The following is a 57671-nucleotide window of genomic DNA, read 5'->3' as shown; positions in this document are numbered from 1 at the left end:
GCTCACCGACTGGCACCGTCGCACCATACCTGCTCCCACGAGCCAATCCACGGACGAGCCAAATTTGCGCGCCGTTCCCCTGTTCTCGACCACGGAATACTGGAACTTCGTATTCTCCTTTGCGAGCTGGCGCGGCAACGATTCAAAGCACGCCCGCGCACGCACGCGCTCGGGGGCTTGCGCGTATCGAGCCACGTCGTCGAGATACGAGGCGAGCAGCCTGCTTTGCTCGTCGAAAGCAACGGCGAAGTTGCCCGTCCGCGCAAAGGCGTCCACCACCGCAGGCATACCGCCGACCGCGAGGTACTCGCGCAGCATCTGCATCATCTTCTGATTCACCGCAACGGGCACGGGCATCAACGACTCATAGTATTCCCGCAAATTGGCGATATCGTCCTCCCCATACCCGCGCGCCCAAAGGTACTCCTCGAAATCGAGGGGGCCCATTTCGACCTCTCGCTCGTACCCAACGGGAATGGAGGCGAGCGCAGCCTCCTCCTTGAACCGAATGCCCAGAAGCGAGCCCGACGCAACGACATCGCACCTGCCGTCGAGAGCGAGATACTTAAGCGCAGCGCGAGCACGCGGGCACTCCTGAATCTCGTCGAGGAAAAGAAGCGTTCGTCCTGGAACAAAGCGCACGCCGGGCACGACGAGCGATATCTGCCGGTAGATCGAGTCGGCATCGATTGGGCCATCGAACACCCGCTTAAGGTCCGGGGACCCAATGAAGTCTATGGAGATGAAGCTTTCGTAGTCCTGCCGCCCGAACTCGGCGACTATGTACGACTTGCCAACCTGTCGCGCGCCCTTGATGAGAAGGCATTCGGCGCCCTTTTCCGCCCGCCACGAACGGAGGGTGTCGAGCATCTTTCGCTTCAGCACACTACGCACCATCCTTCACCTGCTGTTTGCAGCTTTTCAGGATGGATTTTACCAACTTTTGCAGCTTTTCCGGGTGTATTTGGCCTAGATTTGCAGCTTTTCCGGGTCCAGATAGCCGCTTCGTGCAGCTTTTCCGGACTTCTAGAGGGCGCGGCGCGCTTAGGAGCTGCAGAATCATAATCGCGTGCAAACGGCGGGCTAACATAGCCTTTCACCGAAAAGGGCGGGCGGCCGCGCCCTGCGACCACCCACCCTCAATCAAAGCCCTTCTCGGCAGCCGCAGCTACCGGTTCCGGCGCCGCAGGATCACACCTGTGGCGATCAGCACCACTGCGCCGCCCGCGATGCCACCCAGGGCCATCGGCGACAAGCTGGTATCGCCCATGTTCGGCAGACCCGGCTTCTCCTCCTTCGACACCGGTGGGTTGGTGGGCGGCTCCGTCGGCGGGTTGACCGGCGGGGTGGTCGGCGGCGTGTACGTGTTCTTGAACACCGGCGCCACGTCACCGTCATAGGTTACCGTCGCCACCAGATGGCCCGCGCCGTCGTCCGTCACCGTCACCGTTACCTGGTGCTCGGCCGCGTCGTACGTCACGTTCTTCTGAGCGTCGTTCACCTCGGAGATGCTGTAGCCGTACGTTCCGGGCTTGTCGTACGAGATCGCCTTGAAGCCCACCGTGCCGTCCGCCGCGTTCTTGGCGGTCTGCAGCACCTTGCCGTCGGCATCCTTCAGCTGGAAGGAGAACTGCCCTTCCTTCAGGTCCTTGCCGCTCAGCACCTTGGAGGCCCCCAGCTTCACCTCAGTCGCGGCCGGCGCGTAGCTGTTGCTGAACGCCACCGCATCCGCAGCCTTGCCGCCCGTGCTGTAGGCAACCTGCGCCTCCAGCGCGTGCGTCTCCGCATTCTCCGTCACCGTCACCGTCGCGGTAAAGACCGTCGTGTCGTAGGTGACGCCGTTCGTCGCCGCGCCGACCTGCTCGGAGACGGTATAGACATACGTCCCCGCCTTGTCCAGCTGCAGCGGCGCAAAGTTGAACGTGCCGTCGACGCCGTTCTGCACCGTCTGGACCACGTTGCCGGCGGCGTCCTTCAGGTCGAAGGAAAACTCGCCCTCGGCCAGGTCGCGGCCGGTCAGGGCCTTCGTTCCGGTAATCGTCGCCGTCGTTGCCGTCGGCGTGTAGGTGTTGGTGAAGGTCAGATCCGCGGCCGTCTTGTTCGCCGTCGCGGTCAGCTGGCCGCTGCCGTCGTCGGTCACGCTCACCGTCACATCCAACACCGCATCGCTGTAAGTGATGGTGCCATCTTGGCCCGCAACCTCCTTCACCTGGTACGTATGCGAACCAGTCGCAGTGTACGAGATGGCCTTGAAGGTAAACGCGATACCCGCGTTCGTGGTCCGGTCAATCTCCTGCCCGGTGGCCGCGTCAATCAGCGCGAACGTGAACTCGCCATCGGCGGGCGTCCGCATGGTGGCCGAATCGGTATTCTCAAGCACCTTGATGCCGGAGATCTGGTAGGAGGTCGCGCCCGGCTGGTAGCTGTTCGCAAACGTCATGGTGTTGGGGGTGACGCCGTTCTCGGTGCCCTTGCTCGGCTTCGCCGTGGAGCTCTCTACCGCCAGCTTGCCGTCGTTGTTGTCCTTCACCACGTAGGTCAGGGTGTACGTCTTGCCGGTGTAGGTCACGCCCGGCACGCCCGGCGCGTCCCCCGTCGGCTGCACCTCGCGGACCGTGTAGGTAAAGGTGCCCGCATGGTCGAAGATCAGCTTGTCGAAGGCAACCTTGCCGTGCGCATCGTTCTTCTGGGTCTGGATCACCGAGCCGTCAGACCCCACCAGCTCGAAGGCGAAGTCTCCCGCCTTTAGCTGATAGCTGCCGTCGTGCACGTCAACGCTCTTGGTGAGGGCGATCGCGCCGGAGTCCGTCGCCTGTGCCTCGTAGGTGTTGGTGAAGCTGGGCTTCGTGACATTCGTGCCGTCGTAGGCGACGCTCGCCTGCAGCGTGCCGGCATTGTCCGCAACCGTCACCACGGCATGGTGCACCGCGGCGTCGTAGGTCACGTAGGCCAGATCACCCTTCCGCTCCACGATGGTGTACTCGTGCGTGCCCGGCTTCGCGTAGGAGAAGGCGTCGAAGTTAACACTTCCGTCCGCGCCGTTGGTCGCGGTCCGGACGGGCTTGGCCCCGGCAAGCTGCTCAGCCGTCAGGTTGCCCTCGTACACATCGAAGGTGAACTCGCCGCACTTGGGGACGATCGGCGTGTTGTCGTCCTTCTTCACATAGCTCTTCTGCGCACCGAGGGCCAGGCCGGTCGCGGCCGGCTGGTAGGTGTTGGTGAAGGTATCCGAGCCGGATGCGCTCGTCACGATCGCCTTCGCATTCAGTGCTCCGTTCCCGCCGTCCGCGACCGTCACCGTATAGGTGAGGGGATGGCTGTCATAGACCATGCCCGGCTCCGTGCCCGACTGTTCCACGATGGTGTAGGTGAAGTCCTTGCTCGCGGCGCCGTCCAAGTCGGAGAGCTGGAACTCGCGCGTGAAGCTGACCTTGCCGTTTGCATCGTTCTTCGCGGTGTCGAGCACGTTGCCGGCAGCGTCCTTCAGGTCGAAGGTGAACTCGCCGTCCGCGGGCTTCGTCGTGTGGTCGAAGCCGTCCGCAACCTTGATGGTCTTGGTCGCCGTCAGGATTACGGAACCCTTTGCGTCGTAGGTGTTGTTGAAGGTGGGAGCCGTAGCGGCACCGTCATAGGTGACGGTCACCTTCGTCTTGTTGTTGTCGCCCTGGTTCTGCTCTACCTTGACGTGGACCTTGACTTCCTTGGCGTCGTAGGCCACGCCGTCGACGGTCTGGCCGGCTTTCTCCTCCTTGAGCGTGTAGTCGTACTCGCCCAGGTTCAGGTTCTTGACGGCCAGCTCGACCTTGCCGCCCCGGTCGTTGGTGCCCTTGGCGACCTCGTTGCCGGCCTGGTCGTACAGGCCGAAGGTGAACGCGTCGGCCGTCAGGTCCTTGCCCGTGAGGATCTTCGTCGCCTCGACGGTAACGTCCGTCGTCGGCTTCGAGTTGGTGAAGGTCGGAACGTCGGCCTCGCCGTCGTAGGTGGCGGTCGCCTTTAGCTCGCCCTTCTCATCGGAGACCTTGATGTGGACCTTCACGTCCTTCGTGTCGTACACGACGGTCGGGTCGTTGCCGGCAACCTCCTTGATGGTGTAGTCGTGATCGCCCGGCGTGTCGTAGCTGATTGCCTGGAAGGCGACCTTGCCGTCCTTGTCATTCTGGACGGTCTGGATCACGTTGCCATCCTTGTCGAGCAGCTGGAACGTGAAGTCGCCCCCTGCGAGCTCGCCACCCGTGAAGCGCTTCGTCGCCTTGAGCGTTACCGAGGTCTCCTTCGGGTGGTACGTGTTCGTGAAGGTCTTGTCTCCACTCGTTACCTGCGGTGTGGCCGTCAGCGAGCCGGTGCCATCGTCCGCAACCGTCACCTTGTAGATGAGCGCATGGGTGTCGTAGACCATGCCCGGCTCCGTGCCCGGCTTCTCCGCGATGGTGTAGGTGAAGTCCTTGCTCGCAGCGCCGCCCAGGTTGGAGAGCGTGAACTTGCGCGTGAACTTCACCGTGCCATCGGCCTTGTTCGTCGTGGTGCCGAGCACCTTGCCGTCGGCGTCCTTCAGCTCGAACGTGTATTCGCCGCCCTTCAGCTTGGTGTCGTGCGTGAAGCCCGGCGCGACCGCAACGATCTTGGTCGCCGTCAGCTCCACGGATCCCTTTGCGGTGTAGGTGTTCGTGAAGGTGGGGGCGACCGTCTTGCCGTCATCGTAGGTGACGCTCGCCTCCAACTGGCCGGCGTTGTCCACGACCTTCACCACGGCGTGGTGAACCGCATCGTCGTAGACCACGTGGGACAGGTCGCCCTTCTGCTCCACGATAGTGTATTTGTACTCGCCGGCCTTGGTGTAGTTGATGGCCGGGAAGGTAACGGTGCCGTCCTCGCCGTTCTTAGCGGTCTGGATGGGCTGCTTGCCCTTCAGCTGCTCAGCCGTCAGATCACCCTCGTACAGGTCGAAGGTGAACTCGCCGCCCTTGAGCGTGGCCTGCGTGTTGTCGGACTTCACATAGGCCTTCTTCGCCGTGAGCGCCACCGAGGTCTCGGCGGGCTGGTACTTGTTAGTGAAGGTCGGGGCATCGTTCTTGCCGTCATAGGTGACGGTCGCCTTCGCCTTGTCGCCCTCCGCCTTCACCGAGACGTGAACCTTCACCGCCTTGGTGTCGTAGGTGATAGTCGGATCGGCACCGACGTTCTCCTCCTTGAGTTTGTAGTCGTACTCGCCGATGGTCAGACCGGTGAGGGCAAGATTGATCTTGCCCTCCTTGTCGTTCAGGACGATCTTGACGGGATTACCCGCGGACGTGTCGCCTTGGTACAGGCCGAAGGCGAACGCGCCGTCCGTCAGCTCCTTGCCCGCGAGGGCCTTCTTGGCCTCGACGGTAACGTCCGTCGTCGGCTTTACGTTGGTGAAGGTCGGCACGGCCTCATCGCCGCCGTAGGTGACGGTTGCGCCCAGCGTGCCGTTCTTGTTATCGGTGACCTTGACGTGGACCTTCACGTCCTTCGCGTCGTAGACGACGGTCGGGTCGGCGCCCTTCACCTCCTTGATGGCGTAGTCGTGGTCACCTGCCTCGGTGTAGTTGATGGGCTGGAAGGTAATGTTGCCCTTCTCGTCGTTCGTGACGGTCTCAATGGGCGTGCCTTCCGCCTTGTCACCCTTGTACAGAGCGAACGAGAAGTCGTTCCCCGCGAGCGCACCGCCCGTAAAGCGTTTCTTCGCCGCCAGGGTCACGGAACCCTTCGCAGCATAGCTGTTGGTGAAGGTGGCGAGGTTCACCTGGCCGTTCTTGACCTCAAGCGTCTCGCTCTTATCATCGCCGTCCTTTTTCACCGTCACGCCTGCGACAGTCAGCTTGGCATTCTTGTCCTCAACCTTCACCGTGACGGTGTAGGTGGAATCGTCCATCGTCCAACCAGTGTTCTGCACACCAGTCGTATTAGGATCGTCATCTTCCCCGTGGGCCTCGGTGAGAGTAAACGTGTAGTCGCCTGCCTTGTTGAACTTCATGCCGGAGAAGTCGACCGTCTGGCCCTTGTCCTTGATGATCTTGCCACTCGTGGCCTTGGACTCGGCATGCTCATTGCCCGCCAGAGCATCCGAGACTTTGAGGTCATCATCATCGATCTGCTTCTGCGTCTCTTCCGTGGCGGTCAGCGTGAACGAGAACGCCTTCTCCGTGCTCTCAACACCGGAGACCTTCTTCGTTACCTGCGGGGTCAGTTCGTCGCTAGCTTCCGCCTTGTAGGTGTTTGTGAACACCAGCTTGTTGGCTTCGGCCAACGTGCCGTCGGGTTTTTGCTTCTCGATCTCACCGGTGATACTATCGCCTGCGCCGGTCAGATTCGTGGTACCCTGCTTGCGGCCGGTCAGCTTATAGCCCGCGGGCATCTTGTCTGCGCCGGTCAGCTCCTGCACCGCGTACTCGTCGCCCTCGCCAAGACCGTACACGCGAATCGTCTCGTCGGCCTTGATAGCATGGGTGTCGCCGTTCTTCAAATCGAACACGTCGCCGGCTTGCTTTCCGGCCCCAGCGTTCTTGAACACTGCAGCCTTGTAGGTCTTCCCCTCGGGCACGGTGAACTTGAAGGTGAACTTCGCGTCCTTATTGCCCGTCAGGCCAGCGGCCACGTCAACCTTCTTCGTCACCTCGAGGCTCGCCTCGCGTTTGTTCGCCACGCGCACGCAGGTGGCGCCCGTGAACAGGGCGTTCAGGTTCATGCCACGCAGATCGGCGCGGGCACCTTTCGACGTGGTCCCCTTGGGCTGCTCGTCCTGCGTGATGCCCATACGTATCCAGCCCGTCTCGGTCTCCAAGCGATAAGGTTTACCCTCCTCGGTGGGCCCATACTGGTAGACACGTCCGTTGGCGCCGTACTTGAGGCGCACCTCATCCTCGCCGCCCTTGGCGTCATTGTTCCAGGAAAGGTTGCCGTTGCCGTCGAGCCTCCCGTCGGACGTCTGCCGCGCACCCTTGATCCACGTGAGCGTGTTGTCGATGTCGCCCTCTGCGCCAAACTGGCCCAGACTCTTCATGAGCGCGCCCGGGCCCACGAACGTCGAAACGCCGTCATCGTCCGTACCGGCATCGGCATGGACGCCGTAATCGTCCACAATCACCTTGGTGAGCGTGTCGTTAAGCAGGAAGCCCTTGGGCGCCGAGACCTCCTTTAGGAAGTAGGTTCCTTTCACGAGCGGCCTGTTATCATCGCTCGTATTCGGGAATATGCCCGCACCTTCGAGCGCGACCGGGTTGTCGACCGACCTCGTCTTCAGGGTGTCATAGGGGGTCTGCTCACCCTTGAGCACGACCTTGCCACTCTCGTCCGTCGTCACCTGATCTGCCGTGTACAAGCCGAACTTCGCGCCGTCTACGGGGTTGCCCTCGGTATCGGTCTTTTGCACGAACAGGCGGTTCTGGATGTTCGTGACGAGCAGGCGCGTGGCGAACTGCCGCTGAAAGTTCACATTGCCATCGGGAAGGTCATCGCTGAACACGTGAACCGTGTTTTCCGGCCCCGCCTTGGCAACGGAATTTTCCTTCGTGTAGTAGATACCCACCGCGTATTCGACATCCTGAGCACGGTCCGCCTCTGGCAGCAGGTAGTAGTACTTGGAGATGTCGCCGGGCAGATCTGAAATCTCCACCTGATATTGGCCGCTTGTGTTGAGCGTGAAGACATGCGGCTCCGCCTTCGCCACCTTGATGGCGCCGGCCACGCCCGGGGTGTCGGCGAGGGCGTACCCCTTCGTCGGGTCGCCCGACACGGCGTACCAGGCGTTCTGATTGGTAGCATCAGCGTTCTTGCTTTTATCGCGCTTGAGAACCACTGCGAACAGGGTGCCGTGCTCCATGTCAACGGGCTCGCCTGGCTGCGCCAAGTCATCGTTCGCCTGGTACACAGTCTTGGGCGCGGTGATGGTCTCCTTCGCGCCGGCGAACGCACCGTTCTTCCACACGTCGCTGTCCTCGTCCATACCGCCGCGGTTGATGATGACGCCGCCCGCGCCATTCTTGTCGCTCGCGGACACGTACTCGAGCTGCATGCTACCGCCCGTCGCCGTGAGACTCGAGCGGTATCCCTCGGGCACCTTCGTTTCCTTCAGGAGGTAGTACTGGCAACCTTGCTTGTGAAGGTCATCGAAGTTGATAACGTCGTTCACGTCATTCGTGAGCGTCAGTTGTCCATCCGCGTCCGTGGTGCCGGAGCCAAGTAGGTTTTCCGGATTAGCGGTCGTGTCAGTAAAGTGCTCGTCTGTCTTGTACAGCGCGAACTGAGCGCCCTCCACCAGACCGCCATCCTGGTCGAACTTGATAATGTCGGACTCGGGAACCGTCACGAGGTTGTACTTGAGCTTCATGTTGGAGTCGGTGGCACCACGCTCCAAGTAGAAGAACTTGAGCGTGTGGCTGGTGTCGTTAGCGAAGGTGCTGCCAGTGAAGCCCTTAGTAGTATCCTGCTTCGCTTCCTGGAACTTGCTTAACAGCGTGCCGTCTGGGGAATCGTTAACCTTAATCTCGCCCGTTTGGAAGTCGATGGTCAGCTTAGCACTGGTGTGGATGCCGCCAATGTCGCCCACAAGGACATCGTCAATGAACACCCAGACGTCGTCGTCGCCGGCGAACTCAAAGGTCATGGGATTGCCAGCGTTCGTTTTACCACCCGTCGGCTGCACGAAGCGCGACGACATGGAGAGGCCGAAATAATGGTTGAGGGGTTTGTTATCGTTATATTGCGAGTTGCCGACGTTCTGCGACGTAATACCGTTCGGGACGAGTTTACCGCTCTCCTCCTTGAATACCTCATCGGCCGCATCGAAGGGGAAGAACTGACCTACTGTATGAGGTGAAGCCCCCGCTTGCTTAACACCGGCAGCATTGTAGACATCAAATGCATTCTTATTGGTGTTGTACGCCGCGTAGTTCTGCGAGCTGTCATACTCGTAGTAGCCGCCCTTGACCTGCAACAGACCCGTCACACCCATATGGGATATCTTGCCCGTCTGGGTGGAGGAATCAAACAGGTAGCCGAGGGATTCTCTGCCCCAGCGGTCGGTGAGTTTCGGGTAACCGCCGGTAAGAACGTTGTTCACGATGCCGGTGCGAGGAGAAGGGCCATTCGTATACTGGTTGAGCTCCTCGCTGCCTCCCTGATCCTTGAACTGGAAGCGGTGGCCCTTGTTGATGCCGTCGGATCCACTGACCGACAGGTGATCTTCCGAATTCACCCAGTAATCAAACAGGTTGATTGTTGTCCCCGAAGGCGAAATCGTCGGAACCGTGTGGTCCGAAATTGCCGCCTCGGCACGAAGCGGCAGGAAGAAACTCGCCGTCAGCGCGACGGCGAGGGCCAGAACAATCACATATGGCGAGACCGGGCGCAGCCCGCGACGACGGCCATAAGACATGACGGACCACCGCTCGCGCGGCCGGTATTCACTAGGAAATTCCCTGCTTAGACACCCCCCCCCGGTAGCAATATTCACGAGTCGAGACGTCGTCTCTCTGAGCTCCTGCATAATTTCCTCCCCAGTCACACGGCGACCTGCCCGGGCGCTCCCCGGGGGCCGAGGCAGTCTGGCACATGCCCGCAGTCGTTCAAGGAATACCAACCCCAGCATATGTCTCTTAAGCTATCTTAGTCTTTTTCTATGACAGTTTTTGTCTCATTACCGATGAAATCGGCTCAGTCCCTTTGTCACATTCTAGAGCGTGCGGAGCAGGGCGATGAGGAAGCGGGTGCCTTGGAGGTAGGCGCGACGGGTGATGCGCTCGTTGGTGCCGTGGACGCCGCGGTCACATTCGTCATCGTCGACCACAAAGGCGGAGAAGCGGATGCACTCGCGGCAAATGCGCTGGTAGTTGGCGGCATCGGTTGCGCCAATCACGGTCGAGGGCACGATGCTGATCGGCTCTTGGCTCACCGCAGACGATCCGTTTTCCTCCGTCCCCTTGGGATCACGGAAATAGCGGGCGGCGATGGCGCGAACGGCCTCGAGCCCCGGACCGCCCACGCGCGGGGACGGCGAGGGCTCGGAGCTGCCGGGGCCCAGCTCGACCTCGACTCGGCCAGCGAGCCCAGCGGTGGCAACGGCCTCGCGGCAGCAGGCCACGACATCGGCCACGCTCGTGCCCTCGAGCATGCGGAAGTTGATATTGGCCCACATGTCCTGCGGCATTACGTTGGCACCGGTACTGCCGCCTTCGATTTGCGTGGGCGCGCAGGTGGTGGTTACAAGCGGGTACAGCTTTTTGCTGGCGAGGCAGTCGCGCACGATGGCATCCTTGCTGGCAGCAATCTCGTCTGCGGTATAAAGCCCCAGCTCGACGAGCTGCGCGGCAAGCAGGTCGGTCACACGCGCCGGCCACTCGATATCGCAAATCGCGGCAATAGCGCGGCTGAGCACTTCGAGCGACGTGCCGCCGTAAGGGTTGGAAGAATGCCCGCCTTCGCTCTTCGTCCTGAGCACGATATCGGCATAGCCCTTCTCGGCAAGATCGGCATGCATAAGCCAACCCTCACCTGCGCTGTACTCGGCAGCCGCAACGATACGATAGTCGCCCTCGTCGATCAGGTACTCAAGCTCAACGCCACGCTCCTCGAGCGCGCGACCAATGGCACCCGCGCCGTACTGCGTGGTCTCCTCATCCTGGCCAAAGGCCAGCAGCAGCGTTCGTTCGTGTTGCCAGCCGTGCGCCAGCGCATACTCAACGGCCTCCAAGATGCCCGCAACCTGGTCTTTCATATCGATGGCGCCGCGACCCCAAATATAGGTGTCGTCCACGTGCCCGCTAAAGGGATCGTGCGTCCAGTCCGTCTCGGTGCCCGGCACCACGGGAACCACGTCCATGTGGCCCATGAGCATGACCGGCTTGAGGGCGGGGTCGGTGCCGGCAAGCGTCACGAGCAGCGAATGGTCGATGAGCTCGACCTCGCCCGTCGCAAACACGCGCGGCCAGCCCTGCTGCATATAGGCGCGCAGGTCGTCAAACGCCTGCCAGTCCACCGTCTGGGCATCCATGCTCGAAATCGTCGGAAACGACAGCACGCGGCCCAGGCGCTCGCACGCGCCGACCTCATCGATATCGGCAAAATCATCCTCGTGCGCAAAGAAGCGCCAAACCTCGGCCATGCCTTCCTCCAAAAATAACGTGGCAAAGAGGCGGTCCCTTTGCCACGTTCGCTTGCATTATTTGTCGTTGAGATAACGCGAGAGGAACTCGCGGGTGCGCTGGTGTTTGGGGTTGCCGAAGAGTTCGGCCGGCGCGGCGTCCTCGAGCACCACGCCCTTGTCCATAAAGACCACGCGGTCGGACACCGTGCGGGCAAAAGCCATCTCGTGCGTGACGACGACCATGGTCATGCCGTCGGCGGCGAGCTTGCGCATGACCTCGAGCACCTCGCCCACGATCTCGGGGTCGAGCGCGGAGGTAGGCTCGTCAAACAGCATGATCTGCGGGTTCATGCACAGGGCGCGGGCGATGGCAACGCGCTGCTTTTGGCCACCGGACAGGCGACCAACCGCGGCATGGGCGAATTTTTCGAGTCCCACGCTCGCCAGGTGCTCCATCGCGACCTGCTCGGCCTGATCTTTGCTCATCTTTTTGAGCGTGACGGGCGCGAGCGTGCAGTTGTCGAGCACGTCCATATTGTTGAACAGGTTGAAGCCCTGGAACACCATGCCGATGTCCTCGCGCAGCTTGTTGATGTTGCAGCGCTCGGCCGTGAGATCCTGACCGTGGAACCAGATGTGGCCCGTGTCCGGAGTCTCGAGCAGGTTGAGGCAACGTAGCAGCGTCGACTTACCCGAGCCTGAGGCGCCGATGATGGTGACGACCTCGCCGGGGCTAACGGCCAGGTCGATACCCTTGAGTACCTCGAGCGAGCCGAAGCTCTTGTGCAGGCCCTCAACGCGGATGAGCGGCTCTTTGGTTTGCGCGGCCGCAACGCCGGTAGTAGCGGTATCTGCCATGATGATTCTCCTCGTCTTGAGCCTAGTTGGAGCTGGGCAGCGTTGCCGGGGCCTCGGCGCCGAGTTTTTTGCCAAAGGCTTCGAGCAGGCGGCTCGCCACGAGCGTCAGGATCAGGTAGACCACGAGCGCCACGCAGTAGACCTCCATCTGGCGGTAGTACACGCCGGCGACGGTGGTGGTGGCGTACATGAGGTCGAACACGCCGATGACCGAGAGCACCGACGAATCCTTGATGTTGATGATGAGCTCGTTGGTGAGCGCCGGAATCGCGTTTTTAATGCCCTGGGGGAACACGACCTTGCGCATGGCCTGCCACTGCGACAGACCCAGCGAGCGCGCCGCCTCGGCCTGGCCGGGATCGATGGACTCGATACCGCCGCGCAGGACCTCCATCATGTAGGCGGTGGAGTTGAGCGAGATGGTGACGAGACCGGCGGTGAAGGTACTCCAAATCTGGTTGGCCTGGGCGGTCTCGAAGCCCATGCCGCGCAAAACGGTGAAGCCCGCGTAATAGATGAGCAGGCCCTGGACCATCATGGGCGTGCCGCGCACGATGGTGGAGTAGACAGTCGCAAAGCCGCGGCCGATGCTCTTAAAGAAGCGCACCAGGTCGTTGTCCACGCGATCGAAGGTCTGAATACGCAGGAACACAAAGAGCAGCGCCAGGAAAAAGGCGATGACGGTACCGAAGGTCGCAAGTGCGATGGTGATCTCGATGCCGCGGATAAAGAAGTCGCCGCTCTTGTAGGTCATGTAGACCAGGCTCGACAAAAAGTCGCTGGGGTTGGAGTCCGAGACAATGCTCACCTGCACCAGGTCGATAAATGACATGACGCAGCGGTCGATAAAGAAGATCGCCGCGATGGCGACCACGACATAGCTACCCAGGCGCGCGCCGCGGCGGAAACGCTCGGAGGCGAACGGCGACTTTACGCGATAGTCGCTCCAGTGCATAAGCTTGGTGACCAGCGCCGCCGCCGACACGACAATCCAGGCCCAAAGAATCGCCCAAAGGCAATCCTGGAAGATACCGGTGGGGGCCAAGAAGCTCAGCGGCGTGGGGTTGCGCTGGCTAAACGCCAGGCCGAGCGCCGCGATAACGCTCGTGCCCAGGTATACATAACGGTGGTCGGCCTTAATAAAGGAGGCCAGGCGATTGACGGTTTTCATGCTGCCTCCCTATGCCGGCTGACGGTCGAGGCACGCGTCCCACATTTGGTCGCGCTCCTCTTGGCTAATGCCCTTGAGTGTCTTGTCGATGAGCTTAAGCAGTTTGTCCGAGCCCTTGCGGCAGCCGACGTTTGCCGCGACCTCCTGCTTAAAGCCCTCGCCTTCGGCAAAATGAATGGGAACGATGCCCGGGTTTTGAGCCATATAGCCCTTCTCGTTCTCGGTGTTGTAGGTCACGGCGTCGCAGGTGCCCTGCAGCAGGTTCGAGAACACCGTGGGGACGGAGTCGACCGGGTTTTTGTGCACAACGCCCGGGATCTCGTCGATGACGGTGTCGAGCATGGTGTCCTTTTGGCCGAGCACCGTGGCACCGCTAAAGTCGCTAAGCTTGGTGGCGTTTTGGTAGGGCGAGCCCTCTTTTACGAATAGGCCAAAGTAGCCAATGAAGTACGGGTCGGAGAAGCCGACCGACTCTTCGCGCTCGGGCGTGGCGCTCATGCCGGCGATGATGAGGTCGATTTGGCCGTTGTTGAGCGAATCGATAAGGCCCGAAAAGCTCTGCTTGACGGCAACGGGCTCGCCACCGAGGGCCTTGCAGACGATCTTGGCGATCTGCACGTCGTAGCCATCGGCATAGGCGCCCTGCACGTTGTCGATGGGGATGGTGTACTCGCTGGCTTCGGAAACCTGCCAGTTGTACGGGGCGTAGGCCGCCTCCATGCCAATGCGGATCTTATCCTTGCCGATAACGGAATCGGACAGGTCGTCGCGACCGCCACCCGTCGTGGGCTGAACTACTTCCAGCGTGGAGGGGCGCTGGCAACCGGCAAGTGTGCCGGCGACGACAGTAGCGCTCGCAGCGAGAGCGCTACCCAAAAAGATGCGACGGCTGCATACCGGCTGTGGATGCGCGTCGCGTTGATGGGGAGAATGCATAATCTGCCTTCCCTGTTGAATCGTATGCTGACGACTTAACAGGATACCGCTCAGCGCTACCTCCAGCAAATGCATATATAAATGCATATATACAAGTTTACGAACTGAAAACGATTGATAGTCGTTGGGGACGTTCTTAAACGACTAGTCAAACAAGAACGTCCCCAACGACTAGGCATGAAAAAGGCAAGGCATAAACCTTCTGGTCATGCCTTGCCTTTTGAATGACAAATTATCGCTCTGGACGGCGCGCAGCATCGACCGAGCGGCGGAACCTCTAGAGCAAGGTAACGCTAAAGCTGCGCTTGTCCGTCTCGCCGGGAGCCAAGGTGATGGTGTTGACCTTGTGCTCAAAGACGTCGTCCTCGGTGTCCGTGGTGGTATGACCGGTCCAGGGCTCGAGCGCCACAAACGGGGCGTCGTTGGCGGCAGACCACACGCCGATGTACTTAAAGCCCTCAAAGTCGATCTTGACGCCGTGGCCCGACTTGCGGCCGCGCAGCGTGAGCGTGGAGCCCGGGGTATCGGTGAACATGATGGCGTCGTTATCGAAGCTGCGGTGCGTGATGGGCAGCACGTCCGAGTTATCGGGAGCCTTGTAGCTACCCTCGAACGTCATGAGGCCATCGGGCGTGATGATGGGGGCCTCGTTGGTCCAAGCCTCGGTAAATGCCAGCTCGTAATCCTCGAACGCCTCGTCCTCGGCACCGGGAGCAGGTACGTTAAATGCGGGGTGGCCGCCCACCGAGAACGGCAGGTCCACGTCGCCGGTATTGGTGACGGCAAAGGTCTGGGTAAGTGTGGCGTCACCAGTCAGGGCATAGGTCATGTTGAGCTTAAAGTGGAACGGAAAGGCCTTGAGCGACTCGGGCGTGTCGGTGATCTCGTACGTTACCGAGGAGCCGTCCTCCGAAACCTCGACCAGCTTGTGCTCGACGATGCGCGCGAGGCCGTGGCGCGGCATCTCGCAGGTGCCAGCCGCAGACGTCGCCGTGTTGTTGCGCAGCGAGCCCACAATGGGGAACAGGATGGGCGCATGCTTGCCCCAAAAGGCGGGGTCGCCCTGCCACAGATACTCGTTGCCGTTGAGGGCAAGGCTCGTGAGCTGAGCGCCCATGGAATCGATGGCCGCGGTGAGGCTGCCGCGCTTGATGGTAGTGACGGTAGACATGCTGCTTCCTCCAAAAGTAAACAATAGTGTCGAGGGCTATTGTCCCACTCTTGGCGGCGGGGTTGAGCGACAGGCGCAGTTATTGAGCAATAGCGTAAAGGTCAAACCCGCCCTGCGGAGTGCTATCGACCGTATCGGGCGCCTGCGAGTTAAAGCTCACGGGAACCATGCGCTTTGAGGCGCGGAAGCGCGTGCCGTCGGTGGCGACGGGCGGTTCGTCGACGGTGAGCTCGTAGTCGCCGGGCTTGAGCTCGATGCCGTCACCAGCGGAATTGACGTATTGATACTCGTCAATCGTCTGCCCTTTGAGCGTGCGCCCCACGATGTGGATGAGCATTTTGCTGTCGCCGCGCGCGGTGTCCCACGTCGCGCCGTCCTTGACCTCGACCGACACATGTACCGAGCGCGTGCGGCCGAGCGATTGCTCGACAGACATCTCGACCTTGGCGGCGTCTTTTCGCTGCTGCTCGACATGGCTCCAGACGTTTCCAATTACCGAGCATGCGATAACGCCGGCCATGAAGGCGATAAGGATGGGGCCAAGCGGAGAGCGACGTCCTGCATCTTCCTCGCGAGACAGATTGGGGCGACGTGTGGGCGCGGGCGCCTGGGCGCCCTGCGAGGGCACGTCGAGAATGCTGAAGGATGCCGTGCTGTCGGGGTCGATCGTGTGACGCAGCTGCGGGGTCTTTGCCGGCGAGATCGACATGTCGGCTGGCTCGCCGAGCGTGGCCGTAGCGTCGGCCTTGGCCTCGTCTGCCTCGGCCTGGGCCCAAGCTTGTTCGAAGGTCAGGGGCTCGACAGGGTCGAGGGCGGCGTCCGAGTCGGCGGCGACGTCGTTGCCGGTCTCGTCCTCGTCGCTCGACACGTCACGCGACGCGGGCTCGTCCCACCCCTCGTCCGGAGCCTCGCCCTCGCTATACCACCATTCAAAGTTATCGATATCCATACGGGGCGCCCCTTAGGCCTCGCAAATAAACACTTGCTAGCCTTATACCCCCAGACAGCACCGAAGCTCACCCGCGCCGGACACGAAAACCGTCACAACATTCGACGCTTTTCCTCGATTTCGAGATTTTCATCGAATGTTGTGACGGTTTAGGCGGCAGCCACGCCGCGAATGTGACAAAGAGACTGTCCCTTTGTCACATTCTGTTAGAGTTGCAGGGATTGAATCCCGCTTATTCACGCGACATTGGAGTGACAACCTTGACCGCCGCAACCACGCCAAAAAGTAAGTCAACCGCCGCCGCGCTCTCCCCCGCGCGCACCAAGCTCTGCCTGGCGCTGCTCGTGTTGTTAGGCTTTTCGCTCGGCTGTTCGGAGTTCGTGGTCATCGGCATCGAAAGTGACTTGGCGACGGAACTCGGCGTATCGCTTGCCACCGCAGGCCAACTTATTAGCGTGTTCGCACTGATCTACGCTATCGCGACGCCGGTGCTCGCGCTCAGCACGGGGCGCTTCCGTCGTTACCAACTGCTCGTGTGCTATAGCATCGTCTTTGTGCTCGGCAATCTGGTCATGGCGCTGGCACCCAACTTTCAAGTGCTGTTCGCCTCGCGCATCATCTTGGGCTCCGTCTCGGGCGCACTGCTCGCCGTGGGCGTGACGTATATCCCCGAGCTGCTGTCCCCGCAGCAGACCTCACTCGCCATCTCGGTGGTGTACGGCGCGTTTTCCGTGGCAATGGTCTTTGTCACTTCGATCGGCAAGTTTGTGGCCGACACGCTCGACTGGCACGTGGCCATGTACGGCACGCTGACCTTTGCCGTTCTGATCTGCGGAGCGCTCGTGATGTTTATGCCGCGCGCTGGGCAAACCGACGAGCCCGCCACCTTTCGCGAGCAGGCGGGTCTGCTACGCGAGCCGAGCATCGTCACCGGCATGCTCATCTTTTTGTTTGGCGTGGGGTCGGTCTACGTTTTCTATGGCTACGTGACGCCTTATCTTGAGCAGGTGCTGGGCATGGGCACGGTCGAAGCCAGTACCACGCTCATGGCCTACGGCGTGTTCTGCCTGATCTCGAACATCCTGGGCGGATGGATCGATGCGCGCTTTGGCATGAAGGCGCTGCTTGTGACGTTCGTGCTGCAGGCTGCGGCGTTACTCGGGCTGTTTGCTGTGGGCGGCACCATGCCGCTCGCGCTGGCCTTTGTCTTTAGCTTGGCGCTGCTCATGTACTTGTTCTCGGTGTCGTGCATCACGCACTTCATGGACGTGGCACGCAGCCGCCATCCCAAGTCGATGGTACTCGCAAGTTCGGTTGAGCCCATGGCGTTTAACGTCGGCATCTCGTTTGGCACCGCAGTGGGCGGCGCCGTGGTAAGCAGCATTGGCATTGCGCACGTAGGCGCAGTGGGTGCCGCGTTCTCGCTTGTGGCCTGGGTGCTTACGCTGGTGACGATTAAATTGGCTCACTGGGAGCGCAGGCGGGCAAGGGCGCAGGCGTAGATGCGATACTCGAGCTCGATGATGGCGATCGAAAGGAAACCGCATATGCAACGTGTACTGTTTATCTGCCATGGGAACATCTGTCGCTCGACGATGGCTGAGTCCGTGTTTACCGAGCTGGTGCGGCGCGCCGGGCGCGCGGGCGAGTTTGTCATTGACTCCGCTGCGACCTCGACCGAGGAGATCGGCAACCCGCCACACCACGGCACCATTGCCAAGCTACGCGAAGTCGGGATTCCCGTCGTCGCACATCGTGCACGTCAGGTGCGTCGCGCGGAGTATGGCGACTGGGACCATATTGTCTATATGGATGCTGAGAACGCGCGTGGCCTGCGTCGCATCTTTGGCGACGACCCTGACGGCAAGATTACGCGCTTGCTCGATTGGACTGATCGCCCCGGCGACGTGGCCGATCCCTGGTACACCGGCAATTTCGATGCCACCTACCGCGACGTGATCGCCGGCTGCACCGCCATGCTCGAGCAGCTGTAGGTTCGTGGGCGCACGAACCACGCTCTAAACGGGAGAAAATCCACGCTCATGAATGTGACAAAGGGACTGCCCCTTTGCCACATCCGGGACTGGCCCTAGACCGGATTGATCTCCAGCTTTATCCCCTCGGCGCAGGAGTCGCCCAAAACATCCGAAAGAGCCCAGGTCGCATATAGCGGCAAATAGAGAACTGCTCCGTTGCGCTCAACGTTGCCTCTCGAGAAAACAATCCCGAGCCTTACACCATATTCAGCCGTATCAAGCACATGACCGAGCGCAGCGTGCGCGTGGTAATAGGAGCCCGATTTAACCTCGATCGGAACAGCCGTCCCATCCGGTCCATCGACCACAAAGTCCACTTCACCGCGCTTTTTTGTCTGATAGTAGTAAAGCTGGCGATTTTGGGCAGCCAGCTGCTGGGCCACCACGTTTTCGTAAATGCCGCCCAGATTGGGCTCCTTGCTATCAAGATACGCCGCTTGGGCGACTCCAACGGGGTAGCGCGCCATCAACATGCCCGTATCCGATTGATATAGCTTGAACTGCGATGGCCGTGCCGTCTTGAGCAGGGGCGATTTTGGCTCGGTTACGATATCGGCTTTGAGAGCAACGCCGGCATCGACAAGCCATACAAAATCTCGCTGATACTTCTCGTAGTGAGCCTTGGGGTCAATGGAATTGAGCACGAAGCGCTTGTTTTCGCCCTCGAGCATAATAGGGAGCTGATCGTAGATGCTCTGCACCTGCAGGGCTCGCCCGCTTGCATACTTGGAGATATCCCGTCGGTACTGTTCGTTGAGCTCTGACTGCAGCTGACGAACAGAGGCAAGGTCGCCCCGCGTGTCAAGGAAACGCTGCACGACCTCTGGCATTCCGCCGACAACGGTATAGGTCCTGAAGTTTGCCATCATCGCGTCATGAATGTAACCAGGAATGGGCTTCTCGTTGATGCACGCGTCGCGTATCGTTTGGCGAGCCCCTTCGCTCACCCCGATTGCCCAGCAAAACTCCTCAAAATCGAGCGGGAACATCCTAAGCTCGTGAACATATCCCACGGGATAGGATCTGACGCCCTTGAACTGAGTCCCGAGCATTGACCCCGAAAACGCCCAGTGGCAGCGCCCATCCTCAACAAGGAACTTTGCCATTGTCATGATGTCAGGGGCCTCTTGGACCTCATCGATAAACACGAGCGTTTTGCCTGGTGCAATCGACTTTCCCGAAAGAAGCGTCACCCTGCTGATGAAATCATCGGCATCCCGCGCCTCGAGAAGAGCATCTTTTGCCTGGCGATTTTCCATGAGGTTAAGCTCGATGTAGGTTGCATGGTTGGCTTTGCCAAATGCGCGAATCGAATAGCTTTTGCCAATCTGGCGAGAACCCGTAATGAATAAGGCCTTTTGCTCGGCAGACTTCAGCCAACGCTCCAGCTCTACCGCTATTTTCCTGCGCAGCATAGGCTCTCCCCTCAGTGTCATCAAATGAAATGCAAAGTTTTATACGCTTGATTATCTATGAAACGCAGAATTTTTAGAACCTAAAATCGGATGAAATGCAGAGATTTAGGATTATAAGCAAAAAGAAGGGGCAGCCCCGGCGGATGTGACAAAGGGACTGTCCCTTTGTCACATTGCGCTCGACTACTCGTCGACGATCTCGGCGAGCCAGACGTTCAGCGTATCGACCTCGGGGCAGCAGAACTTTGCCGTGCCGGGCTCGTTGCCAGGCACGGTTCCGCCATAGCGCAGGATATCGATATAGGGAAATCCCACATGGCAGGCCATGGCGCACATCTTGCCGCGATCTCGGTCGAAGTCGAAGACGTCACCCGGCTTGTGCCCGTGATGGCAGCGGCATGTGCCCAACTGGTCCACGCAACTCACGCGGATACGTGGACGCTTTCCACGCGGCGCGCCGAGCGGCTTGCCCCCGCCCGCAGGCCTGGCGCCGTTCTCGCCAGCGTTACTCATGGTCGATCACATCCAGGCAGGCCTCGATGGGAAGGCCGGCCGACTTGTCCTCTTGGTCGGCATTGCGCTCGATAAGCTCCGCTACCACGCGCATGGCATCGCTCGTCGCGCGCTGAAGGCTCCAACCGGCCATAACGCGGCCGACGAGCACCGCCGAGAACGTGTCGCCCGTGCCCGGGAAATAAACCGGAATGAGCTCAAAGGGAATCGTAAAGTACTCCCCCGCCACATGGTCGTAACCGATAACCGCGTTCGTGCCATTGACCACGGCGCTCGTAATGACCACCGACTTGGCACCCAGCTCGCGCACGGCGTCCACAAGGGCGCGGGCCTCGTCGGGCGTGATTTGCTCGGCGATAGGCGTATCGGTGAGCAGGCATGCCTCGGTATAGTTGGGCACCGCGTAGTCTGCGCACTCCAGCAGATGCCGCATAAGGCCAATCGTGGACTCGGGCACGCCCGCATAGAGCTTGCCGTTGTCGCCCATGATGGGGTCGACGAACACCTTGGTGCCCTTTTGCGCACGGCGGTGGCAAAAGTCCGAGATGATGCGCGTCTCTTCCTCGGTCACGATAAAGCCGGTCGAGATGGCGTCGAACTCAAAGCCGAGCTCCTCCCAGATAGCGAGGCTCTGGCGCACGTACTCGGTGGTGTCGTGGATGTAGAACTTGGGATAGTTGAGCGTATCGGACACCAGCGCCGTCGGCAGGTTATGGATACGGTAGCCCATGTGCGACAGCACCGGCAGCATGGCAGAAAGCGCGACCTTGCCGTAGCCGCACATATCGTTGATCAGCAGCAGCTGAGTGTTCTTCATGAGGGTCTCCCTTGGTTCGGGCACGGCGCAGCAGCGCCACAGTGCGACTAAGTGTAGCGCAGGGAGCACGGCAGGCGGGCGCTGGTGCCGTGGAGGTCGAATTGTTGCGGAAAGGTTACGGGAAGGAAGTTAGTCGTTGGGGACGTTCTTAAATGACTAGTCAAACAAGAACGTCCCCAACGACTACCGAAGCGGACCGTGGCGGAATCACAGGTTGAGGACGGACAGCGAAAACGCTCCTAGGCGAGCAAGGTGGCGTGAAAGAGGAGGGCATAGGCCTTGTGGCCATGCCCGACGATTGAACGCCAGATTGCCGCTTAGGAGCGTTTGCAGCGTCGGCCGGTTACGGCGTTTGGTAAAACGCCGTAACTATAAGGTCATGCCGCCGAAGTTGAAAGGCAGATTGCCGCTCTGGCGGGTTTGCAGCGTCGAGCCGTTACGCGGTTTGGTAAAACCGCGTAACCACTAGTTTGGTACCTTGACATTCATTTCTCATGCTCCTAGATTGGTTAGGCACAAAACAATTCCACTACCTAACTAAAGAAAGGAGCAACACTAATTCATGTGCGATGAACCTCTTAACCTTTGTTCGCACGAGCCCGGCGGCGACCCGTCACAGCCGGCGGATGCACCCGAAGCGGTTAGCTCAGAAGACAAGCTTGCCAAGCGCATCCTCAATGGCCTGGGCTTTTGCGGCCATTACATGCATTTTCATGGCGGAGGCGTGTCCGGCAAGGCGCCCATCATCTGCCTGCTGGCCAAGCAACCCGGCGGCGAGATGTCGCAGCAGGAACTCGGCATGCACTTTGACCTCAAGCCGGGGTCGCTTTCCGAGATCCTGTCCAAACTCGAGCTCAACGGCCTCATCGAGCGCAGCCGTAACCCCAAGGATCGACGGCAGCTCACCATTCGCCTGACCGAAACCGGCCGGGAAAACGCCCGCATCGACCAGGCAGCCCGCATTCGCTTTAGAGAGCAGGCCTTTGGTGCCCTCACCCACGACGAGCGCGAGCAGCTCGCCGAAATGCTCGAGAAAATCCGTGTAACCTGGGAGGAACTGGATGATTAAAACCCTCATGGGCAGCATCCGCGACTATATAAAAGTCACCGTTGCCACGCCGTTGCTCGTGCTTGGCGAGGTGCTCTGCGAGATGCTGATTCCATTTATCACCGCCAACCTGATCGACGCCATCAAAGATGGCACCACCGTAGCCGAGATGCTTCCCACCGCGGGCTTTTTGGTGCTCATCGCGCTGACGTCGCTTGCTTTTGGCGCCGCTGCCGGCGTCACCTGCAGCCATGCGAGTTGCGGCTTCGCTAAGAACCTGCGTCACGACCTGTTCTACAAGATCCAGACGTTCAGCTTTGCCAACATCGATGAGTTCTCGAGCTCCTCGCTCGTCACGCGCCTGACCACCGATATCAACAACGTGCAGCAGGCCTTTATGATGATCATCCGTATCGCCGTGCGCGCGCCGCTGGTATTGATCTTCGCCTTTACCATGGCATTTATCATGGGCGGCAGCGTCGCCATGGTCTACCTGGTCATCATTCCGCTGCTGGGCTTTGGGCTGTTCTTTATCATCTTTAAGGTGCGTCCCATCTTCTCGCGCGTGTTCCACAAGTACGACGCCCTTAACGAGTCCGTCGAGGAAAACGTCACCGGCATGCGCGTGGTCAAGAGCTACGTGCGCGAAGACTTTGAGAAGGAGAAGTTCGCGACCGCCGCACGCGACGTCCAGATGGACTTCACCCGCGCCGAGAAGCTGCTGGCCTTTAACAACCCCATGATGAACATCTGCGTCAACGGCGCGTTCGTCGTCATCATCTACCTGGGCTCCAAGCTCATCATCACGAGCCAGGGCACCCTGTTCGACGTGGGCCAGCTCTCCTCGATCTTTACCTATGGCTTCCAGATCCTCATGAGCCTGATGCAGCTGTCGATGATCTTTGTCATGGTGACCATGGCCGACGAATCGGCGCACCGCATCACCGAGGTGCTAGCCGCCGAGCCCACGATCGCCGATCCCGCCGAGCCCGTGCTCGAGGTTGCCGACGGTTCCATCGACTTTGACCACGTGAGCTTTAAGTATTCCGCGCATGCGAAGCGCCAGGCGCTCGACGATATCGACCTGCACATTAAGAGCGGCGAGACCATCGGCATCATCGGCGGCACCGGCTCGGCCAAGTCCACGCTCGTAAACCTCATCGCCCGCCTGTACGACGCCACCGAGGGCACCGTGCGCGTGGGCGGCATGGACGTGCGCGACTACGACTTGGACGCCTTGCGCCACCAAGTGGCCATGGTGCTACAGAAAAACGTGCTGTTTAGCGGCACCATCGCCGAGAATCTGCGCTGGGGCGACCCGAACGCCACCGACGAGGAGGTCCGCGAGGCGGCACATCTGGCCTGCGCCGACGAGTTTGTCGACGGCTTCCCCAAGGGCTATGACACCTGGATCGAACAGGGCGGCTCCAATGTCTCGGGCGGTCAGAAGCAGCGCCTGTGCATTGCGCGCGCCCTGCTGCGTCGCCCCAAGATCTTGATCCTGGACGACTCCACCAGCGCCGTCGACACCAAGACCGACGCCAAGATTCGCGCAGGGCTGGCAAGCTATCTGCCCAACACGACCAAGCTCATCATCGCCCAGCGCATTAGCTCCGTGCAGGACGCAGACCGCATCATCGTCATGGAGGGCGGCCGTATCGCGCAGATCGGCAACCATGATGAGCTGCTTAAGACAAGCGAGATCTACCGCGAGACCTTTACCTCGCAGAACAAGATGTCTGCCGAGGGCGAGGAGGCCGTCGAAGCCGACACCGAGGCATCCGCAACACAAGCTCAGACCCAGGAAGGAGGCGAGGCACATGAGTAAGGCAACGACCGCCGAGCGCGCGCTCAACCGCAAGGGTGGCACCATGTCGCGCCTCATCAAGACGCTCTTTGGCTTCTACCCCGTGCTTTTGCCCCTCGTCGTCGTCGGCGTGGTGCTCTGCGCCATCATCAACTCCATCGGCGCGACCTTCCTTCAGAGCGCCCTGCAGATTATTAGCGAATCGTGGCAGTCGGGCGATTGGGAAGCCGCGCAGCCCAAGATCGCACAGCTCGTGACCACCCTCGCCTGCATCTACGGCATCGGCATCCTGTCCTCGCTCTTCTGGAACCGCGCCATGGCCATCGTCACGCAGGGCTCGCTGGAGAAGCTGCGCGAGAAGATGTTCAACCGCATGCAGGACCTGCCGATCCGCTACTTCGACACGCACCAGCGCGGCGACATCATGAGCCACTACACCAATGACATCGACACGCTGCGCCAGATGATCAGCCAGTCGCTGCCCAACCTGCTCATGACGGTCATCGTCATCGTCACGGTGTTCTTTATCATGCTGTACTACAGCGTGTGGATGTGCTTGGTCATTATTGCCGGCGTCGCCTTTATGACCTTTATGACCAAGCTGCTCGGCTCCAACTCCGCGCGCTTCTTTATTGCGCAGCAGACCGAGCTCGGCGTTGTCGAGGGCCATATCGAGGAAGTCATGAACGGTCAGAAGGTCGTCAAGGCATTCTGCCACGAGTCTGCCGCCGAAGCCGATTTTGACGAGCGCAACGAAAAGCTCTTCGAGGTCTCGCAGAAGGCCAACATGTACGCCAACATCCTCATGCCCATCCTTATGAACCTGGGCAACCTGCTCTACGTGCTGGTCGCACTGGCCGGCGGCATTTTCCTAGCGCTGGGCGTGCCCAACCTGAGCATCTCGGGCATGGCGCTGTCCATCGCCGTCGTGGTGCCGTTCCTCAACATGACCAAGCAGTTCTGTGGACAGATCGGCCAGATCTCGCAGCAGATCAACGCCGTGGTCATGGGCCTCGCCGGCGCCGACCGTATCTTTGAGCTCATCGACGAGGAGCCCGAAGCCGACGAAGGCTATGTGACGCTTGTCAACGCTCAGGTGAACCCCGATACCTGGCAGCTCGAGGAGGCCGACCACCACACTGGCATGTGGGCGTGGAAACATCCGCACCGCGCAACCGGCGAGATCGAGTACGTGCCGCTGCGTGGCGACCTGGTCATGGACAACGTCGACTTTGGCTACACGCCCGACCACGAGGTGCTGCACGGCGTGTCCGTGTTTGCCAAGCCGGGCCAGAAGGTCGCGTTTGTCGGCGCCACCGGTGCCGGTAAGACGACCATCACCAACCTCATCAACCGCTTCTATGACATCGCCGACGGCAAGATTCGCTACGACGGCATCAACGTCAACAAGATCCGCAAGGCAGACCTACGCCGCTCGCTGGGCGTGGTGCTGCAGGACGTAAACCTGTTCACCGGCACCGTGATGGATAACATCCGCTACGGCAATCTGGATGCCACCGACGAGGAGTGCATCGCGGCAGCAAAGCTCGCCGGCGCGGACGACTTTATCACCCGCCTGCCCGACGGCTACGACACGATGCTCACCGGCAACGGCGCCCAGCTGTCGCAGGGCCAGCGCCAGCTGATCTCGATCGCACGCGCCGCCGTCGCCGATCCGCCGGCGATGATCCTGGACGAGGCCACGTCGAGCATCGATACCCGCACCGAAGCCATCGTGCAAGCCGGCATGGACAAGCTCATGGAAGGCCGCACGACGTTTGTCATCGCGCACCGCCTGTCCACCGTGCGCAACTCCGACGCGATCATCTGTCTGGATCACGGCCGCATCATCGAGCGCGGCAACCACGACGAGCTGATTGCCAAGCGCGGGTATTACTACCAGCTCTATACCGGAGCGTTTGAGCTGGAGTAGTTCGGCTCGCCGAGATGGCCGATTTGCCGCTCATTCGTCGGGCATGACCCTAAGGTCAATGCCCTCCTCTTTCGGGGCAAATCGACTCATCTCAGCGACCCAAACACAATGCGCCGCAACGAATAAAGCCTCCGCAGCCACACGAGCTGCGGAGGCTTTTTCATGCCGGCCGGAAACCGTATCCCACTTTTCGGGCCCAAAATGGGATGCCGTTTCCCGCTGGGCCCCCTCCGGGAAACGGCATCCCATTTCAAGGGCATAAACCGGGATGTGGTTTCCCCTAACGGCACCTTTGGGAAGCCGCATCCCACTCTAGACGCACAAAACGGGATGAGCTTTCCCATGGTGATCAAAGACCAGAAGCATGTCCGATAGCGCGGCCAGGTCAAGAACAACAAGGCAAACGTCACGCCAATTTGGACGAGCGTCTGCTGCAGTTTGAGGCTGCTGGCCCATATGGTAGAGTTAACCACCCATGAATTTCAGCACACTGCGTGCTACCTGTTCTTTTGTCATTTAGGGGAGTGAACTTGTGAATACTTCTGTCGCCAAGAAGGCCGGCCAGGCGGTGCGCCTGCTCATGATGGTGCTCACGGCAGTTCTCATCTTCTTCTTCATCAATGTTATGCTGCTCGTCTCCGATATCCAGGGCACGGCGCGCGTGGTCAACTACGCCGGTCTGGTTCGCGGTACCACGCAGCGAATCGTTAAGCTCGAGGACGCGGGCCAGCCTCAAGATGACCTGCTTAAAGCCGTGGATTCATACATCAACGGTTTGCGTTACGGAAGTGGCGACCTCAACCTCGTCCGTCTCGACGACGATGAGTATCAGGCAAAAATGACCGAGCTTGCAAATTATTTTGATGAGCTTTGCACCGAGATCATCCGCGTGCGCGAAGTCGGCTATGAGAACACCGACATCATCTCCATGAGCGAGGAGTTCTTTGGCATTTGCGACGATGCTACGCGACTCGCAGAGGACTACTCTCAGGAGAAGGCGTCGGCACTCAACTATCTCGAGGGCCTGGTGATCATCGACATCATGGGCTTGGTGGCGACCTTTGCGGTCGAACTTGTTCGCGCGGTGCGAACTGCCGCGCTCAATCGCGAACTGCAGAGCAAAGTCTATCTCGACGAAGCCACGGGACTGCCCAACAAGAACAAGTGCGAGGAGGTCTTGGGGCAGGAGCAGCCTGTCTCCGCGGAGGCGCCCGTTGCGGTGTGCGTCTTCGACCTTAACAATCTGCATACGGTCAATAACAGCTTCGGCCACGAGAAGGGCGACGAATACATCCGTTCTTTTGCCCGGCAACTGGGAAGTGTGGCGTCCGAGACGTGCTTTGTGGGCCGCGACGGCGGCGATGAGTTTATCGCGGTGCTGTGGGATGCCGATCGGGCTGCCGTGGAGTCCTGTCTCGCTCGGGTTCGTGCGAACGTGAACGAGTATTCCGAGGCTCACCCCGACATGCCCATCAGCTATGCGGTGGGCTATGCGCTTTCCAGTGATTTTGACGAGCCGCCTACCATGCGCGAACTCTTTTCCCAGGCCGACAAAAACATGTACATCGACAAGAACCGCGTAAAGGCAGCCGAGGCAGCCGGGCTGCCACGCGAGGAACGCTAAACCCGTAGCAAAGGGTAGCTAATTTGGGACGGGCTCTTTTGGCTATTTGAGAAGTTGGACCATGGCGTTGACGAATTTTTGGACTTGGAGGGTGGGCTCGAGCGGGTAGTGCAGAAAGACCGGCACCTCGCGGCCGCACAGGAACGGCACGCCCACAAAGGCCGGGTGCACCCCCGACCACGCCCCGCAGGTGAGCACCGCGTCGCCCTTTTCCTCCGCCTCGTTAAAGAGCGCAAAGTCAAAGCTATCCACATCGATCACGTCCACACCGCCGTCGGCCAACAGGTCGATGCGCAGGCTATCCATGGCATCGTTGCCGTGGCGCAGTACGCGCAGGCGCATGCCCTCCAAGTCGGCGACCGTGATGCGCGTCTTGCGCGCCAGCGGGCTCGTGCGCGGCAGGTCGATATAAAACGGCACGTTGACGATGCGGAGCTTTTGGCAGGTGTCGCCCCAGCGCGGAGTCGAAAAACTCGACTGCACCACATCGACCTCGCGGCCCAAGCTGCGCATGACGGTCTCGCGCTCGTCGTAGAGGTCGCTTACCGGCACAATCTCAAATCGCAGCGACGGCTCCAGATCGTGAATGCCCGTCCACATCGACAGCGTTTGGCGCCCCGGACACATCATCGACACGCCCAGGCGCACGGCACCGCCATCGCCCGCCGCACGTCGGGCACGGCGCAGGGCGTCCTCGGACTGACGCATGATCGAGCGCGCGTCGTCCACCAGCAGAGCACCCGCCGGCGTCACCTTGACGCCCGAGTGCGAGCGCTCGAACAGCGTAATACCGAACTCCGCCTCAAAACCCGATACCTGCTTGACGAGCGCCGGCGTCGACACGCGCAGCTTTGCCGCCGCACGCGAGAAGCTTCCCAGCTCCGCGGCGGCCGATATGGCCTCAAGTCGTCGATCGTACACGTCAATCTCCCGTTTTCGCGCCCGTGACCGCATGGTGCCACAGGGGGTTGTTTTCGCAGGTCACGCGCTCAATTGAGAATAAACTGCATCGCACGGTGTAAACCTACGGTTAATGCCATTCTAACAAATATGCAATTCACCTGCGCAAATGCAAAGCATACGATAACCAGCGAAAACCACGTGGGTCGGTTAATGGGAGCGACCCACCGGGAGGCACAAGAAGGGAAGTTCCTATGAGCAATTGGCTTAAGCTCGAGGGCGATGTCTGCGCCGTAACCGGCGCACTCGGCGGTATGGGCGTCGAGATTTGCCGCGAGTTCGCCCGCAACGGCGCCAACGTCGTCCTGCTCGACCTGGACGAGGAGAAGGTCAAGGCCGCAGCCGCCGACCTCGCCGCCGAGTTTGGCATCCACGCCGAGGGCTACAAGATGAACGCTACCGATGAAACCGAGGTTCAGGCCGCCGTCGATGCCACCATCGCCGACTTCGGTCGCGTCGACGTTCTCGTCAACACCGCCGGCATCCTGCGCTTCGCAGCTATGGAAGACCTGCCGCTGAGCGACTGGGAGCAGGTGCTCAACGTCAACCTCACCGGCTACTTCATCACCTCGCAGCGCTTTGGTCGCGAGATGATCAAGGCCGGCCAGGGTCGCCTGGTGCACATCTCGACCGTCGCCAGTCACTCCCCCGAGACGTTCTCGGGCGTGTACAGCTCCACCAAAGCCGGCGTCAACATGATGTCCAAGATGCTTGCCGCTGAGTGGGGCCCGTACGGCGTGCGCTCCAACTGCGTCGAGCCCTGCTTCGTTAAGACCCCGATGTCGGCCAACTTCTACGCCGACCCCGAGGTCGAGAAGAGCCGCAGCCGCCTGATCGCCACGCGCCGCATCGGCGAGGTCGGCGATATTGCCAACGCCGTCATGTTCCTGGCGTCCAAGCGCTCGGACTTTACCACCGGCGACGCCATCAAGGTCGACGGCGGCTTCTCCAATATGATGGGCGACCTCACCGCCAAGCCCGGCGGCCGTCGCGCCTATGCCGACAACTACCTCAAGAACAAGGGTGTCGAGCTTTGGTCCGACGAGTCCGGCGTCGCCAAGCCGACTGACCAGTAAACCAACCTAACAGGGAGACCCGCGGATACGACCGCTCCTCCCCCGTATCGATTAGAAAGAGTCCAATGGCTTCCACCAACTCCAACAAGAGTCGCGCCGTCGTGCTTTCCGCCGCGTGCGTCACCATGTTCTTCATCAGCTCCATCGCGCTGTATTCCGTCGTGAGCAAGAACCTGCTCACCGTCTACCCCGAGTGGTCCAGCGCTCTTACCTGGGCCTTCCCGGTCTTTCAGACCATCATGGCTGTGACGGGCATCTTCGCCGGCCGCATCTCCGATAAGATCGGCCCGCGCAACGTCGTGATCGCCGCCGCCGTGTGCTACGGCGTGGGCTGGTTCATGTCCGGCACCGTCACCGAGCCGTGGCAGTTCTACCTGTGGTTCTCGCTCGTCGCCGCCATCGGCAACGGCCTGGGCTACAACCCGGCGCTCACCACCGGCCAAAAGTGGTTCATCGACAAGAAGGGCCTCGCCTCCGGCATCACCCTGGCCGCTTCGACCGCCGGCCCCGCCGTGCTGTCCCCAGTGCTCGCCTCGCTGCTCATCCCGAGCCTGGGCATCTTTGGCGCCCTTAAGGCGCTCGGCGTCATCTTCTTTGTGATGATCGCCGCCTCCGCCCTGTTCCTGAAGGCCCCCGAGGCCGGTTGGCTGCCCGAGGGCTTCGAGGCCCCCAAGGGCGGCGCGCATGCCGGCACCTTCGGCGACCTCACCCCGGGCGAGATGGTCAAGACCCCGCGCTTCTGGGTCCTCATCGTCACCTTCGCCTTTGCCGCCACCGCGGGCACCCTGCTCGTGGGCAAGGTTGCCTCCATCGCCGCCGTCCAGCTCTTCGCCGACCCCACGAGCGCCGCGGCCGTCGCCCTCGGCGGTGTGGTGGTCTCCGTCAACACCTGCGCCAACCTGGTTGGACGTCTGTCCTTTGGCCAGATCATCGACAAGCTCGGCGCCTATAAGTCGCTGCTCATCAGCCTTGTCGTCACCATCGTCGCGCTCGTCATCATGTCGATGAGCTTTACGCAGGCCATGTTCTTTGTTGCGCTCGCCCTGCTCGGCTTTAGCTTTGGCGCCCTGCTCGTCATCTACCCGCCGCTCACCGGTGGCGCCTTTGGCACCAGCAACATCGGTGTCAACTACGGCATCATGTTTTTGGGCTATGCCGCTTCCACCTGGATCAGCCAGCCCATCACCGCCGTGCTGTATCACGCCGAGGCCGGCAGCGCCGCCTACCAGCAGTCCTTCTACGGCGCCATTGTGATCGCCGCCATCGCCGTCGTGCTCACCGTCTACATGATGGTCTCCGACAGCAAGAAGAAGTCTGCCTAGTTTTACCGATGCGACAAAGGGACGGCCCCTTTGTCGCATTCCACCGGTCACCAGTATTAAGGAGTCGAAATGTCTGAGCTCAACCCCGTCCGCATTGCCGTTATCGGCGCCGGCGCCATGGGCCGCAACCACATCCGCTTTGTCACCGAGGAGCCCGAGGCCGAGCTCGTCGCCATCGCCGACGCCTTTGAGGGCGCCCGCGCCACGGCCGAGGCCGCCGGCGTGCCGTTTTACACCGATCCCGCTCAGATGATGGACGAGGTCAAGCCCGAGGCCGTCATTATCGCCACCCCCAACGACCTGCACCTGGGCGTTGCCCGCGAGGCCGTGAAGCGCAACATCGTGCCGCTGGTCGAAAAGCCGATCTCCAACGATCTCGAGGATGCCCAGGCCTTCGCCGCCGAGGCCGAGACCGCCGGCGTGCCCGTGCTCGTAGGTCAGCACCGTCGCCACAACCCCTTCGTCAACAAGGCCAAGGAGATCATCGAGTCCGGCGAGCTGGGCAAGCTCACCGTGTCGAGCTTCCACTACATGATCTATAAGAATGACGAGTACTTCGACGTCGAGTGGCGCCGTAAGAAGGGTGCCGGCCCGATCCTGGTCAACCTGGTTCACGACGTCGACCTGCTCCGCTACCTGCTGGGCGAGCCCGTTGCCGTCCAGGGTATGCAGTCCAGCGCCGCCCGCGGTTTTGAGACCGAGGACTCCGCCGTGGTCAACGTCCGTTTTGCCGATGGCGCGCTCGCAAGCATGACCATCTCCGACGCCACCGCCAGCCCCTGGAACTGGGAGGCAACCGCTCGCGAGGATCCGCAGTACCGCCCCTTCGACGCCGACGCCTACTTTATCGGCGGCACTAAGGGCGCCCTGTCGCTGCCCCGCCTGCACCAGTTCTCCTACGACGGCGCCTCTAACTGGCACAAGCCGCTGCAGATGGAGATCCCGGCCGTGGACCCGGCGCTGCCGCACAAGATGCAGCTCAAGCACTTTGTGAAGGTCGTCCGCCGCGAGGTCGAGCCCGTCGTGACCCCCGCCGATAACGTCAAGACGCTCACGCTGCTTAACGCTATCAAGGAGGCCGCCGAGACCGGCCAGCTCGTCGAGCTGTAATGCCTTAAGAGCGACCGCGGCAGAAACCCCCATGCCGAACCCTTCGGTCCGCCACCAACAAGCCCCTCTTCTTTGCCCCGCGAGCAGCCTCCTGCCCGCGGGGCTTTTTGGTACCTTGCCGGCGATTTTTCTGGGACGGGGGCTATTTTGCACCTCGGCTTGATCCGTTCGCCACGAAACGCGCCTATCTACTACGTTTAACCGATCGCCCTTAACCATGCCAAATTTCGCGAAATAAAAACCGCAGGTAGACGGCTTGCGTATTCTCGGAAAACCGGGGGATGGTCGACCCATACGGTTCAAACGTAGTAGATAGGTCGTTTTCGTGGCGCGGCCCCAAAACAGCCTTTTGGGACGGGTGGTATCCTTGGTAGCCCTGTGCTGCAAACGCACCTTAAACGCAAGGAGTCCCATGGATCTTATCGCCCAGCTCGCCCGCGAGCTCAACCTTAAGGCCGCCAACATCGAGGCGGCCGTCAAGCTCATCGACGAGGGCAACACCATCCCCTTTATTTCGCGCTACCGCAAGGAAGCAACGGGCGGTATGGACGACGTCGCCCTGCGCGCGCTCGACGAGCGCCTGTCCTACCTGCGCAATCTTGAGCAGCGTAAAGAGGACGTCATCCTGCTCATCGACGCCCAGGGCAAACTCACGCCCGAACTCGAGCAGCAGATTCGCGAGGCCACGCAGCTCCAGCGTGTCGAGGACCTCTACAAGCCTTACCGCAAAAAGCGCATGACTCGCGCGCAGAAGGCCCGCGAAGCCGGCCTGGAGCCGCTCGCCAACATGATCATCATGCAGGCCTCGGCCAAGGGCAGTGCGCTCGACGCCGCCGCAGCATACGTCAATGAGGAGGCCGGCTTCGACACGCCCGAAAAGGCGCTCGCCGGCGCCGCCGACATCGTGGCCGAGACGGTAGCCGAGGACCCGGAGAACGTCGCCGACCTGCGTGCCTTTACGCAAAACACCGCAGACATCGTCGTCGAGGCCACCGACCCCACCGAGAAGACCCCCTACGAGCCGTACTACAGCTATGATGAGCCGCTGCGCCGTATACCCAACCACCGCGTGCTGGCTATCGACCGCGGTGAGCGCGAGGGCAAGCTCCGCGTGCGCGTGAACGTCGACGGCGCTGCCGCCACGGCACGCCTCGGCAGCCGTTGGCCCCGCCGCCAGGGCGTGTTTGCTCCCGTCTTTGACGCCGCCATCGCTGACGGTTACAAGCGCCTCATGGCCCCCTCGCTGGAGCGCGAAGCCCGCGCCAAGCTCACCGTTCGCGCGCAGACCGAGGCCATCAACGTCTTTGCCAAGAATCTCGAGGGCCTGCTCTCGGCACGCCCTGTGTGCGGTGCCCGCGTGCTCGCGCTCGATCCGGGATACCGCACCGGCTGCAAGGTCGCCGTTATGGACGAGACCGGCAAGCTGCTCGACCACGGCGTGGTCTACCCCACCAAGCCGCGCCACGACGTCGCCGGCACCAAGCGCGAGCTCGCCCGCCTCGTCAAAAAGGACAGCGTCAACACCATCGTCATCGGCAACGGCACCGCCAGCCGCGAGACCGAGGAAGTCGTCTCGGAGTTCATTGCCGAGCAGGCGCCCAACTTGCGATACACCATCGTCAACGAGGCCGGCGCATCGGTGTACTCGGCTTCCGAGCTCGCCAGCCAGGAATACCCCGACCTGGACGTCACCGTGCGTGGCGCCATGAGCCTGGGCCGCCGCCTGCAGGACCCGCTGGCAGAGCTCGTCAAGATTCCGCCCCAGTCCATCGGCGTGGGCCAATACCAGCACGACCTTGACCAGGCCGAGCTTTCGCGCACCCTGGGCCACGTGGTGGAAGACGTCGTTAACCGCGTGGGCGTCGACGTCAACACCGCGAGCGCAAGCCTGCTGGGATACGTATCGGGCATTACGCCGAGCGTGGCCAAGAACATCGTGGCCTACCGCGAGGAAAACGGCGCCTTTACCGATCGCCGCCAGCTTAAGAAGGTCCCCAAGCTGGGGCCCAAGGCATATCTCAACGCCGCGGGCTTCCTGCGCATCAGCGGCGGTAAGAACCCGCTCGACGCGACGAGCGTCCACCCCGAGAGCTACGAGGTAGCCACGGCCGTCCTTGAACGCGCCGGCGTTAAAGCCAGCGAGCTCAGCCGTGGCGGCGTGCCCGACATTGAACGCCGTCTGGGCAGCATCTCGGCGCTGGCAAGCGACCTGGACTGCGGCACCCTCACGCTCATCGACATCGTCAACGAGCTCAAGAAGCCCGGCCGCGACCCGCGTGACGACGCGCCCGAGGTGGTCTTTAGCCGCTCGGCGCTTTCCATCGACGACCTGGAGCCCGGTATGGAACTCAAGGGCACGGTGCGCAACGTTGTGGACTTTGGCGCCTTCGTCGACGTGGGCGTGCACCAGGACGGCCTCGTACACATCTCCAAGCTGGCCAACCGCTTTGTCAAGCACCCGAGCGACGTGGTGCGCGTCGGTGACACGGTCAAGGTGTGGGTCGAAAAGGTCGATCGCGACCGCAAGAAGATCTCGCTCACCATGGTACAGGGGAAGTAAACCGCCAAAGCAGGGGTACCCCCTGTAGCGACGTGCAAAATCGCGAGTATTCTGCAAATTCCACCGTTCCGGATGCCCCTCAGAGACGAAAAAGCAAAAAACAGCCCCCGTTTTAGCGTCGTCAGAGCCAAAACGGGGGCCGTTCCATGCTTCGGTCAACTGATAAAGACCTTTACCTTGCTGAATACTCTCAATTTTGCACGGCGCAGGCGGGGGTACCTTTGCCCACGGCAGGATATGGAAGCCAATCGCCAACTTGCTGGCAAGCTCGTACCGGCAGCCCCGGCCTTTCCTTTGCCTAGCGCGACCCTCGCGGAGCGCGTGAGCGATAGGGAAAGGAAAGGCCGGGGCGAACAGCCCACGGTACAGTCGGTGTTCGCGCTACGGCAGGATATGGAAACCGAGCGCCGCGATATCCTTGGCAAAACCGCGCACGGTATCGAGCGAGACCTCGTACGGGTCGCGACCAATGTTCTTGCGCTTGGCCAGGATGCTGTTGGGCACCGTAATGATCTGGCAACCGCAGGCCTCGGCCTGGTAAATGTTGATGAGCTCGCGCGTGGACGCCCACAGGACCTCGCAGTTGGGCTTTGCGGCGGCCTTCTTGACCGACTCCGTCATAAACGGAATGGGGTCGACGCCGGTATCGGCGATGCGGCCGGCAAAGAGCGAGATGATGGACGGCGTCTCGGCGTCGACGGCCTCGACCATCTCATCAACCTGCGTAGGCGTAAAGATGGTGGTGACGTTGACCTTGATGCCGTCGGCCGAAAGCTTGCGCACCAGCTCGGCGGTGGACTCGCCCTTGGTGGTCACGCACGGAATCTTGACGTAGACGTTCTCGGCCCAGGTAGCGATCTCGCGCGCCTCGACCTCCATGGTCTCGACGTCGTCGGCAAAGACCTCAAACGAGACGGACACATCGGTGATGTGGGCCAGGACCTCCTTGGCAAACGCGCGGTAATCCGTCACGCCGCCCTTCTTCATAAGGGACGGGTTGGTCGTGAAACCCTGAACGTTGCCGTTCTCGTACATGTCGAGCATGCCCTCGAGGTTTGCACCGTCAGCGAACACCTTGATTGCCATCTGCCTGATTCCTTTCGCTAGCATACGGCCGATAAACTGCTAAACACTTTACCTACGTTTATCAAGGCGTGAGCTGCGGTTTTTTATCTTCTCGGCGAACGGTATAAACACCTCAGTGTTTGGATTGATAAATCGATTGAGCATGCAAAAGCAAAGAGTCGCAGTTTGAGCAAACGTCAGAACGTGGGATTCATTAGATGAGGCCAAAATGCTGCATCGCTGTGACGGTGCCGTCGTGTGCGACATCATCAGTCACGTAGTCGGCGAGCGCCTTGACCTCGGGCATAGCGTTGCCCATGGCCACGGCCGTCTCGACAGCGGCGAGCATACCCAGATCGTTGCCGGAATCGCCAAAGCCAAAGGTGCGCGCGTTGCCGGTGCGACCCAGGTATTCCAGCGCTCGCGCCACGCCCACGCCCTTGTCAATGCCCTTGGGGCTCAGCTCGCGATTCTGGCCACCGGTGTTGCACAGCTCAAACTCGCGATCGATAAAGCCGTCATCGTTGGCCACGCGAGCCAAACTGGGCACACTGAGGCATACCTTGCCCACGCGCAGACTGCCGTCGACGCGCATTTCCTCGGTGCTGTGCACCACAGAAGTGCCGATCAGAGACGACTGCTCAACACCCGCGGGTTCCAGGGCAAAAGTAGCCACGTTGGTCTCGAAAAAGGCCTCAATCCCTGCCGCGGCCATACGGCGCGCAAGCTCCTCAATAACGTCCTCGTCAAAGCAGTCCTCATGCACCACGCAGCCCTCGACCTCGAGCGTCGCTCCCGCCATGGCAACGACACCCGCCGGGTTCAGCGCGCGCAGACCATCGGCAATCAGCCACAAGGGACGACCCGTGCAGATAAATGCATGGTGTCCCGCGTCGCGCAGACGATGAAACGCCTCGACGACCGCCTGCGAGGGATGAACCGCCGAAAAGTCCTTGTCGGTCATGTTGTCGGGATCGAACGACGTCAGCGTGCCGTCCACGTCAAAAAAGAGCACGGCGGAATCGGGGCACGCATCAATCATATGGGTTCCTTTCAGGGGCGAGAGTAAACGAAGTATCCATCATATAATGGAGCGACGCAACCAGAGAGGTCACCCATGGAATTTTACGCAAGCTGCCCCGAGGGCTTTGAGTCCGCACTCGCCGATGAGCTTAAACGCCTCGGGCTTTCGCATGTTCGCCGGCTAAAGGGCCGCGCTACATTTGAGGGCGAGCTCGAAGAAGGCTACCGCGCCTGTCTGTGGTCGCGCCTGGCGAGCCGTGTGTTCGTGGTACTCGGGCGCTTTGAGGCGCAGGATGCCGATGAGCTGTACGACAGCGTTTACGACATCACCTGGGAGACCATCATCCGCCCCGGCGCCACCATCGCCATCACCGCCCGCGGCGTGACCGAGCAGCTGCGCAACACGCGTTTCTCGGCCCTGCGCGCCAAGGACGCGCTGTGCGACCGTCTGGCCGAGACCACGGGCCGTCGCGCCGATGTCGACGCCGCCGATCCCGACGTTCACCTGTTGCTTTCGCTGCGTCAGCGTCGCGCGAGCATCAGCCTGGACCTTTCGGGCGACCCGCTGTTCAAGCGTCTGCCGCCCGCTGCGACTCGTGCCGGCGAGGGCGCACACGTGTTGCGCCCCGACTACGCCGCCCTGGTGCTGGCGCAGGTCGGCTGGACCGCACTATGCGAGCGCGAGCTGACGGCCGACGATTACGAAAACGAAGCCCTTCCCACGCTGATCGATGCCTCGTGCGCCGGCGGCGGTCTGCTGCTGGAGGCCGTGAACATTCTGACCGACCGCGCCCCGGGCGCCGCACGCGAGCGCTGGGGCTTTGAGGGCTGGCAGCTGCACGACGCTGTCCTGTGGGAGCAGCTGCTTGCCGAGGCGCGCGAGCGCGAGGCGGCAGCGCGCGAGCGCCAGGCGCGCATCGTGGCCGTAGACATCGACCCCGCCGCCCGCAAGACTGCCGAGCGCATGGTCAAGTGCGCCGGCTACAAGCGTTTTGTCGACTTTTGTGCCGCCAAGCCCGCCACCGTGCTGGACCATGCGGGCGCCGTCGCCGGTGCCGCCCTGGTCGCGGACACGACCGAGACCCCGCTTTCGCTCATGCACGATGCCATGACGCTCATCGGCGAGCTGCGCCGCGCCCCCGAGCTCGCTTCGGCGCCGGTCGCCGCTCTCACCCGCGACGGCTTGCTGGCCCGCGCGCTCCACGCCGAGCCCGAGCGCTCGATCGCCGTCATGCCCAATAACGAGGAGGCGGCTCTTGAGGTTTGGCCCTCGCTCGACCACGCCGCCGCGGCATTCGAAGCTGCGACCAGCGCAGATGCCGAGGAGCAGACCGCAGATGCCCAAGGCGAAGCCGCCGACACCCTCATGCCCGAACCTACCGCCACGCTCGACCTGGGCGACGGCAAGCCGCTGCCCGTGCTCATCCCGGAGTCCGAGCAGTTCGCCAACCGCCTGCGCAAGAACGCCCGTCTGCGTCGAAAGTGGGCAAAGCGCGAGGGCGTGAGCTGCTACCGCGTCTACGATGCCGACCTGCCCGACTACTCCGCTGCCATCGACCTGTACGAGGGTTGCCCGCAGACGCCGGGCCGCTGGCTCGTCATCGCCGAATACGCCGCGCCCAAGACCATCGACCCCGCACTGGCCCAGGCCCGTATGCTCGACATCTTGGCCATCGCGCCGCGCATCCTGGATGTTCCGGCCGAGCATGTGCACGCCAAGGCCCGCATGCGTTCGCGCGGCGGCTCGCAGTACGGCAAGCAGGGCGCCGGCAAGGGCGCATCGGGCGAGCGTGCCAATATCGCACGCCGTCGTCTGCCGCTCATCGAAGAGGGCGGCCTCACCTTTGCCGTCAACTTTGACGACTATCTGGATGTGGGCATCTTCCTGGATCACCGCGTCACCCGCAACCTAGTGCGCGAGCACGCCAAACAGGCGCGCCGCTTCCTCAACCTGTTCGCCTACACCGGCACTGCCACCTGCTACGCGGCCGATGGCGGCGTCGAGGAGACCGTGACGGTCGACCTCTCCAACACCTATCTGGACTGGGCCGAGCGCAACATGCGCCAGAACGGCTTTGTGGGGCCGCAGCATCATTTTGTGCGCGACGACGTGCTTGCCTGGATTCGCGACCAGCGCCAGACGCGCAACCGCTGGGACCTGATCTTTGTCGACCCGCCCACGTTCTCGAACTCGTCAAAGATGGGCCGCCGTACCTGGGATGTCCAGCGCGACCATGTTGAGCTTTTGGCCGGCGTATCTCGCCTGCTCGCGCAGGGCGGCCATGCCATCTTCAGCTGCAACCTGCGCGGCTTCCGCCCCGAAACGCGCAAGCTCGCGCGCGCGGGCGTCGTGCTGGAGGACATTACGGCGCAGACCATTCCCGAGGACTTCGCACGTAACCAGAAGGTGCACCACTGCTATATCGTGCGCCGCCTGCCCATTGAGGACGCCATGGCCGAGGTCGGCTTTAGCGCCGAGGAGATTGCCGAGCGAACCGAGGAGCTGCGCAACCCCGAGGCCCGTAAGCCTCGCGCGGCAGTGCCCGCGCACGCGCAGGCCGGCAACGGCAAGCCTAAAAAGAAGAAGTTCTACGCCAGCAAGCCCAAAGGCAAATAACAAAGTTGCGGTGGAATACGGACTGTTTTGCCTGGAATTAGGCAAATATAGACCGTATTTCACCGCAACTCATAGTGGGATGGTGGCCGGCGATCTAGCCTTGGGTGACCAATCGGTAACCGATACCCACATGCGTTTGAATATAGCGCGGATGCGCGGGATCGGACTCGATCTTCTTGCGCAGCGTGCCCATAAAGACACGCAGGCTCGCCAGGTCGCTCTTAGTTGCCGTGCCCCAAATCTCGTGCAGGATAAACTGGTGCGTCAGCACTTTGTCGGCGTTGTGTGCCAGCAGGCACAGGAGCTTATACTCGATCGGCGTCAGATGCAGTTCCTCGCCATCCATCGTGGCGATGCCGGCATCAAAATCGATATGCAGCTCACCGGTATCGAACGAGCCCTCGGAGGCAACACCGCCCGTTTGCGCATACGAAAGGCGCCTGAGCGTCGTGCGAATACGCGCGAGCAGCTCCTCGACCGAAAACGGCTTGGTCAGATAGTCGTCAGCACCGGCATCGAGCGCGCGGATTTTGTCCGCATCCTCGCTGCGCGCCGAGACCACGATAATCGGCATGCCCGACCATGCGCGCACCGACTCCACCACCTTGACGCCGTCCATATCGGGCAGGCCCAGATCGAGCAGCACAATGCTCGGCGTCTGCGACGAGGCGGCGGCGATGGCGGCATGGGCGGTCTCCACGGCCATATGGCGCAAGCCGTGCGCCTCGAGCGCAGCAACAATAAGATTGCGAACGGCAGGGTCGTCCTCAACGACCAAGATGAGCGGTTTTACGGCAGAGTTCGGCACAGCGCTACTCCTTATCAAACGAAACGTCGGCGACGGGAAGCTCAATCGTAAAGACCGAGCCGTGCGGGTCCGCCGCGGCAACCTCTATGCTACCGCCATGCGCCAGCGCAATGGAGCGGCAGAGCGAAAGACCCAGGCCCACGCTGCGATGGCTGTCGGCAAGACCGTGGTTGGCGGTGTAGAACGACTCAAAGATTCGCTCGCGGTCCTCGGGCGCAATGCCCGGGCCGTCATCGGCCACCGAGCACGCCACGCGTCCATCGTCGACGGTAATCGAAATCATGATATGCGAGCCTGCGGGCGTATAGGTGATGGCGTTGTTCACCAGATTGACCACCAGCTGCACCATCAGGCGCGCATCGACGTTGACGAGCGCCGGCTCATCGCACGCCACCACCTTAAGGTCGTGCTCGCGCACGGCAGGGTTCACGTGGCGCAGCGCCTCCTCCACGATATCGTCCATGAGCTCGAGCGTGGTCGACAGGCGCATACCGCCGCCCTCGAGCTTGGTGATGGCGAGCAGGTTCTCGACGGTGGCGTTGAGCCATTGCGCATCCGAGCGAATGGACAGGAGCAGGCCGCGGCGCGTCTGGGCGTCGAGCACGGCCGTGCCGGTCGAGCCCTGGTCGAGCAGCACGTCGGCATTGCCCGAAATACTGGTGAGCGGCGTACGCAGATCGTGCGAGATGGAGCGCAGCAGGTTGGCGCGCAGCTGCTCGTTTTTGGCAAGCACCGCCGCCTCCTCGCGGGCCTCCATGGCGCGGGCGCGATCGAGCGCCAGCTCGCCTTCGCTCACGATGGCATCGGCAAGTGTGCGCTCCTCGTGCGTCAGCACGTCGGGCTCGGCAACGATAGCCAGCACGCCCACCACCGAGCCGGGGTCGCCCGAGCGCACGAAGCCGTCGCCCGTGCGAACCGTCAGGTAGATGCCATAAAACGCCGAACCGCCAAACGTGGCGTCGAGCGGCGTTCCCACATAGGCGGACGCCGAGAGCCGCGGCGGCATCTGAGGCGCCAGTTCGTGCACCGGCGCGGCATCGCCCACGGCCGTGTACGTCGCACGCGGCAGCAGGTCATCGCCCTCGTCGTCGGCGCTGTACCACACGACCGGACAGCCCGAAAGACGCGCCAGCTGCGTGGCCATGGCGTGAACGATCTGATGCTGGTCGGCGCACCGTTGCAGCATGCGGTTGGTCTCGAGCACCATATGCGTGCGGCGGTCGCTAGCGGCAGCCTGTGCCAAGGCGCGGCGCAGGGCCAACGCAATCGAGCTCGACACAAGCGAGACCACGAACATGATGAAGAACATGCCGGGATAGACGCGGTCGATAAGCGACAGCGAGCAGCGCGGGTCGACAAACAAGAAGTTGTAGAGCGCCACGGCGGCAGCCGAGCTCAGCAAGCAATACAGGCGACTCCAGGTAAAGAATGCGCACAGCTGAACGGCGAACACATAGACGATCATGATGCTCGGCGCGAGACCCGGATGGTCGAGCAGCGCGCCCACAATCGTCGCCGCGACCAGCAGCCCCACCGATACGCAGGCGTCATACAGAGGAGTGCGGCGCGTCAGCGTTGTGCGCCGCCACCAAAAGCTATCGGCAATATCGCCGTCCGTACGGACGTCCATCAGCGCCCAGCCCCTCTCTCAAAAACAAAAACCACCACAGAGGGACAGGCACCTTTGTGGTGGTTTCCCTTGTGGTGGTTCCAAGTGTATAGCCTTTGCAACCGGCGGTCGCTAGACAAACAGCACGTGCGCGAGCAGTGCGCACACGCACGCCGCTCCAAATACCAGTGCCACGATCGAGATCACGCGGTCGGCCATGTCCATGTTGGCACGATTCGTAAAGAACCGATCTTCGGCGGCGTCGACACGCGCCTCACGTACCAGCTCGGCAACCACCTCGCGGCCATCAAGCATCTTTGCATCCATGTTTGCCTCCCCGGTCTCAATCTTGTCCATCGAAAACCAACTCCGTGCAACCCGTCGGCGCCTACGGGCGTTCGTTGGGAGCCAGGCGCTGCATCTTGTTCACGGCCTTAAACTTGGTGAACAGCGGCACGTACTCAAAGCTCACGTTGGAGTTCTCCAGGCCGTACCAGCGTGCGGGCGTGCCGGCGGCGCGGCGGATGATGTACTTGAGCGTGATGGCCGTACGCTCGCTGGGCTCCACATCGCTTTCGGGCGCCAGAAGCTTACGGATCAGGACGAACTTGAACGTACCGATGTTACCCGGATCCTTGTAGACCGAGTAGTCATGCGTCTGCGGCGGCAGCTCGCCGGTGGCAGCCAGGTCCTGAACGACCTGACGCAGATAGGCATTGACGCGCTGGTTAATCTTGTAGCCCAGGTACAGATGCACGCGGAACACGTAGTCAGTGCCGAACGTCTCGACCGAATAGGCAAAGGTATGCGGCTCGTCCATGGTCTCGACATTCACGAACCACCAGGCGCGAGCGCGCTTGGGATGCTTGTCCAGAATCGAGTAGACGATATCACGGTCGATGTAATCGGTATGGGTGTCCTTGGTCAGGTACACGATGTTGTCGCTCATGCGCTCATAGCGATCGTCGTCGCGCAGGCGCTTGAGCTGCGGCAGGTAGCTGCGCAGCGGCAGCAGCGTAAACTGGCGCTGCTCGACCGCCGTGCCGTTGTACCAGCACACCATAATGCCCATGATGAGTGCAGCCATGAGGATGGTGAAGTAGCCGCCGTGGAAGAACTTGGTGAGCGAGCTCACGAAGAAGAAGCCTTCGAGCAAAAGGAAGAAGGCCGCGAAGATCCACGGAGCAACCTTGAGCTTGCGCTCCTCGTGCAGGTAGAAGAAGAGCAGCAGCGTGGTGCACATCATAGTCAGCGTAATGGCAAGGCCGTAGGCGGCTTCCATATGCGCCGAGTTCTGGAACAGCAGCACCACGATGACGCAGCCCACGAGCATGACGTTGTTGACCATGGGGATGTAGAGCTGGCCCTTGGTCTCGGCAGGGTAGAAGACCTGCATGTGCGGCATAAGGTCCAGACGGCTGGCCTCGGACACCAGCGAGAATGCGCCGGTGATGAGCGCCTGCGAGGCGATGATGGCCGCAACGGTGGAAAGGCCTACGGCAAACGGGCGCAGGCCCGGGGCGAGCATCTGGTAGAACGGGTTGAGGTCGGCAATGCCCATGAGCTCGGGGTTGGCAGCGTTGTTCATAAGCCAAGCGCCCTGGCCCATATAGGAAAGCAGCAGGCAGCACTTAACGAACGGCCAGGTAGCGTAGATGTTGCCGCGACCGACGTGGCCCATGTCGGAGTAGAGCGCCTCGGCACCGGTGGTGGCGAGGAAGCAGCTGCCCAGAATCATGATGCCCGCGTGGTTGTTGGGGCTCAACAAAAAGGCGATGCCGCGCACCGGGTTGAGGCACAGCAGCACGGCGGGGTGCTGGAAGACAAAGAACAAACCCGTGCCGCCCAGGAACAGGAACCACAGCGTCATGATGGGGCCAAAGGCATGACCGATCTTGGCCGTACCGATGCGCTGCACCAAGAAGAGCGCGATGATGATGGCGAGCGTAATGGCGACGACGCGGCCCTGATCATCACCGAGCACGGCATGGACCGCCGGGATGGTGCGCAGGCCCTCGATGGCCGTGGTAACGGTAACGGCCGGCGTCAGGATGCCGTCGGCGAGCAACGCGGCGCCACCCAGCATGGCGGGGATGATAAGCCACTTGCCACAGCGCTTGACCAGGCTGTACAGGGCAAAGATGCCGCCCTCACCATGGTTATCGGCGCGCAGCGAGATGAGCACATACTTGATGGTGGTCAGCAGCGTGACCGTCCACACGACAAGGGAGAGCGCGCCGAGCACAAACTCCTCCGTCACGCTTCCGATGCCGCCGTTGCCGGCAACGAGCGCCTTGGTTACATACATGGGGCTGGTGCCGATATCGCCATACACCACGCCCAGCGTGACGAGCATCGCCGAGATGCTCACAGGAATCGCAGCGTGCGAGGCTGCCTCCTTGGCCTTTTGTTCCATAAGCCGGTTTCCTCCCAACTTTAATGTTCGAAGGAATTATAGGTAATCGGCCCATGTTTGAATGACACTGTTTTCCCAGCTAGATAAAGATTTATACAGTCTTTAGGCTACCGCGGCGATATGGAATGTAACAAAGGGACTGTCCCCTTGTCACATTCGTCATTTTCCGAGCCAGTTTTTGAACCACCACTCCATGGAGCGACTCATCTCGGCCATAAAGGGGCTCGTGTGCTTGCGGGTATAGATGTCCGCGACGCGCTCCCCCATCTCGCGGGCATGCGGGCGGAACATCGCGTCCATCTCGGCCACCTGCGCATCCATAGTCGCGGCATCGGCGCGGCAGTAGCGCTCCTCGTGCACCAGGTTCACCACGGGATGCGCGATCGCCGGACGCTCCTTACGGGGCGTGCCGATGATGAGCATCGACAGCGGCATGGTATAGGGCGGCAAGTCCAGCAGCCCGGCAACTTCCTCGGCATTCTCGATAACATCGCCGATGTAGCAGCTCCCCAGGCCCAGGGCCTCGGCGGCAACCACGGCGTTTTGCGCGGCGATCACGGCGTCTTGGGCCGCGATGGCAAAGTCACCCAAACCCGGCGCGCGGCGGGGCGCCTTACCCGTGCGCTCGACAAACTCGGGCTCAAAGCAGCCCACGTGCTCAAACAGATCGATCCACTTGGCATAATCGACCACAAATATGAGTGCCCAGGGCGCCTTGGCGATCATGGGCTGGTGGTCGCACAGGTCGGCCAGGCGGTCGAGCGTAGCCTGCTCGCGAATGCTTACGATGGAATACATCATCATGGCGCCCGCCGACGGCGCGCGACTCGCAGCATGCAGAATCGCCGCACGCTGCTCGTCGGTCACCGCCACGGGACGGTCGTCGTCATCACGCGCAAAGGCCCGCGTAGACGAGCGATGCTCCAACGTGTCCAGCACCGCATTGCCCGTAGTCTCGACCGGATAACCGTTCGCATCCACGGCCGCGGCTCTGCCGCAGTACTCGGCGCCCGTCATACAAACCCGCTCGTTCATCGCCTCATCCTCGCTAATTCTTTAAGAAGCCTTTACGTTTCCGTGTAATTCCCATCCATTATCGTGCAGGTCGCCACTACATTGCGCCACACCGCCACACGTGCGCGTTAATATGGCTGGTTGTTGTGCGTAGCCACCAATTGCGGCGCATATCTTGGTAACAATCGGGTAAACCCCCGCTTTCGTAGGTTTTAGTTTGTGAGGAGTCTCAGCATGTTCGCTGCCGCCATCTCGCTCGTCGGTCTTGCGGCGACCGTCTACCTTGTTTTGCGCGAGACCAAGGCCATTCGCGCTCAGTCGGGCACCGTTGCCAAAAGCGCTCTTGGGTGGAGCGTCGCCTTCGGCCTGTTCCAGCTCTTTTTGACCATTTGGGGCGCTATTGGTCTCGTCGCCCAAAACGAGCCGCTCGCCTTCGTGATGCTCATCCTGACCAACGCCATTCTCACCGGTTGCGCCTGGGCCAGCATCGCCCGCGACCGCATCGCTCCGCGCGTCTTTGCATTCGCCGAGCCCGACGCCCCCGCCCCCACCGGCAAGCTTGCCCGCCTGCGCGGCGCCTTCGTGGGCAAACCGCTCGTCGCGGCCGTCCTGTGCTTGCTGCTCGCCGGCGTCTTTGCGCTGCTGGGCATGGAGGTCTCGTCCAACCACGACTTTACCTGGGTCTACCCCCTGTGCATCCTGCTCGAGTGGGCCATCATCACCACGCTCATGGTCGGCCTGTTCTTCCTGTTCCAGCGCCACGGTGCAGCTCCCGCGGTCCTGGCCTTTGCCCTCTTTGTCCTGGGCATTGCCGAGTTCTTCGTCATCACGTTTAAATCCATGCCCATCCAACCGGGCGACCTTTCGGCCATCTCCACCGCCGCCGCGGTCGCCGGCACCGGCTACACCTTCTCGATCTCACTGTTCTGCGTGCTGTCCATGGGCTTTACCGCCATCGCCATGCTGCTATGCGAGTACGCCGGCCTGGTGGCACCGCACCGTCAGAAGGGCGCCGCCAACGCCAAGCGCATGCTGCTCACCAACCTGCTCGTCGCCGTGCTGTGCCTGGGCGGTGTGACCGCACACGTCACGCTCATCGACTACTACAACACCCTCGGCATCACCGTCTACACCTGGCGTCCGCTCGAGAGCTACTGGCGCGAGGGCTACCTGCCCGCTTTCATTAGCGCAGCGCAGTCCATCAAGCCGCCCAAACCCGCCGACTACTCCGTCGACGATGCCAAGGCCACGCTCAAAAAGTACGCCAAGGCCTACGACAAGTCCGACGCGGCCAAGAGCGACGAGCGCACCGCCGCAAAGGAGCAGTTCGATAGCGAGAAGCCCACGGTCATCGCCATCATGAACGAGACCTTCTCGGATCTTTCGATCTACCAGAACATGCGCGCCGGCTACGAGGGCCCGCAGTACTTTAAGAACCTGTCCAACTGCCTCAGCCGCGGCAAGCTCTATGTGAGCGCCTACGGCGGCGGTACCGCCAATACCGAGTTTGAGTTTATGACCGGCAACTCCATGGCCAACCTGGGTTCGGGCGTGTACCCCTATACCATTTACGACATGGAGACGACCGGGAACCTGGCAGAGCAGTTCAAATCGCTCGGCTATTCTACCACGGCCATGCACCCCAACCACGCCACCAACTGGAACCGCGAGAACGTCTACAAGGACTTTGGCTTTGACCAGTTCCTGTCCATCAACGATTTCCAGGGCGCCGATACCCTGCGCGGCATGGTGACCGACCAGGCCACCTACGACAAGATTCTTGAGCTGCTCGACCAGAATGCCGATCCACAGTTTATCTTCGACGTGACCATGCAGAACCACTCGGGCTACGATACGGGCCTGCTGCCGGTCGACAAGCAGATGCACCTGAATATCGACACGACCGACCTGGACACCAAGACCGTCGAGGATGGCACGCTCTCCGATGTCGACGAGTATGTCTCGTGCATCGAGCAGTCCGACCAGGCGCTTCGCTACTTCCTCAACGCCCTGAGCAAGCTCGACCGTAAGGTGGTCGTGGTGTTCTGGGGCGACCACCAGCCGTTCTTCCCGTCCAAGTTCAACGACAAGTGGTTTACCGGCGAGGACGATGCCACGCATCAGGAGCGCCTGTGGCAAACCGACTACATCATCTGGGCCAACTACGACGTTGCCGGCTGCGACCAGACGAGCGAGGTCGACGACCTGTCCACCAACTACCTGTCCACGCAGCTTATGCAGCTGATCGGTGCCCCGCTGACCGACTACCAGAAAGCGCACATGACGCTGCGCGAGTCGCTGCCCGCCATCAACTCCGTCGGCTACGAGGACGCCAGCCTGCGCTGGGCGCTCTCCTCCAACGTCACCGGTGACGACGCCGATGCCGCAGCCGCAACCAAGGCGCGCGAGGATTACGCCAAGATGCAGTATTATGAGATGTTCCGCGACGGCAAGAATGTCTACACCGAGCACTTCCAGACCGAGGCCAACGAGACCGACCCCAACCTGGCACCGGGTACGACCAAGATCAAGTAACGGGCCTGTATCCCGGTTCGTCTGCCCGGTCGGCGCGGAATGTAAGATTCCCTGCTCGGGCAGTCCTGCTCGCACGGAGAGCACATTAAGTGCTCTCCGGCTCGTGCGGAACTCGCGATGAACCTTACATTCCGCGCCGACCGGGCAGACGCCTCGGTGTTGAAGCGCGGCTTGTCATAGGGGTATCCGCAACATATATAAGTTGAAGGCCACGTCATGTGGCCTTCTTTGTTTGCGGAAAGTGTGTCCCGGAATTCTTGTCTGGAATGGGATGCAGTTTCCGCTTGGGGACCCGATTGGGAAAGTGTGTCCCACTATTCAGCTGGATTCCGGGATGTATTTTCCGGTTGAGGCTCGTTGGGAAAGTGCGTCCCGGTCTGGGCGCTCAAACTGGGATGGATTTTCCGGATGAGGGCTTGACGGAAAATGTGTCCCGTTCCGGGCGCTAATTGTGGGATGCAGTTTCCGCTTGCGGAGTCTCCACTCAACAGAAAACCCGGGTGGCCTGTTTTTTGGCTACCCGGGTTTTTGGGTTGTCGATATGTTCGACTGGCTGCTAGTGGGTCTTGCGACGCTTGATCAGCATGATGAGGGCTATCACTACGAGCGTTGCTCCCGCTGCTGCTGCGGTGGCGACTAGGGCGAATGTTTGGTCGCCGGTGTTTGCGAGGTTCTTCGCTGTGGTCGTAGTCTTGACCTTGGTGTCGATCTTAGCTCCGTTGTCGGACTTGGGCTTGTCCGGGTTCGTCGGGGTCTCAGGAGTCTCGGGGTCCTTTGAGCCTTCGGAATCGGTTGGGCCGGCGGTGTTTACCAGCGTATGGTCCAGGAACTTCTTGGCGCCCGCACTTGCCTGTGAGAACAGGCGGCGCGTGCGGATCGGGGTGGCGTTCACCGTTGTGGGCGCCGTCTCCTCGGCCTCGATATTCACGAGCGTCGTGCCGGTGTCGAGGCCCACGTCGTTGTATCCCACGTGGCAGTAATACTGCGCACCGTCATCGTCTGCGGTCAGGTCAATCTCGAGCCTTGAGGCCGTTCCAGCCGCGAGGTTGCCATCGGCACCCACGAGCTTAAACTCTGTCTCGCCGCGGCCCTTGCGGTACCACATATAGGTCGGTGCCAGCCCTGTTTCGCTATCGTCGGCACCGAGTTGCTTCACATGGCCAATCGCCGAGAGCGTCAGGTGGCTTCCCGCCGCGCGCTCAACCGAAGAGTCGTATCCAAGATCCGACCCCTCCGCAGCATCCGCCGCAGGTCCGCTCACGGTCATCGTCATGCCATCGGGCATGGTCTTGACCGTGATGATTGCCGAGCGAATACCTGTTTCGGTCGTGGATCCATTCTTAACGGCGGCGATGGCGAATCGATACTCCGTATTGGGCTGCAGCCCATCCCACTTGAGCGAGGTCTGCGTGTTGTCGGCAATCTTCCAGCTATTGACGACCGCATCCGCCGCATTGCTCTGCAGCATGCCCACGCCGTAGCTAAAGCCACTCTTGTTTGCGAGTACATCGTCCCAGCTAAACGTAACGCTGGTCGAATCGACGGCGTTTGCCGTAAAGCCCGTCACGGCCGGCGCGTCGGGCATCTCGACGTCCTTAACGTCATAGCCCACGATCCAGAACTGGTCGGTGTCCTTGGTGCCGAGCTTGTCGCCCGAGTCTGCCTCGAACTTGTCGACATCCACCGCGTTGACGCCCAGACGCCACACAAAACCGTACTTGCCCTGCGCGGCCTCGGGCAGGTTGTCGACGGTGCCGCCGTATTCGGTCGATTCACTCGAGGAGTTACCCGTAGTAAAGCCGGCGTTGGCACCAAAGCACAGGCCGCCAAACAACTCGTGCTTTGCGAGCTTCGCGCCCATGACAACGCTGCCGTTCAGCGTCAAGCCGAGCTCGAGCTCCTGCTCCTTGCCCTCCTCGACTTCGATGGTCTGCTCAATGCTCGCCCCCGACTGCGCGGCGGCGCCGTTAAACCCATCGTGCGTGTAGGCGCGCGTTACGCCAGGCTTGCCCAGGCCAAAGGAATCCCCAACGGGAGTCTCGCCGTTGAGCGTCGTTTGATAGGTTCCGGGTTCTCCCGACCGGTTGGTCAAAAAGTAGCTGAGCGGCGTCATATTGTGCTGTTTGGCAATGCGGTCATAGGCCTCGACATTAACGACCGAGGTCTGCGCGCCGAGCGACACGGGCGCCGCCATCACGCCCTTGCCACCAGTTTCCTCATTTTCGATCTCATACTCGTAATAGACCATCGGAATCGTGTAGAGCACGGCCTTGTCTCCCTCGCCGGCATGCGACTCATAGCTTACGCTTGCGCTGACCGTGCGCTCGCTCCGGTAGTCATAGCATCCCTCGGCGGCAAAATCGACTGAAGCATTCATCGCGACCAGGGGCGGACCGATCTGCACCTCGACGGCAACGCCCAACTCGGCGCCAATGGTATAGCCCTGGGATGTCCCCGTGCCCTTTTCCTCTCCGTATGACGTGCCGCCCAACACCAGATAGCCGTATGCCTGCTCCAGATCCTCAACATAGGGCGCATCCTGCAGCACGGCAAGCACGCGCGGGTTGGTATAGACCTTGTAGCGGTCCTTGTACGTGATCTTGACGCTGTCGTTGTCGACATCGGGCAGCGCGAGCGAGATAAATGTGCCGTAGGTAGTGCCGCGACGGTTGCTCTCGCTAATCACCTGCTCCTCGCCGCGGCGCACCTTTCCGTTCTCGTCGAGCGAAAAATGCGAGGCGGTCATCCAATAGTAGTCATCGTTCTTGCGCAGGTCCTCGTCGCGGTGCTTGCCCACCACGGCGATAAAGCTCTCGTTATAGCGGCCCGAACCCGAGACGCTGCCCGCCTTGACGTCGCTGATCCACACCTGTTCTATACCCTTGTGGTCATGCTTGTTGCTGCTGTTGTATTGCTGACCGCTCATGCTCATGGTTCCGACCATGGACCCCAAGCCCTGAGCCCCGCTCTGTGCCGTGTTGCAGGCAAAGTCGCGGAACACATCGCCGCCCACGAGCACCTCGTCAACCGCCAGCTGCTCGGACAGGCCGTCAAGGTTGGCAGTGGCAAGGGCAATAGGCGCCAAGGTGCACGGATAGCGCTTATCCTGAGCGCTATCCTTCCATGCGCTGTTGGGCACATGCATCAGCCCATAGGAGGCGAGGAGCCCGTCTCTGTATTCCTTACAATCGGAAAGCTTGAACTCGCCAGACTCCGAGTCAAAATACGCGTAGCGGTACAGCGCGCCGTACAGCCCCTTGCTGCCGTCAGAAGCGCCGTAATCAAAAGCGCTGCGTTGCCAGTCATAGCCCGCAAGAATAAGGCCCGTGACGGTTTCACCCGTCTTCTTTCCTTCTTCATCGTAGGCGGCAAACGTGCCGAACGTCGCATTCGCAGCGACCATGGTCTTGCCGTTCGCGGAGAGGGAGATTGCGCCCGCGTCGCCCAGAGCATCGACATGGACGAGCGCACCCTTGGATGCATCCCACGAAAACAGCTCGCAATGCGTCGACTTATCAATATTCTTCTTGCCGTAGGGTGCCGAGACCACGATGGCGAGGTCATCGCAAAAATCGCGATCGAGGTCGCCGGCCGCTAGCGAAACGACAGGAGCTGACTGAAGCTGCGTCCAGGAGTCGTTCCCGCCCTTGTTGTGCGTGGTGTAGTCCGCGGCGTTACCGGCATCGATCTTGACGACGCTTTGCTTCCAGTTGCCGCCCTCCAAGTCATACATGTCGACTACAGCCTTGCGCACGCCGTTCTCGTCGACATAGCAGCCCGCGTAGACAAAAAGCTCGTCGACGCCGTCGCCATCGACATCGCCCGCCTCGACATCAAAGACGGCGTCGTGCTCTTGCAGGTAACCGGCATCCAGGTACTTAAAACGGCCTTCGTACATCATATTAGTGTTGACCGTCACCGGCAGGTGTGTGTCGAGAGTGCGCGTACGCCCGTTGCTAAACGAGTAGAGGACCAGCTCAACCTTTCCGGCGTATGACTTGCCGTCAATCGTCGTGGAGGAACTGTCGCCGTAGGCACGGAGCTCGGCAACGCGGCTCTTTTTGCCCGTGCTGGCGTCGCTGCAGAACTCAACACTCGTGGCGTGAATGCCCGAGAAACCGTTGTTGTCGTTGGCGAGTACTGTTGAGGACTCATTGTTGCTTAGGTACGACCAGGTGCCGCCACCGTAGTCGCTATGCTTGTAGAGATCGCTGTTCGTATCGAAGTTGTTGACGTTTTGCCAGAACTTTGCGGCGCCCCACACACTTCCATAGCCATCGGTGAGTTTGCTGCTGCCGCCAATGTCACCGCGCTCGACGTTCTCGAGCTTGTCGCGCAGAGTGTAGCGATTGCCATGGCTACCGTTAGCTGCCATATAGACCTCGCTGCGCGTGGCAAACGTCGTGGGGGTATCAGTGGAATAGGGGCCAACGGTATCGGCCGGAATGTCCTCGCTCGTGCCCAGACCCAGGGCTTGATAATCCTGCTCGGTCATATCGGTGATTGCGGGCGCGTCTGCCGCCTGGGCAACCTGGGGCGTGGCCGTGAAGCAGGCGACGCTCGTGGCGATCAACGCAGCAAGCGCCGCCGTCCCAACAAGCGGGATTTTCGACAGCCTACGGATACGGGGGTGTGGAACGTACATGAGGGACCTCGCTTTATTCGAGTGGAGTGGACTCATTTTTGCAAATGATACATCCGATGCCCGATATCACGTGTCTCATTTTCGCCAACGGCGTGTCTCATTTTTGAGAATCCGAGATGCCGCGGAAATCTTATCCCAGCTCAAAGGCCATTTCTGGGATGTATTTTCCGTCGAGTGCCTCATCGGGAAACTGCATCCCATTTCAAGCGTCGATTCTGGGACGCATTTTTCGAAAGCCTGCCCATCCGGAAAGCCCGTCCCACTTTGGACGCATCCGGGCACGGAACCATCGACCTATCAGGCCTCCCATCAATAAAGAGGCGTCCTCCCGGACGGCGGGGCACGAAGTTCATCGCGAGTTCCGCACGCAAAGAAGGCCACTTAATGTGGCCTTCGTCTTGCGCAGGACTGTAGAGCAGGGAACTTCGTGCCCCGACGCCCGGGAGGACGTTTCATTTAGAAAGATGGACCGACCGCCGTCAGCGATGGGAGCTACTCCCCCAGCACGGCCTTTTTGGCGGCTGCAGCCATGTTGTCCAGATCTTCCTTGGTGGGGTGATCCTTTGCGGCGACCCAGTTATCGAGCAGCAACTTAGCGCGGGCGTTGTCGGGATCTTGCTCGAGCATGGCCTCGTAGCGCTGCTTGACCGCGGGACCCATCTTGCCCTGGCACATCGCCCAGCCCGCAAGCTCGGCATCCCCAGCCAAATTGGAGGTCACGCGATCGATAATCTGCTGATAATAGCTCTGGTCGGCGCCAAAACCGCAGGTACCAAAGAGGAAAACGCGCTTGCCGTGCAGAGCGGAGAGCAGCGCGGCAACCGAAGGCGTGCACGCGCCCTTGTCGCACCAAAAACCGACGAGCACCGTGTCGGCCGCGCAGGCGCCCTGCGCCTCGAGCGCAACCTGATCTGCATCCGCATCGTCGCTCAACGCCGCGGCATGGACAAACTCAACGCCCGCAGCCTGCAGAGCGCGCTTGATCGCGCCCGAAACCATCCTGGTATTACCGCTCTTGCTGTTAACCACCAAAGAGCACGTCATAGTCACGTTGCCTCGTTTCCCCCAAAACTAAAGCCACTAATGCAATTTATTAGATGAATATCTTAGTACTAACGTGACAGATGTAAACCACCGTCTGTCGATTGATTAATTTGCCCCACGGGCTTGCTCACTGGGCGAATTGGCTGCGGTAGAGTTCGGCGTAGAAGCCGCCTGCCGCTAGCAGCTCGTCGTGCGTGCCGCACTCGATAATCTGCCCGTCGCGCATCACCAGAATGCAGTCGGCGTTACGAATCGTGCTCAGGCGGTGCGCCACGACAAAGCTTGTGCGGCCAGCCATGAGCTCATCGAATGCCGCCTGCACCTGCAGCTCGGTGCGGGTATCGATGCTCGAGGTCGCCTCGTCCAGCAGCAGAATCGCCGGGTCGGTGAGCATGACGCGCGCGATGCACAGCAGCTGTTTTTGACCCTGGCTAAACGTGCCGCCGTCCTCGCCGATGACCGTATCGTAGCCGCCTGGCAGCTGCACGATAAACTTGTGCGCATGCGCGCGCTTGGCAGCCTCGATAACCTGCTCGCGTGTGGCGTCGGGACAGCCGTAGGCGATGTTTTCCGCCACCGTGCCCTCGAACAGCCAAGTGTCCTGCAGCACCATGCCAAAGGCACGGCGAAGGCTTGCGCGCGTGTAGTCACGCGAAGACCTGCCATCGACCATGATGCGTCCGGCATCGATATCGTAAAAGCGCAGCAGCAGGTTGATGAGCGTCGTCTTGCCGCAGCCCGTGGGGCCGACCAGGGCAAAGCGCATGCCGGGCTTAGCCTCGATGCAGATGTCCTGAAGCAGCTTGCGGTCGGGCACGTAGCTAAAGTCCACATGCTCAAGGGCGACCTCGCCCTGCGGTGCGGCAAGTTCCACGGCATCTGGCGCGTCGGGCTCCTGCTCGCGCGCATCGAGCAGCGCAAACATGCGGCGCGCCGAGGCGTACGCGGTCTGGATCTGCGTAATAACGTTGGTGACCTCGTTGAACGGCTTGGTGTACTGGTTGGCATAGGACAGGAAGATCTGCACGCCGCCCACCGTAAGCGCCGCGGGCACGCCCGTGATCACGCCCACGCAGCCGATCACAGCGACAACGGCATAGATGATGTTATTGATAAAGCGCGTGCCGGGGTTGGAGAGCGAACCCATAAACTGTGCGCGCTCGCCCGCGGTGTAAAGCTCGGCATTGAGGGCATCGAAGCGCTGCTGGGCGTTGGGACCGTAGGCAAAGGCGTCGACAAGCTTTTGCTCGCCTACGTACTCCTCGATATGACCACCGAGCTGCCCTTGAATACGCTGCTGTGCCGTAAAGCTTTTGTTGGAGAGCTTGGCGATAGCACCGGCTGCAAAAATGGAAAGCGGCGTGACGAGTACCACCACGAGCGTCATGGTCAGGTTGATGGAAAGCATAAACGCGAGCGTGCCCACGATGGTAATAACACCGGTGAAGAGCTGCGTGAAGCCCTGCAGCAGACCGTCGCCCACCTGGTCGACGTCGTTGACCACGCGGCTCATGAGGTCGCCGTGGGCATGGCTGTCGATAAAGCTGAGCGGCATGCGGCTGAGCTTATCGCTCGCCTCCACGCGCATGTCGCGCACCGTTTCGTAGGACAGGCGGTTGACGCAGTAGCCCTGCAGCCACTGGAAGGCCGCGGCACCTACCACGACGAGCGCGAGTTTGGTAACGAGCGGCAGCAGCGCGTCGAAGTCCACCTGCCCGGCGGCGACGATAAGGTCGATGCCCTCGCCGATGAGAATCGGCGTGTAGAGCTGCAGAATCACGGAGATGGCGGCACTCACAAACGACGCAACAAACGAAATGCGATGCGGACGAACGTAGCCCATCAGACGGCGAGTCACCGCACCCACGGGATAGCGCTCGGGGTCGCCGGGCTGGCGCGGACCGTCGCCCAGGTCGTTGAGGTTATCGTTACCGGACACGTTGGCCGTCATCGTGGCGACCGAACCGGAGGAAGTGTACGGATTCATTTAGCAGCCCTCCTTTGCGCAAATGGATGCCGGGGCAGTCGGGGCGGACGCGGGGCTTAGGGTGGACGCGGGCGCCGGAGTGGGCGCGAGCGCTGCACTCCCCTGCTGGCCCTCGAGCTCCTCGCGGCGCAGCTGCGACTGGCAAATCTCGCGATAGAGCTGGCGGGTCGCGTACAGCTCGTCATGCGTGCCCAGGCCCGCAACCGAGCCGTGGTCGAGTACGCAGATCATGTCGGCATCGCGAACGGTCGAGACGCGCTGGCTTACGATCACCGTCGTGAGCGGCAGCCCGCCCTCGGCGGCACCGCGCACGCTGCGCTCGCGAATGGCATGGCGAAGCGCCGCGTCGGTCTTAAAGTCGAGCGCCGACGCGGAGTCATCCATGATCAATATCTGAGGCGAACCAACCAAGGCACGCGCGATGGTCAGGCGCTGACGCTGGCCACCGCTAAAGTTCTTGCCGCCCGCCTCGACCGGGGCGTCTAAGCCCTGCGGCTTGTTGCGCACGAACTCGCTGGCCTGCGCCATGTCGAGTGCCGCCCAGAGCTCCTCGTCGGTCGCAGCTTCATCGCGCCAGGTCAGGTTGCTGCGGATGGAGCCGCTCACCAGCGATGCGCGCTGCGGAACGGTCGCGACCACACGGCGCAGCTGGTCGAGCGGCCAGGTGCGCACGTCGGCGCCCATCACGCTCACGCTGCCGGTGCTCGCATCGTACAGGCGCGAGATAAGCGAGACGAGTGTGGACTTGCCGCTGCCCGTGCCGCCGATAATGCCGAGCGTCTTGCCCAGTGGGAGCTCCAGGGTCACATCGTTGACGGCGTTGGCAGCGCCGGCGCCAAAAGAGAAGCTCGCATGGCTCAAGCTCAGCGCAGGAACTGGAGCGACATTGCCCGGCTTGGGCAGCGCAACCGACTGATTGCCCTCGTCGGTGATGCTCGGCTCGCAGTTGAGCACCTCGTTGATACGCGAAGCACTCGCGCTCGCCTTGGTAAAGACCACGACCAGGTTGGCGACGTACACGATGGAGGTCAGGGTCTGCGTCATGTAGTTCACAAACGCCATGACCTGGCCCTGCGTGAGCTCACCCACGTTGACCTGTATGCCGCCCACCCACAGGATGGCGCACACGCCTAGGTTCATCACCAAAAACGTTACGGGGTTAAGGATTGACGAGAGCTTGCCCACCGCGATGGCAGTATTGGCCTGGTCATCGGCGGCTTGGGCAAAACGCTCGCGCTCGTGGTCCTCGCGTACAAAGGCGCGAACCACGCGGACGCCCGAAAGGCCCTCGCGGCAGATAAGCGCGATGCGGTCGAGCTTTGCCTGCAGCTGCTTGTAGTACGGAATGCAGCGTGCCATGACAAACCAAAACACCAGGCCAATGGCGGGCGTGCAGATCAAAAAGATGATGCCGAGCTTAAGGTCGATGGCAAGGGCCGCGCACATGGAGCCCACCGCCAGGAAGGGCCAGCGGATAAGCATGCGCACGCCCAGCGCCACGGCAAGCTGCACCTGGTTGACATCGTTGGTAATGCGCGTGATGAGCGACGGCGTGCCAAAGCGGTCGAGCTCGGCATAGCTCAGCTTGTTGATGTGCTTGTAGAGCGCGCCGCGAATGTCGGTGCCCATGCCCTGCGATGTCAGCGCCGCCATCTTTTGGCAGACGAGCGTAAACGAGATGCCGATCACAGCCATGGCGGCAAGCAGCATACCGTAGTGGATAACGGCGTTCACGTCGTGCGCCCCAATGCCCTTATCGATCATCTGGGCAATCACCAGCGGCGTCAGCAGGTCAAAGATCACTTCGATCAGCTTACACGCAGGGCCAATCACCATATACCGGCGAAACTTACCACCAAAACTCCTGAGCAGCTCAATCATGTATAGGCGCTCCCTATCATCATCCACATTCAATTCGAACCATGATAGTACCGCCACCCCAAAAGAAGCGTAAACAACTCGTCATTTCTAACGGGATTCAGTTTTCAGGGGGGGGGTATACGCGCACACCCAGCCAGTGTCGGGTCAACTAGCATGGTATATTTACATTAGTGCTACCAAGTTAGTCGCCGACCCTTGAAATGAGGTGCCGAGATGAACGACATTCTCGCAAGAAGAGCAAGACGAGCAACTGTGGGCATCGCCCTTTCCGCGGCACTTGTCGCGGGAATCGCCCCCGTAGCGGCGATCGCGGCAGAAACCAGCGCCCCCACCGGCGCAGTTGCCTTGCAGACGGAAGACGCGGCCGCCGCAAAAGAAAAAGCGTATGCAGCCATGCAGGAAGCGCTCAAAAAACTCGAGGCCGCAAAAAACGCCGCAAGTCCCGAGAAAATTGCGGAAATCGATGATGACATTGCCAGTTTTCAAGAGATCCACGACATGGTGGTGGCGGAAGCCGCCAAACGGAGGGAACCCCTTCCCGCCATGCAAGCGAACGTCGATGCAGCCCAAGCCAAATTCGATGAGGCCCACAACCGGACAAGCGGCCTTCAGGCAGAATT

General features: G+C 61.2%; 36 protein-coding genes (1 of these 36 running past the window's edge). 13 read left to right on the top strand and 23 right to left on the bottom strand.

The features are described 5' to 3' along the window. The 8 genes from AAA021_RS07795 to AAA021_RS07760 form a co-directional block, all read right to left on the bottom strand. On the bottom strand, positions 1–885 hold the 5' portion of the coding sequence (locus tag AAA021_RS07795) for an ATP-binding protein (protein WP_349088760.1). It extends 429 nt beyond the left edge of the window; 885 of the gene's 1314 nt are visible here — the first part of the coding sequence; the start codon lies at positions 883–885; its stop codon lies off the left edge, out of view. 283 nt (positions 886–1168) lie between these two features. Next, the gene (locus AAA021_RS07790; RefSeq protein WP_349088759.1) at positions 1169–9394 is read right to left on the bottom strand and encodes an FctA domain-containing protein; all 8226 of its coding nucleotides are present in this window, start codon (positions 9392–9394) and stop codon (positions 1169–1171) included. Between the two features lie 297 nt (positions 9395–9691). Next, on the bottom strand, positions 9692–11119 hold the full coding sequence (locus AAA021_RS07785) for a M20/M25/M40 family metallo-hydrolase (protein WP_349088757.1): 1428 nt from the start codon (positions 11117–11119) through the stop codon (positions 9692–9694). A gap of 57 nt (positions 11120–11176) precedes the next feature. After that, positions 11177–11959: an amino acid ABC transporter ATP-binding protein gene (locus tag AAA021_RS07780; protein WP_349088755.1), complete on the bottom strand. Its 783-nt coding sequence runs from the start codon at positions 11957–11959 to the stop codon at positions 11177–11179. A gap of 22 nt (positions 11960–11981) precedes the next feature. Then, positions 11982–13130, bottom strand: a complete 1149-nt coding sequence (locus tag AAA021_RS07775; protein ID WP_349088754.1) for an amino acid ABC transporter permease — start codon at positions 13128–13130, stop codon at positions 11982–11984. A 9-nt stretch (positions 13131–13139) separates the two neighbouring features. Next, entirely contained in the window at positions 13140–14066 is a 927-nt protein-coding gene (locus tag AAA021_RS07770) for a transporter substrate-binding domain-containing protein (protein WP_349088752.1), read from the bottom strand. A 277-nt stretch (positions 14067–14343) separates the two neighbouring features. Next, a complete protein-coding gene (locus tag AAA021_RS07765) occupies positions 14344–15237 on the bottom strand; it encodes an aldose 1-epimerase family protein (protein ID WP_349088750.1) in 894 nt (297 codons plus the stop codon). Positions 15238–15316: 79 nt separating this feature from the next. Next, the gene (locus AAA021_RS07760) at positions 15317–16186 is read right to left on the bottom strand and encodes a hypothetical protein (RefSeq protein WP_349088748.1); all 870 of its coding nucleotides are present in this window, start codon (positions 16184–16186) and stop codon (positions 15317–15319) included. A gap of 251 nt (positions 16187–16437) precedes the next feature. Between AAA021_RS07760 and AAA021_RS07755 the strand changes: the two genes are divergently transcribed. After that, the gene (locus tag AAA021_RS07755; protein ID WP_253279170.1) at positions 16438–17688 is read left to right on the top strand and encodes an MFS transporter; all 1251 of its coding nucleotides are present in this window, start codon (positions 16438–16440) and stop codon (positions 17686–17688) included. Between the two features lie 45 nt (positions 17689–17733). After that, on the top strand, positions 17734–18180 hold the full coding sequence (locus tag AAA021_RS07750) for a low molecular weight protein-tyrosine-phosphatase (RefSeq protein WP_349088746.1): 447 nt from the start codon (positions 17734–17736) through the stop codon (positions 18178–18180). A gap of 95 nt (positions 18181–18275) precedes the next feature. Here AAA021_RS07750 and AAA021_RS07745 read toward each other — a convergent pair whose 3' ends face one another. The 3 genes from AAA021_RS07745 to AAA021_RS07735 all read right to left on the bottom strand — a co-directional run bounded on the left by AAA021_RS07745 (position 18276) and on the right by AAA021_RS07735 (position 20967). After that, entirely contained in the window at positions 18276–19637 is a 1362-nt protein-coding gene (locus tag AAA021_RS07745) for an ATP-binding protein (RefSeq protein ID WP_349088744.1), read from the bottom strand. 183 nt (positions 19638–19820) lie between these two features. Next, complete coding sequence (locus AAA021_RS07740) at positions 19821–20150, bottom strand: TIGR04076 family protein (protein ID WP_349088742.1); 330 nt, start codon at positions 20148–20150, stop codon at positions 19821–19823. After that, positions 20143–20967, bottom strand: coding sequence for a PfkB family carbohydrate kinase (locus tag AAA021_RS07735; RefSeq protein ID WP_117843253.1), 825 nt, complete (start codon positions 20965–20967; stop codon positions 20143–20145). Before AAA021_RS07735 ends, AAA021_RS07740 begins: the two co-directional genes overlap by 8 nt. A gap of 562 nt (positions 20968–21529) precedes the next feature. Between AAA021_RS07735 and AAA021_RS07730 the strand changes: the two genes are divergently transcribed. The 4 genes from AAA021_RS07730 to AAA021_RS07715 all read left to right on the top strand — a co-directional run bounded on the left by AAA021_RS07730 (position 21530) and on the right by AAA021_RS07715 (position 27379). Then, positions 21530–22036 carry a MarR family winged helix-turn-helix transcriptional regulator gene (locus AAA021_RS07730; RefSeq protein ID WP_117770394.1) on the top strand — a complete coding sequence of 169 codons (507 nt, stop codon included), beginning with the start codon at positions 21530–21532 and terminating at the stop codon, positions 22034–22036. Further along, complete coding sequence (locus AAA021_RS07725) at positions 22029–23843, top strand: ABC transporter ATP-binding protein (RefSeq protein WP_349088739.1); 1815 nt, start codon at positions 22029–22031, stop codon at positions 23841–23843. Before AAA021_RS07730 ends, AAA021_RS07725 begins: the two co-directional genes overlap by 8 nt. Next, on the top strand, positions 23836–25755 hold the full coding sequence (locus tag AAA021_RS07720; protein WP_349088737.1) for an ABC transporter ATP-binding protein: 1920 nt from the start codon (positions 23836–23838) through the stop codon (positions 25753–25755). The genes AAA021_RS07725 and AAA021_RS07720 overlap by 8 nt, the downstream gene beginning before the upstream one ends. Before the next feature lie 532 nt (positions 25756–26287). Further along, complete coding sequence (locus AAA021_RS07715; protein WP_349088736.1) at positions 26288–27379, top strand: GGDEF domain-containing protein; 1092 nt, start codon at positions 26288–26290, stop codon at positions 27377–27379. Between the two features lie 42 nt (positions 27380–27421). Here the strand turns inward: AAA021_RS07715 and AAA021_RS07710 are convergent, their stop codons facing one another. After that, positions 27422–28300 (bottom strand): LysR family transcriptional regulator, encoded by an 879-nt coding sequence (locus tag AAA021_RS07710; protein WP_349088734.1) that lies wholly within the window; start codon positions 28298–28300, stop codon positions 27422–27424. Between the two features lie 233 nt (positions 28301–28533). Here AAA021_RS07710 and AAA021_RS07705 point away from each other — a divergent pair, with 233 nt between their 5' ends. The 4 genes from AAA021_RS07705 to AAA021_RS07690 all read left to right on the top strand — a co-directional run bounded on the left by AAA021_RS07705 (position 28534) and on the right by AAA021_RS07690 (position 34407). Next, positions 28534–29415: an SDR family oxidoreductase gene (locus AAA021_RS07705; RefSeq protein ID WP_349088732.1), complete on the top strand. Its 882-nt coding sequence runs from the start codon at positions 28534–28536 to the stop codon at positions 29413–29415. A 65-nt stretch (positions 29416–29480) separates the two neighbouring features. Continuing rightward, positions 29481–30737, top strand: a complete 1257-nt coding sequence (locus AAA021_RS07700; protein ID WP_349088730.1) for an MFS transporter — start codon at positions 29481–29483, stop codon at positions 30735–30737. A gap of 69 nt (positions 30738–30806) precedes the next feature. Further along, positions 30807–31847, top strand: a complete 1041-nt coding sequence (locus AAA021_RS07695; RefSeq protein ID WP_006235665.1) for a Gfo/Idh/MocA family oxidoreductase — start codon at positions 30807–30809, stop codon at positions 31845–31847. A 412-nt stretch (positions 31848–32259) separates the two neighbouring features. Next, on the top strand, positions 32260–34407 hold the full coding sequence (locus tag AAA021_RS07690) for a Tex family protein (protein ID WP_349088728.1): 2148 nt from the start codon (positions 32260–32262) through the stop codon (positions 34405–34407). A 381-nt stretch (positions 34408–34788) separates the two neighbouring features. Here the strand turns inward: AAA021_RS07690 and AAA021_RS07685 are convergent, their stop codons facing one another. Together AAA021_RS07685 and AAA021_RS07680 are read right to left on the bottom strand one after the other, a co-directional pair. Next, the gene (locus tag AAA021_RS07685; protein ID WP_196025514.1) at positions 34789–35493 is read right to left on the bottom strand and encodes a transaldolase; all 705 of its coding nucleotides are present in this window, start codon (positions 35491–35493) and stop codon (positions 34789–34791) included. Positions 35494–35686: 193 nt separating this feature from the next. Continuing rightward, the gene (locus tag AAA021_RS07680) at positions 35687–36514 is read right to left on the bottom strand and encodes an HAD-IIB family hydrolase (RefSeq protein WP_349088727.1); all 828 of its coding nucleotides are present in this window, start codon (positions 36512–36514) and stop codon (positions 35687–35689) included. Between the two features lie 75 nt (positions 36515–36589). Here AAA021_RS07680 and rlmKL point away from each other — a divergent pair, with 75 nt between their 5' ends. Further along, a complete protein-coding gene (gene rlmKL / locus AAA021_RS07675) occupies positions 36590–39112 on the top strand; it encodes a bifunctional 23S rRNA (guanine(2069)-N(7))-methyltransferase RlmK/23S rRNA (guanine(2445)-N(2))-methyltransferase RlmL (RefSeq protein WP_349088725.1) in 2523 nt (840 codons plus the stop codon). 94 nt (positions 39113–39206) lie between these two features. Here rlmKL and AAA021_RS07670 read toward each other — a convergent pair whose 3' ends face one another. From AAA021_RS07670 to AAA021_RS07650, 5 genes are all read right to left on the bottom strand, one after another. Then, positions 39207–39920: a response regulator transcription factor gene (locus AAA021_RS07670; RefSeq protein WP_055286278.1), complete on the bottom strand. Its 714-nt coding sequence runs from the start codon at positions 39918–39920 to the stop codon at positions 39207–39209. A gap of 4 nt (positions 39921–39924) precedes the next feature. Next, a complete protein-coding gene (locus AAA021_RS07665) occupies positions 39925–41550 on the bottom strand; it encodes an ATP-binding protein (RefSeq protein WP_349088723.1) in 1626 nt (541 codons plus the stop codon). A gap of 111 nt (positions 41551–41661) precedes the next feature. Then, positions 41662–41856, bottom strand: a complete 195-nt coding sequence (locus AAA021_RS07660) for a hypothetical protein (protein ID WP_349088721.1) — start codon at positions 41854–41856, stop codon at positions 41662–41664. A gap of 61 nt (positions 41857–41917) precedes the next feature. Continuing rightward, positions 41918–43945, bottom strand: a complete 2028-nt coding sequence (locus AAA021_RS07655; protein ID WP_349088720.1) for a KUP/HAK/KT family potassium transporter — start codon at positions 43943–43945, stop codon at positions 41918–41920. 159 nt (positions 43946–44104) lie between these two features. Next, positions 44105–44980 (bottom strand): nitroreductase family protein, encoded by an 876-nt coding sequence (locus AAA021_RS07650; RefSeq protein WP_349088718.1) that lies wholly within the window; start codon positions 44978–44980, stop codon positions 44105–44107. 213 nt (positions 44981–45193) lie between these two features. Between AAA021_RS07650 and AAA021_RS07645 the strand changes: the two genes are divergently transcribed. Then, a complete protein-coding gene (locus tag AAA021_RS07645; protein WP_349088716.1) occupies positions 45194–47494 on the top strand; it encodes an LTA synthase family protein in 2301 nt (766 codons plus the stop codon). 556 nt (positions 47495–48050) lie between these two features. On the opposite strand, the gene AAA021_RS07640 is transcribed toward AAA021_RS07645, so the two are convergent. The 4 genes from AAA021_RS07640 to AAA021_RS07625 form a co-directional block, all read right to left on the bottom strand. After that, positions 48051–52139 (bottom strand): fibronectin type III domain-containing protein, encoded by a 4089-nt coding sequence (locus AAA021_RS07640; protein ID WP_349088714.1) that lies wholly within the window; start codon positions 52137–52139, stop codon positions 48051–48053. A gap of 492 nt (positions 52140–52631) precedes the next feature. After that, a complete protein-coding gene (gene bilS, locus AAA021_RS07635; RefSeq protein ID WP_195521279.1) occupies positions 52632–53183 on the bottom strand; it encodes a flavodoxin family protein BilS in 552 nt (183 codons plus the stop codon). Positions 53184–53310: 127 nt separating this feature from the next. After that, on the bottom strand, positions 53311–55170 hold the full coding sequence (locus AAA021_RS07630) for an ABC transporter ATP-binding protein (protein WP_349088712.1): 1860 nt from the start codon (positions 55168–55170) through the stop codon (positions 53311–53313). After that, positions 55171–57051 carry an ABC transporter ATP-binding protein gene (locus AAA021_RS07625; protein WP_349088710.1) on the bottom strand — a complete coding sequence of 627 codons (1881 nt, stop codon included), beginning with the start codon at positions 57049–57051 and terminating at the stop codon, positions 55171–55173. Positions 57052–57264: 213 nt separating this feature from the next. On the opposite strand from AAA021_RS07625, the gene AAA021_RS07620 reads away from it, so the two are divergent. Beyond that, the coding region (locus tag AAA021_RS07620) for a hypothetical protein (protein ID WP_349088709.1) at positions 57265–57671 on the top strand (407 nt) is incomplete at its 3' end.

Origin of the sequence: Collinsella sp. CLA-JM-H32, from assembly GCF_040098165.1 — a bacterium.
In the GTDB taxonomy this organism is placed as follows: domain Bacteria; phylum Actinomycetota; class Coriobacteriia; order Coriobacteriales; family Coriobacteriaceae; genus Collinsella.
Note: the sequence above shows the minus strand (reverse complement) of the source record. Positions and strands in the feature narration are given on the sequence as shown.

Excerpts from the sequence above, each read along its gene's own strand:
- AAA021_RS07790 (WP_349088759.1), bottom strand. The coding sequence starts at position 9,394 with ATGTCTTATGGCCGTCGTCGCGGGCTGCGCCCGGTCTCGCCATATGTG.
- AAA021_RS07785 (WP_349088757.1), bottom strand. The coding sequence starts at position 11,119 with ATGGCCGAGGTTTGGCGCTTCTTTGCGCACGAGGATGATTTTGCCGAT.
- AAA021_RS07780 (WP_349088755.1), bottom strand. The coding sequence starts at position 11,959 with ATGGCAGATACCGCTACTACCGGCGTTGCGGCCGCGCAAACCAAAGAG.
- AAA021_RS07775 (WP_349088754.1), bottom strand. The coding sequence starts at position 13,130 with ATGAAAACCGTCAATCGCCTGGCCTCCTTTATTAAGGCCGACCACCGT.
- AAA021_RS07770 (WP_349088752.1), bottom strand. The coding sequence starts at position 14,066 with ATGCATTCTCCCCATCAACGCGACGCGCATCCACAGCCGGTATGCAGC.
- AAA021_RS07765 (WP_349088750.1), bottom strand. The coding sequence starts at position 15,237 with ATGTCTACCGTCACTACCATCAAGCGCGGCAGCCTCACCGCGGCCATC.
- AAA021_RS07760 (WP_349088748.1), bottom strand. The coding sequence starts at position 16,186 with ATGGATATCGATAACTTTGAATGGTGGTATAGCGAGGGCGAGGCTCCG.
- AAA021_RS07750 (WP_349088746.1), top strand. The coding sequence starts at position 17,734 with ATGCAACGTGTACTGTTTATCTGCCATGGGAACATCTGTCGCTCGACG.
- AAA021_RS07745 (WP_349088744.1), bottom strand. The coding sequence starts at position 19,637 with ATGCTGCGCAGGAAAATAGCGGTAGAGCTGGAGCGTTGGCTGAAGTCT.
- AAA021_RS07740 (WP_349088742.1), bottom strand. The coding sequence starts at position 20,150 with ATGAGTAACGCTGGCGAGAACGGCGCCAGGCCTGCGGGCGGGGGCAAG.
- AAA021_RS07735 (WP_117843253.1), bottom strand. The coding sequence starts at position 20,967 with ATGAAGAACACTCAGCTGCTGCTGATCAACGATATGTGCGGCTACGGC.
- AAA021_RS07730 (WP_117770394.1), top strand. The coding sequence starts at position 21,530 with ATGTGCGATGAACCTCTTAACCTTTGTTCGCACGAGCCCGGCGGCGAC.
- AAA021_RS07725 (WP_349088739.1), top strand. The coding sequence starts at position 22,029 with ATGATTAAAACCCTCATGGGCAGCATCCGCGACTATATAAAAGTCACC.
- AAA021_RS07720 (WP_349088737.1), top strand. The coding sequence starts at position 23,836 with ATGAGTAAGGCAACGACCGCCGAGCGCGCGCTCAACCGCAAGGGTGGC.
- AAA021_RS07705 (WP_349088732.1), top strand. The coding sequence starts at position 28,534 with ATGAGCAATTGGCTTAAGCTCGAGGGCGATGTCTGCGCCGTAACCGGC.
- AAA021_RS07700 (WP_349088730.1), top strand. The coding sequence starts at position 29,481 with ATGGCTTCCACCAACTCCAACAAGAGTCGCGCCGTCGTGCTTTCCGCC.
- AAA021_RS07695 (WP_006235665.1), top strand. The coding sequence starts at position 30,807 with ATGTCTGAGCTCAACCCCGTCCGCATTGCCGTTATCGGCGCCGGCGCC.
- AAA021_RS07690 (WP_349088728.1), top strand. The coding sequence starts at position 32,260 with ATGGATCTTATCGCCCAGCTCGCCCGCGAGCTCAACCTTAAGGCCGCC.
- AAA021_RS07685 (WP_196025514.1), bottom strand. The coding sequence starts at position 35,493 with ATGGCAATCAAGGTGTTCGCTGACGGTGCAAACCTCGAGGGCATGCTC.
- AAA021_RS07680 (WP_349088727.1), bottom strand. The coding sequence starts at position 36,514 with ATGATTGATGCGTGCCCCGATTCCGCCGTGCTCTTTTTTGACGTGGAC.
- rlmKL (WP_349088725.1), top strand. The coding sequence starts at position 36,590 with ATGGAATTTTACGCAAGCTGCCCCGAGGGCTTTGAGTCCGCACTCGCC.
- AAA021_RS07665 (WP_349088723.1), bottom strand. The coding sequence starts at position 41,550 with ATGGACGTCCGTACGGACGGCGATATTGCCGATAGCTTTTGGTGGCGG.
- AAA021_RS07660 (WP_349088721.1), bottom strand. The coding sequence starts at position 41,856 with ATGGATGCAAAGATGCTTGATGGCCGCGAGGTGGTTGCCGAGCTGGTA.
- AAA021_RS07655 (WP_349088720.1), bottom strand. The coding sequence starts at position 43,945 with ATGGAACAAAAGGCCAAGGAGGCAGCCTCGCACGCTGCGATTCCTGTG.
- AAA021_RS07650 (WP_349088718.1), bottom strand. The coding sequence starts at position 44,980 with ATGAACGAGCGGGTTTGTATGACGGGCGCCGAGTACTGCGGCAGAGCC.
- AAA021_RS07645 (WP_349088716.1), top strand. The coding sequence starts at position 45,194 with ATGTTCGCTGCCGCCATCTCGCTCGTCGGTCTTGCGGCGACCGTCTAC.
- AAA021_RS07640 (WP_349088714.1), bottom strand. The coding sequence starts at position 52,139 with ATGTACGTTCCACACCCCCGTATCCGTAGGCTGTCGAAAATCCCGCTT.
- bilS (WP_195521279.1), bottom strand. The coding sequence starts at position 53,183 with ATGACGTGCTCTTTGGTGGTTAACAGCAAGAGCGGTAATACCAGGATG.
- AAA021_RS07630 (WP_349088712.1), bottom strand. The coding sequence starts at position 55,170 with ATGAATCCGTACACTTCCTCCGGTTCGGTCGCCACGATGACGGCCAAC.
- AAA021_RS07625 (WP_349088710.1), bottom strand. The coding sequence starts at position 57,051 with ATGATTGAGCTGCTCAGGAGTTTTGGTGGTAAGTTTCGCCGGTATATG.